The organism is Clostridium sediminicola (assembly GCF_050402865.1).
Taxonomy (GTDB): Bacteria; Bacillota; Clostridia; order Clostridiales; family Clostridiaceae; genus Clostridium_AF; species Clostridium_AF sediminicola.
In genome coordinates this window covers 346,028-403,698 of the sequence record NZ_BAABMF010000002.1, presented here as the reverse complement: position 1 = coordinate 403,698, position 57,671 = coordinate 346,028, and the positions used below count along the sequence as shown (strand labels likewise).

Genomic DNA, 57,671 nt, shown 5'->3' with positions numbered 1-57,671 from the left:
TATAATGAAGCCTGTAGTAAAAATTATTGGTCTACCACCAGAGCTTGTACCTCTTGTGATGATAAAGCCGCTTTCAGGTAGTGGAGCACAGGGTATTTTTGTTTCGATTTTGAAAGAGTATGGAGCAGATACATATATAGGTTTATTAGCATCTATTATAATAGGAACTACTGAAACCATATTTTATACCTTAACAGTTTACTTTGGAGCTGTTAATATAAAAAGAATTCGACATACATTGTGGGCAGCTATTCTTGCAGATTTAACAGCAATCATTGCTGCAATCACTATCTCTAACTTAATGTTCAAATAAAGTTATTTGAATATCTAAAAAAGTTGTCTCTCAAATAATAGAGAGACAACTCTATATTAAACTCCTATTTTGTGGTTATATCATTTTATAATCCTAAAATACGTTTACTGATAATTAAAACTAAACCTAATATAACAAAGGTTAATCCGATTATTTTATTCATAGCTTGTTCATCTGCTTTATTAGCAAATAGTGCAGCACCTCTTGCTCCAATTATTGAGAATGAACCAGCTAAAAGTATTTCAAAGACGGGAATCGATGACATATGGATAAAGTGGCCTACTGAACCTGAAAGAGCAGTAAATGTCATTATTAAAACACTTGTACCTATGGCAGTCTTGATTTCGAATCCTAGAATTTTTGATAAGATTAGTAGAATCATAATCCCACCACCTGCACCAACAATACCACAAATTATACCAATAAGTAATCCAAATATAATTGATGAGAATGTTTTTTCCTCTCTGAAAAAGGAGAGAAATTTACATGTTTTATCTACGGTAGTTTCTTCATTTGTTAAAGAGTTTGAGTGTTTCCTTAAGAATTTGATACCCATTATTAATGTAATGATTCCGGAAGCACCGCCAAGTGTGTTTGATGACATCAAAGATGACAGGTAACTTCCAAATTGAGCACCAATTACTGCACACACCGCCATAGCTAAACCATTTTTTAAATCGATATTTTTATGCTTTGCGTAGGTAGCTGAGGAAACGGAAGATGCAAACACATCAGTAGCTAAGCTAATTGATATAGCTATATATGAGTCATAACCTAAAAATGTAACTAAGAATGGTGTTACAATAACGGCAGCAGAAGCGCCAACCAATCCTGTAACCACTCCAGCACCGATTCCTGCGATACTAATTATTATAAAACTGAATATGTTCATTTAATCCACTAAGCCCTTTCTATTATTGATATCATAAAGATTATCTTTTATTTTATTCATAACTTTTTTTAAAATTTCTTTTTCGTCTTCTTCAATCCCATAGAATAAGTGTGATAAGAACTTATTATTAAATTGGGATAATTTTTCTGAGATTGGTAGGGCCTTAGCAGTGATAAAAAGGCGTGTAATACGCTTGTCATTACTATCAGTTTTTGTTGTTAGGTATCCCTTGAAAGATAAATCTTCTAAAGAACGTGATATAAGCCCTTTAGAAATTTGACAATACTGAACAATTTCTTTTGCTGTATTCAAGCTTGGATTCCTGATTAAAAAGCTTAAGATTATAATTTCACTTAGGTTTAGTTCATATTCTTTTAATTTATTACTCATATAATTGTTATATATTTGTTTGAAATTATATAAATCAATTAAAATTCTTTGTTCCATTTAAAAATCCCTTTCTATTAGTTTACTTGTAAATTAATTATATATTAGAATGGTTTACAAGTAAACTAATAATCCATTAATATTTTATTAATGAAATATTAATTTTAATAAATATACAAATAAATTTATTATTATAACAAAATCATTGAACATAAGTTATGGTTATGATATTATAATTCAAAAGAAACAACTACAAAGGAAGTGCAGACAATGATAAAAGTAAGAATACCTGCAACCACAGCCAATATGGGTCCGGGCTTCGACACCTTTGGTATGGCTCTAGAGTTTTATAATGAGATTGAATTCATAGAAATTGAAGAAGGCTTTGAGTTTTATATTGAGGGAAATGATACTGATATTCCTATAGAGGAGAATTTGATAATAAATAGTTTATTAAAAGTATTAAAAAAGCATAACTATAATATAAAAGGATTTAAAATAAATATATCCAAATGTGACATCCCTTTATCTAGAGGAATGGGAAGTAGTTCTTCTTGTATTATAGGCGCGCTTTTAGCTGCAAATGCATTGTTAGGAAATAAACTTTCAAAAGAAGACATTATTAATGAAGCAACAGAAATTGAAGGCCATCCCGATAACGTTGTTCCTGCGTACTTAGGGGGAATGCTTATATCTACAATGAATGAGGGGCAAGTAGTCTATTCTTCAGTTCATGTTCCTGAAAGTTTAAGAATGATAGTTATGATTCCAAATTTTAAGACTAATACAGAAGAAGCTAGAGAAGTTTTGCCTGCTAGCTATAGCATTGAAGATTGTATATTTAATATATCTAGAGCGGCTGTATTAGTGAATGTTTTAAATAATAATGAATTAGACAAGCTTAGAGTTGCTATGCAAGATAAAATACATCAAGATTATCGAAAAAAATTAATTAATAATTCTGATGCAGTATTTCATAAATCTCAAGAACTAGGTGCATTAGCAGAGTTTGTAAGTGGTTCGGGATCAACATTAATGTCAATTATTCATAAAGATAATATAGAGTTTGTAAATAAAATGAAAGAATTTTTAAGCCAGTTAGATGATGAATGGAAAATTCATTTATTGAAGCCTGATTTTGAAGGTGCAATATTATTATCGTAAATATTTAATGAGTAAAAAAGAGTAGAAATAAAATCTACTCTTTTTTGATGCGATTAATTAAAGAAAAACTATATGGTTAAACTTTATATAAATTTTGAATTAAACTTCTTTTTAAATAATACGATCATGGTTACGGCTTCAAAAATCCATTGAATAGCGGTAATCCACCATACAAATACTACGGAAAATTTCATTATAACAATAAAGTAGTACATCAAAGGTAATCTTATTATCCAGCTTGATATAAATGAAATTGCAAATGGAGTTTTTGTGTCTCCAGCACCTTTTAGAGCTCCTCCTAATATCATAGAAATTGCTATAGGAATTTGCTCAAGTGCGGCTATTTTTAAGCACTGAATACCTAAGTATATAACATCAATTTCTTCTTTAGTTATAAACAAACTTATAAAGAAGTTTGGAATAACAAAAAACAACAAAGCACAAAACGCCATTAAAATACTACCTAAAGTAACACAAGTATAAGCATATTCTTTAGCTTCTGTATATTTTTCCTCACCAATTTTCTGTCCTACCAAAGTAGTTGCAGCAATAGCAAAACCCCAACCTGGCATGAAAGATAAAGATTCTATTGTAGTTGTTATTTGATTAGCTGCAAAAGCAACTTCACCAATTCGCATTATCATAAAAACACAAAGTAAACGACTTATGTCAACGGAAGCTTCTTGAAGTGAAGAAGGTATTGCAAGTTTTACAACTTTTTTTGCATCTTGTAAAGTATAATGTCTAATTAAAGAAGGTCTTAGTTTTATTTCTGATTTCTTAAATAAGTAAATAGCAGAGAAGATAAAGCCAGTTGTATGTGCAATTGCTGTAGCTATTGCGGCTCCTGTTATTCCCATCTCGGGGAAAATCCAAATACCGAAGATAAGTAAGGCATCTAAACTTAAATTAATAACATTTATTAATGCAGAAGTAATAAGCGGTGTGACTGTATTTCCATAGCCTCTTAAAACTCCATTTATCATATTCATGAGCATATTAAAGAATAGGCCGACTACAGTTATTCTCATATAAACAATTCCATATTTTAATACTTCTGCTTTTGCACCAGCAATTGTCAAAATATTTTCTGCAAAAACAAACATGGTGATACTTATAAAAAGAGATATAAAAAGCCCTATTGCATATCCAATAGTAGCAAATTTTTCAGCATCGTCAATATCATTAGCTCCAAATTTTCGAGCTACCAATGATGTAATGGCTACAGCCATACCTATAGCGATAAAAATATTAATGAAGGTGTAAAGTATTTCAGAAGATAAACCAACCGCACTAACAGCGATTTTACCTCCATATTTACCAACCATCATGGTATCAAAAACCCAAATCATCATATATAAAATCATTTCGCCAACAGCAGGCAAAGCTAACTTTAGAACTTCCTTAACTGTTCTTTTATTCATTATCATATAAAATCCCCCAAAATGTTGTCTTAATAATATTAATTTATAAAGGCTAAATATTCAAGTTATTTTTAATAGTATGATATTATAAAATACTTCAATATAGAATTTCATTTCGAAATAGTGTTACTTGTGTTATCATCAGACTATATAGATAAATAACTATAATTATAGAGAATACAAACAACAAAATAGGTGAGAAAATGATAATAAATGAAGCATTAATAAAAGGAATAACTAGTAGTTCTACTTTTGAAAAAGGTAAGTTAATTTATAAAGATGAGATAGTGGAAATAATACAGTTTGAAGAAAATGAGAATAATAGTATTGTAAAAGGTAAAATAATACACAAAGAAGAAACCCACTACTGCTCAATTGTTATTAATAAAGAAGGCGAAATCACGAAAATTGATTGTGACTGTAGAATAATTACTAATTTTTTCTCTGCTGTTGAAGCTTGTGAACACATTGTTGCTTTACTTTTTAAAATAGAAGATACAAGAAAAAAAACAGTTTCTCAAGATGCTATAATGATAGCTAATTCAATTAGACAATCTCTTATTTTTTATAAATCAAAGAAAATAATAAAGATAGAATTAATTTTAAAAATATTTATTAATGAAAATGGATTAAATTTTGTTGAATTAAAAGTGAAAAATGAGAGAGCATATTTAGTAAAAGATATTGGGAAGTTTATTAAAAATACTATGTCTAAAAATGGAGAGATTACTTTTACTAAAGATTTCACACTGAATTTTTCACATAATATTTTTAGTGAAAATAATTATGAAATAATATCTGTGATATATGAAAGCATTGAGATAGAAGAAAGATTTAATATGAGTTTAAAGAAAAGTAAAAATCTTTTTAAGAATAAAAGAGCATATATTACAAATACCCAAACCAGAAGAATATTAGAGTTATATGAAAGAGAAGAAATAGAAATTGAAATAGAAAATAAATCTAGTATGAAATGTCTAATAAAAAAAGGTATTCCTCCTTTTGAATTCCTACTAAATAAGAATCAAAACGGCTATATTTTAAAATTAAAAGAAGATAAGTTTTACCCAATTTCATCAGATTATGAATTTATTGCAATGGAAAATGTTTTATATAAAATAGATAAAGCTAAAGCTTTATTGATAACGCCTATATTAAAGGATTTATCAATAAAAAAACAGTTAGAATTCACTAAAATAGATTTAAATTATATTTATTCTTATATAATACCCACAATAAAGAGAGCAAAGTGTTCATTGGATGTGGATAACACTATTGAAGAAGAGTTTTTTGTGGAAAACTTTATATCAAGTGTGTTTTTTGATATTGAGGGAGAAAGTGTTATTGCAAATATAAAATTTACATATGGCGATAAGGTTGTACATCCATTTAATATAAAACTGAATGTTTTAAACAATAGTAAAAATAATTCATTTATCAGAGATATTGATACAGAGACATCAATTATAGCAATATTCAATAACTATAATTTTTATAGTAATGATAATATTATGGTTTTAAACGGTTGGGATAGTATTTCACAATTCTTAAATACGGGTCTACAAGAACTAAAAGATTATTGTCAAATATACTATTCAAATAAATTTAAAAACAAAATTTTGAAATTGAAAAATTTTAGACTAAACATAGATTTAAGTCTAACTAAAAATAATCTTCTTGGGTTGAAGCTTTACGCTGAAAATTTTAGTAATGAGGAATTAATGGAATTATACTTATTGTTAAAAGAAAGAAAAACATTTCATAAGCTTAAAGAATTAGAAAAGTTTAAGAATATAATTGAGTATTTGAATTTAAAAAAATCAGATATTAAAAAAGATAACATTATATTACCTGAAAATAAGATAATATATATAAATAGTTTGCTTCAAAATGATTATGAATGTATGAATGTAGAAGAGAAACTTAAAAATTATCTTGAAAAGTTAAAAAGATTTAATGATGAATTCGTTATAGAGGAGCCATTCAATAGCATTTTGAGGAAATATCAAAAGGTAGGTGTAAAATGGATGGCTAACTTAAGTGAGTTAAAGCTTGGGGGAATATTAGCGGATGAGATGGGACTTGGAAAAACAATTCAAACTATATCCCTTATTAAATCATTTAAAGGAAATAAAGATAATCCTAGCTTGATAATTGCACCTTCTTCATTAATTTATAATTGGAAGGATGAGATAGATAAATTTGATTCTAAAATGAAAGTTTTAGTAATGGATGGAGCTAGAGCAAAAAGGGAAGAAAAATTTAATATTCTTGAAAATTATAATATTATAATAACTTCTTATCCATTAATTAAGAGAGATATTGATTTGTATGAGTGTTATAATTGGAATTTTTGTATATTAGATGAAGCGCAGAATATAAAAAATTCTTCATCTATGAATGCTAAAAGTGTTAAAAGATTACACTCACAACATAGGATAGCTTTAACTGGGACTCCTATTGAGAATTCAATTGAGGAACTGTGGTCTATTTTTGATTTTGTTATACCAGGGTATTTGATGGATTATAAAAAATTCTATGATAGATTTGAATCACCAATAGTAAATGATAAAAATAAGGAAGTACTAGCAATTCTAAAAAGAATTATAAGTCCTTTTATTCTTAGAAGGTTAAAAGAGAATGTGGTTAAAGAGTTACCTCCTAAAATTGAACATAAGATTTTAATTCAAATGACAGACGAACAAGAAAAAGTATACAAAGCTTATGAAAATGCGATAAAAGATGAAATAGTTTATAACATAAAGAATTATAGTCTAGGTGAAAGTAATATGAAAATATTAGCTATGATAACGAAATTAAGACAAATATGTTGTGACCCAAAGGTTTTACTTCAAAATTATAATTTTGATAATGGAAAAATGTTGACTTTAGATGAAGTTATTCAAAATTGTATCTCATCTGGAAGTAGAGTTCTATTATTTTCACAGTTTACTACAATTCTCAAAAGCATTGAGAAAAGACTTAATGCTAAGGAAATAGAAACGCTTTATTTGGATGGAAATACGAAAATTTATAAAAGAACAGAGCTAGTAAAGAGATTTAATAATGGAGAAGCAAGTATTTTCTTGATATCTCTAAAAGCTGGAGGTACAGGATTGAATTTAACTTCAGCAGATAGAGTAATACATTATGATCCATGGTGGAACCCTGCAGTTGAAGACCAAGCATCTGATAGGGCGCATAGAATAGGTCAGGAAAAAGTAGTGGAAGTTCTTAAATTTATAACAAAAGATACTATCGAAGAAAGAATTTACGAACTTCAACGAAAGAAGAAAGACATTGTAGATAAACTAATTGATTTAGATTTAGATAAAGAAAATTTCGAAAGTATGCTTAATGAAGATGATTTGAAGTATATATTTAATATTTAATACAAATATTATTATTCATTATTAAAACATAAAGGAATATTAACCTTGTAAGGTGCAATATTCCTTTATTATTATTTCGTTAATTTTTCTAAAGTTTTAAATGTATATCCTTCAGCTCTTAAAAACTCAATGACCTCAGGTAAAGCTTCAGCTGTAGTTGTTTTTGGGGATGCATCATGCATCAAAACTATTAGTTTTTTCTGGTTTCTATAAGTTTCTTTTACTTGTTCTATAATTTGGTCTGTAGGTAATGTACTTGCTAGGTAATCGCCATTTATACAATTCCAATCTACGTAGTGATAACCAGCTTGACTAACTGCTTCTCGATGAGCAGCTTTCTTTTTATGAAAAGCACCTTGAGGGAATCTTATTAATTTATAATCATATCCTGGAATGATATTTTTTAATACGTCTTCCGCTTTATAAATATCATTCATAAAATTATCAGTATTAGCATACAAATACTCTTCGTTATGACCATAAGTATGATTAGCAACAATATGACCTTTATTATGTTCTTCAAGAATTAATTCAGGATATCTTTCAGCTTTTAATCCCATTACAAAGAAAGTAGCTTTAACATTGTAATCATCAAGTATTTTTAGGATTTCAGGAGTAACCTCTTTTGAGGGACCATCATCAAATGTTAAGTAAGCAATTTTTTCATTCTCAGGTGCTTCTGCTGGTTTATCTGTTGAGTCTTTATTATCTGTTTTATCTTCTGGAGCTTCATTATCAACTTCATTTTCAGAACTTTCAGGTACATTTTTACTATTACTATTGTTTTGAGTATTGTCAGTTGAGTTGATGTTTTTTTCATTAACATTATTATTTTTAGACTGATTATTGTTAGTAACAGTACATCCTGATAACAATAAAAGAATAAGTAGTGAAAGTAATAAACATGAAACTATTTTTGATTTTGTCATATTAATTGAATTTTTCAAGTCATCCCATCCTTTGAGTTATTTTTCTTTAGTGGTAGCTGCTTTAGTCCAAGAATTAACATAATTGCCTGTAGCCCATTGAGACATTATAGGAATTTCATCTTTTTGTAAAGGAAAATCAATTAGTGGTTCTGAAGCAATTACACCGTTTTCTACTGAATAAGTTAAAATATTTTTTGAAGTTAAAACAATTATAAAGTTTTCTAAAGGTGATGAATAAGCATCAACAGCCTCAGGAACTTTTTCTTTAATTAAATTCCATGATGGGTAAAGATTATCATGGGCTACTAAATCTTTTGATGGTATTATTGGGATTGTAAAATCTGCATAATTACCTCTAGAAGCCTCATTAACATAATTTAATCTACCCTTAATAATCCATTTACCAACATCTCTTACTACTCCAAAACTGAGATATTCGGGTGTGGTCTCAAGAGATTTTTTTGTTTCTTCGTCTGCAGAATTTAGGAATGAAATAGCTCCATCCTTCAAAGCTTGTTTACCGGGTTCACCTAATATCTCAGTGATTGGTATAGGAGTTATATTTATTCCATTTATAGTATCTATAGGGACAACCCTCATTAATTGATAACTATATGATTGATCAGACTCTTTAAAGAAAATAGCACTGTTCATATTTAATGATAAGTAGTCATTACCTATAAAATTTATATCTATCAAGTCATTGAATTCTGCATTCTCAGGAATAATATCGTCATCCTTTGATTTGCTAACTTGTGATTGAATAGGATAAGCATAAAGATAGTCTTTAACATATTTTTTTTCAACTATTCTATCAGTATCTATTCTCCAAAATCCTGTTTTTCTTGGAAGAAGAATATAAGGAACTTCATTAACTTCACAAACGTATTTACCATTATAACTTATCCAAAGTGTTCTATAACTAGGCTCAGTAACTGAATCTGTTAACGAGTAAGGTATATTATAATCTTTTGGTTTATAGCTCTTTAAACATAGGAGCATACCTGACTCAATTATATCTGAATAGATATTTTCAGATTTTTCATTAACTGAAGAGTTATCATCAGAATGCATTTCAGTTTTATCATTTACTTCATCTTTTTCTTGAATTTCACCTTCTTTAGGAATTAAATCTATGTTGTCAGATTCTTCTGATGAGTCAATTCTTTTCAAAAAGTAAAATATTCCGTTTTTAGAAGTAACTAAGGATTCATCTTCTAAAAGCACATAATTATCTAAGAAACTATCGTCGCTACTTAAAGTTATTACATTAATAGTACTATCATTAATATTAAGTGTAGAAGGGTTTGTTTTAAAATTATTTAAAAAGTAATCTTCAGTAGAAATTGACTTGATTTTATAATCTAAATTATAGTAGATATTTTCATTTACAACTGCTTTATCTGCATCAAAAATAAATTTATTTCCAATTTGAGTATCTACTTTAATATTTGAATCAGAAAAACCAGTAGGTAAAATATATTTTTCTACAATCCATGTCCCAAAAATTGGAACATTAGTTTTTTCCGGAGCACTAATTTCAGCAGTATATGATATTTTTGAAGTACTACATGATGTTAGTATGATTAAAGAAAAAATTATTGTTGTAAATAAGGTTATAAATTTAAAATGTTTCATCAGTGTGCCTCCATAAACTATTATATTCTAATTATAATATCTCAATACAAGAATAGGTTACAAAAATATTAAATTTATATTTATTATTTTTGTATAGGAAGGTATAATTTTACCTTTGTACCTATACCTTCTGAACTATTTACTTTAATACTACCATTATGCAATGAAATAATTTCTTTACAAACTGATAAACCAATACCATTTTTTGAATTAGCGTTCTTTCCTTTAAAAAATTTTTTTGTAATGTGAGGTAATTCATCACTTGGAATTCCACAACCATTATCCTCAATGCTTATTTCAACACTTTCATCTAAGAGTTTTGTATTTAAACAGATTGAACCACCTTGAGGAGTAAATTTAAAGGAGTTATCTATAATATTCATTATAGCTTGGGTAATCTTATCTTTATCAATATTTACAGTGGGTAAATCACTATAAAAATTACATGAAATTTTAATTCCTTCACTTTGGCTTCTAGGGGCAATTTTTTTTACAATATCTTTTAAAAAATTATTTATATTAATCTGTGTTGTATTTAAAGTTATATTTCCAGAAGCTAATTTGGAAAAATCAAGTAATTCGTTAACTAGTTTACTTAGTCTATCAGTTTCATCTTCAATAATTTTTAAACCTTCACTGAATTCATCTGAATTATCTGGAGCGATATATCCAAGAGTGACTGCCCAGCCTTTTATAGAGGTTAAAGGAGTACGAAGTTCATGTGAAACAGAAGCAATAAAATCATTTTTTAGTTTCTCGTTTTTTATGATTTCTTTTGACATATAATTTAAGGTATCTGTTAATTTTCCTAATTCATCTTCAGAAATTTTTTCTATAGAGTCTTCAAAATTACCGTGCGCTAAATTTTCAGCCCCTGTAGTTATAACTGATATTGGCTTAGTTATTGAATTTGCAATAAAAAGACTAACTATAGTAGAGATTATAATTAATAATATACCTAATAAAAATAGATATACTGAAATTTTTTCTATGGTAGCATCAACTTTTTTTAATGAGGTTATAAACCTAATTACACCTACTATTGAATCTCCAGATTTTAATGGATAAGCAACACTCATTAAGTTTTCATTTTTTGCTTGTGACATGTGAATATCATAACCAAATTCATCAGATAAGGCTGAAACAAAGTCTGTGGATGAAATAGGTGATTTAGGTAAAAACCCAATTGAATCCATTAAAACGTTTCCTTCTGTGTCTATTATTTGCACTTCTGCTTCTGTATTTTTCCAAAATATATCAACATCTTTTGCTATATTATCTTTTAGGCTTTGTGAAGATAAATAAGTTCTATAAAAATCTGCTGATAGAGTTATTTCATTATGCAAAATTTCTTTTGTATTAGAGTAATAATATTTTCTTAACAGAGAGATCAAACTCATCTCCGCTAACAATACAGTAATAACAATTATCACAAGGTAACTAAGAGCGATTTTGGTTTTTATAGATTTCAAATTAATTCTCCTTCCATCTATAGCCCGTTCCCCAAACTGTTTCTACATAACTAGGATTGGAAGGCATTTCTTCAAGTTTGCTCCTGATTCTTCTAATATTAACATCAACTATCTTGGTATCTCCGAAGTAGTTATAACCCCATACCAAATCTAGTAACTCACTTCTACTAAGAGCTTTATTTTTATTTTGCATAAGAATTTTTAACATTAAAAATTCTTTTGGTGTCAAACTTAATTCAATTTCATCCTTATAAGCAATTTGATTATCTAAGTCTAATTTAAAAGGGCCTGATTTAATGAAATTTTCAATTGTTTCTGATTTCATTCTTCTAAGTAAAGATTTTATTCTGGCAGATAATTCTAATGGGTTGAAAGGTTTTACAACGTAATCATCTGCACCATTATTCAATCCACATATTTTATCGTTATCTTGGCCTCTTGCTGTTAACATTATAATCCCTATATCTGTATAGTTTGAACGTATTTTTTTGCAAACTTCAAAGCCTGTTATACCCGGTAGCATTATATCTAAAAGTACTATTATTGGATTTTCTTTATTTACTAGCTCTAAACCTTGTTCACCTGATTCTGCAGTAACAACTCTGAAACCTTCTTTTTCTAATACTATTTTTGTGAATTTTCTAATAGAAGCTTCATCTTCTACTAAAAGTATTTTCTCATTCATTGACAAAACCACCTTTTTTAGTTGACAGTTGACAGTGTACAGTTTTCAGTAAATGAGATTTTCTTTTAGAAAATCTTAAAGTTAAGCCTTTTACGTAGGAAAAGGTGTCTTTTACTGTCAACTGTCAACGGTCAATTGTCAACTGTAACCTGATATTATTATCTTTATCATTACGAAATAAATTATATCACATTAATTATGTATTAAAAGTGGAATAAATATTTAATTTTGGGATATCATATTGACATAGGGAGAGATTTAGCATAATATTTTATTAAGAATATTATATTTTTATTGCGTTGAAGAGAAGAGTAGTAAATGAAAGTGTTTATAGAGAACTAGGGTAGGTGAAAGCTAGTAGCACAGAAGTTTATGAACATGGCCTTGGAGCAAATTTCTCGAAATTAAGTAGGGATTTTCGGATGCAACCGTTATAATGCAGAGTGATGGAATCATATTGAGGAGTCACTTTTGAGGTCTTTATTGTGAGATAAAGATAAATTAGGGTGGTACCACGTTTATACGTCTCTAAGTAGATTATTACTTAGGGACTTTTTTGTATATAAAATTGCTTGAATTGTGCATTAGTAATTGCGAGTTTGGAGCATAATTTATTAAAAATAAGGAGGAGAAATCATGAGTAAAGGGAATTATTACATCACTACACCAATATATTATCCATCTGCAAATCTTCATATAGGAAATACTTACACAACTGTTGCTGCGGATGCTATTGCAAGATTTAAAAAACTGACTGGTTATGATACATTTTTCTTAACTGGTACAGATGAGCATGGTCAAAAATTACAAAGAATTGCTGAGGAAAATGGGGTAGCGCCTATTGAGTATATTGACAATATTGTTGCAGGTATAAAAGATCTTTGGAAAATAATGAATATTGATTATGATAAGTTTATAAGAACAACAGATGACTATCATGTGAAAACTGTTCAAAGAATATTTAAACAGTTATATGACCAAGGAGATATATATAAAGATCAATATGAAGGAAGATATTGTACTCCTTGTGAATCTTTTTGGACAGAAACTCAATTAGTTGACGGAAAGTGTCCAGATTGTGGTAGACCAGTTGAAACAGCAAGGGAAGAAGCATACTTTTTTAAGATGTCAAAATATGCTGATAGATTGATAAAATATATTGAAGAACACCCAGATTTCATTCAACCTGAATCAAGAAAAAATGAAATGTTAAACAATTTTTTAAGACCTGGCCTTCAAGATTTATGTGTATCAAGAACTACTTTTGACTGGGGAATTCCAGTAAGTTTTGATGAAAAACATGTTATTTATGTTTGGGTAGACGCGCTATCAAACTATATAACTGCTCTAGGTTATGATCAAGATAATAATGAATTATATCAAAAATATTGGCCTTGTGATGTTCATTTGGTTGGAAAAGATATTTTGAGATTCCACACAATATATTGGCCTATAATGTTAATGGCATTAGGGTTGGAGTTACCAAAACAAGTATTTGGTCACGGTTGGTTACTTGTAGATGGTGGTAAAATGTCAAAATCAAAAGGAAATGTTGTTGACCCTGTTGTACTTGTTGAGAATTTCGGTGTTGACGCAGTAAGATACTATTTGTTGCATGAAATTCCTTTTGGTCAAGATGGATTATTCAATAATGAAATATTCATCAAAAAGACAAATGCTGACTTAGCAAATGATTTAGGTAATTTATTAAATAGGACAATTGCTATGCTTAATAAATACTTTGATGGAGAAATTCAAGCTCCTATTGCAAAAGAGCCTATTGATGATGAACTTATAAAACTTGCATTAGAAGCGCCAATTAAAGTAGAAAAAAGAATGGATGAGCTAAAACTTCCAGAAGCATTAGATGAAATTTGGACTTTAGTTAGAAGAAGTAATAAATATATAGATGAAACAATGCCTTGGGTACTTGCTAAGGATGAATCTAAAAAAGAACGACTAGGAACAGTTCTTTACAATTTATTAGAAAGTTTAAGAATAGTTTCAGTGATGGTTTCAGCTTTCTTACCTGATACAAGTAAGAAAATGGGTGAACAATTAAAAGTTGAACTTACTAGCTGGGATAGCATTGCTTCATTTGATGGTACAAAAGCAGGAGTCAAGTTAGGAAAAGGAGAACCAATTTTCCCTAGAATTGATATTGATAAAAAATTAGAGGAACTAGAGAAGATAAGAGAAGCACAAATAAAGGCTAATGAGGTTGCGACTATTGAGCCAATTAAACCTGAAATAACTATAGAAGATTTTGAGAAAATTGATTTAAGAGTTGCGAAAGTCTTAGAATGTGAACCAGTTAAGAAGGCTAAGAAATTACTAAAATTAAAATTAGAATTCGGACCAGAAACAAGGCAAGTAGTTTCTGGTATAGCACAATATTATAAACCTGAAGAATTAGTAGGCAAATATGTTGTTATAGTTGCTAATCTAAAACCTGTTAAATTAAGAGGTGAGTTATCACAAGGTATGATATTAGCTGCTTCTGATGATAAGGATAAATTATTTGCTGTAGATCCTGGAAAACTTCCAACTGGATCTATTGTAAGGTAGTAAATGATTAAGAATTAAGAGTTGATGGATATTTTCTATCGGAAAATATCCAATTGAGAAACAGCTTCTGAATATATATTTTAGGAGCTGTTTTTATAATGTAAAATTAATATTTAAATTTATTTAATTTTTTAATGTTTTGTAGTAAAATTATTTTTGTTAAAAGTTGTGTATAGTTAAAGGAGAAGGATACAATGAAAATTTTATTTACATCAATGATAGGAGCAATTATTGGATATATTACTAACTGGTTAGCAATAAAAATGCTATTTAAACCACATACTGAAAAAAGAATATTTGGGGTTAAAATCCCCTTCACTCCAGGATTGATACCAAAAGAAAAAAATAGAATAGCTAAAAGTGTAGCAGATGCAATAGGGGATCATTTACTAACTAGTGAAACATTAGTTCAGTCACTTTGTTCTAATGAAATGAATTGTAAATTAAAAAAATGGGTGAGTAGTAAGATTAGTGATTTAGAAATAAAAGGATCTACTATAGGTCATGAGTTAAGAGCTTTATTTGGCTCTAAATATGAATGTAGCCAAAAATATATTAATAACAAAATTAATGAGGCGATTTTAACAACAATAAAAGGAAATAAGTTTAAAATAGAACTAAGAAATATTTTACAAACTTATATATCAAAAGAGCTTCAAAAAAATCCGAAAGAATTGTTAGAAAGTTCATATTATAAAAATACAAAAGCAAATATTTTAGCAAAATGTGTTCAGTATAAAAATTCACAAGGATTTAGAAGTCAACTAGCTAGTATTATTGAAACAAAGATAGTCCAATTAACTAAAAATGAGAAATCTTTAGAAGAAATTGTTCCAGCAGGGGTTGTAGGTTCCTTTAAAGTTTATTTATATAACCGTAGAGAAGAAATTTCAGTATTTATTAAGAAGTTCATTGAAAAAGATGACATTAAAGATAAAATAAAAAATTCTATTGCAAGTATGGTAAGTACTAATTTAAATCCAATGGTTGCAATGTTTATAACTGCAGATTCGATTTATGAAAAAGTTATAGGTGCTATTAATGATCACCTTGAGAATGAAGATAATCAAGTAGAAATTGTATTAGTTATAAATAAATTTATTGATGAAATACTTAAAAATAATTTATTAGATATGACAAGAAATTTATCAATAGAAAAAATAAAGTCTAGTAGTGAGTACTTATCTTCCATTTTCGGAGAAAAGTTGTTAACTGAAGATACGTTGTGTAAGTTGGGTGAAAGTATTGAAGAAAAAGTTAATGGCTATGACTCATTACAAAAGATACTAGATGAGAATAATGTTTGTATAAACTCAATTATAGATACAATGATACAATCGTTTATAACTAATATATCTGATAATAAAGAATTTGAAAATAGAGTTGAAGGATTTGTTACAGAATTTATTAATAGAGTTGAAGCTATGACAATTACTGATATATCTAAATGGAGTGGAAAAAATATATCTGATAGTACTTCAAATTTTGTACAAAATGTATATGACAAATTTGTAGAAAATAATGCATCTGATTTTATAGAAGCTCTAGAAATAAGAAATATAGTGGAAAATAAGATAAATTCTTTTGAAGTATCATATGCAGAAAAAATCATATTAGAAATTGCTAGTAAGGAATTAAATGCTATTACATGGTTAGGAGCGGTTCTAGGATGTTTAATGGGCTTTATTTCTTCTTTATTGGCATATATTTAGTAAAAATGTATATAGTTTAAATAACTTGTAACAATATGAAAAACGATTATTGAGTTAAATATTTTGATAAACAGCTAAAAGATGGTATAATGAGGATAAATTTTAAAAAGTAAAGGTAGCAGGAGGAAAATATGATTTTCGATTCACATGCTCATTATGATGATGAAAAATTTAATGATGATAGAAATGAAGTTATTAGGGAACTTCGGGAAAATGATGTTATTGCAGTAGTAAATTGTGGTTCATCCTATAAAGGCGCAGTTGATTCTTTAGAATTAGCAAAGAAATATGATTTTTTCTACGCAGCAGTAGGTATACATCCTGAATGCGCAAATGAATTTAATGATGATGTTTATGACGAAATAAAGAATATGGCACTTCACAGTAAGGTAAAAGCTATCGGAGAAATTGGTCTTGATTATTATTGGGAGGATAATCCTCCAAAGGAAACCCAAATTGAGGTAATGAGAAAACATATGGAGTTAGCGCAAGAATTAAATTTACCTGTAGTAATACACGATAGAGAAGCTCATGAAGATGTGCTGAATATTATAAAAGATTATCCAAAAGTTAATGGAATAATACATAGTTTTTCTGGAAGTGTTGAATTTGCAAAAGAGTGTATTAAAGAAGGTTATTATATAGGGTTTACAGGGGTAGTTACGTTTAAAAATGCTAAAAAATTAAAAAATGTAGCAAAGGATATTCCATTAAATAGAATTTTAGTTGAAACGGATTGTCCTTACATGGCACCAGTTCCGCATAGAGGTAAAAGAAATAGATCTGATTACATTTCTAATATTATTCATCAAATAGCAGAGTTAAGAGAAGTTTCATATGAGGAAATAGAAAAAGCTTCAAAAGAAAATGCTGAAAGAATATATAGTATAAAGATTCCAGTTTAATGTTTATTAAGTTTTATAATAGATTTTTTATAGACTAATGCATAAAAGCTTAAATTTGTATCATATGTATATGGTGTGTAGTATACTCTCTCTATGTATATGATACATTAATATATACTCACAAAACAGGCTGCCAATATCTACGAATTAATGCTTAATTTGACTAGTTGAGTTAAATAAGTTATAATGAGTGGCATTGTTTAGTCAAGGGGGTTGTATATGTGTATTAATTGGAATTTCAGGTTGAAAAAATACTTTTCAACGGGCCTATTGACATTTTTATTAAGTGTACTTGTGGTTGCAAGTATATTCATTAGCATCAGAAATATGGAGAAAGAAATCAGAATAGTAATTGACGGAAAAGAAACAAATGTTGAGACATATAGAAGTGAGGTTGCAAGTATTCTTGCAGGGAATGATATTATTTTGGGGCCCAAGGACAAAATAGAACCAAGTCTGAAAAGTACAGTAGTTGATGGAGGCACTATTAGTATTATAAAAGCTAAAAGTGTACAAGTACAGGTGGATGGAAAAACTATAAACTTGTTAACTGCTGAAGAGGATGTAAAGAGTTTACTTTCATCCGAAGGTATTGAATTAAGAGAGGAAGACAGAATATCACTCTCTTTAGATGACAAAATAGAAAATGGACAGAATATATCTATTACAAGAGTTGAAAGATCAATTGAAGTTCAGAAAGAATCCATCGAATTCGCTACTGTAATCAAAAAAGATTATGATTCTTATGAAGGAACCAAGAAGACTTTGCAAGAAGGCGATTTTGGAGAAAGAGAAATCAAAACAGAAATTGTATACGAAAATGGTAAGGAGATTTCAAGAGAAGTTATAAGTGATGCGGTAGTTAAAGAACCTACAGATAAGATAGTTTCTGTTGGGACTTTAGGAAAACTTGCATTATCTCGTGGCGGGAGTCTTACATATAAAAATAAAATTTATATGAGAGCTACTGCTTATACTTTAAGTTATGCCGATACAGGCAAGAATCCTGGAGATCCAGGTTGGGGAATTACTTACTCTGGTATGCATGTTAAAAGAGATCCAAATGGATATAGTACTGTTGCAGTTGATCCAAGAGTTATTCCTATTGGCACAAAACTGTATGTTGATGGTTATGGTTATGCTATAGCTGCAGATAAAGGTAGTGCTGTAAAAGGGAATAAGATTGATTTATATTTTACCACTAAAAGTCAATGTAATAGTTTTGGTGTTAGAAATTTGAATGTGTATGTATTGAAATAGAGCGCAGAGCGCTCTTTTTTTCTTGACATTAACTTATATATAGATGACAATATTATAGATAAAGATGTATAAGGAGTAATAAGATGATAAAAGAAGTTATAGTTGTTGAAGGAAGAGATGATATAACAGCAGTTAAAAGAGCTGTAGATGCTGAAATGATTGCTGTTGGAGGATTTGGGATAAATAAAAAAGTTATCGATAGGATAATTGAAGCACAAAAACGACAGGGAGTCATAGTTTTAACTGATCCTGATTTTGCGGGAGAAAAAATAAGAAAGATAATATCAAAAAGAGTTCCAGGCATAAAACATGCATACATAACAAAAGATGAAGGTTTAAAAAATGATGATATTGGAGTTGAAAATGCATCACCAGAGACTATTAGAAAAGCTCTAAGTAAAGCAAAGTGTGAAGTTAAAATTGAGAGAAAAGTTTTTGGACCACAAGATTTGATTTTTTTTAAATTAACCGGGAATGATAAAGCTAAGGAAAGAAGAAGCTTACTTGGAAAAGAATTAAGAATAGGATATTGTAATTCTGCTCAATTTATTACTAGATTGAACAATTTTGGGATTACTAAAGAAGAGTTTATAACGGCATTAAATAAAGTTAATAAGGAGATTGATAATGGGTAAATTAAACACAAAAGAAGTAGTAAATAAATATAGTTTTAAATTTACAAAAAGTTTAGGTCAGAATTTTTTGGTTGATGAATCTGTTCTAACTAATATAATAGATAGTGCACATTTAAATAAAGATGATGTTGTTATAGAAATAGGACCAGGAGTTGGAACGTTAACTAAAGAGTTATTAGAAAGAGTTAAGAAAGTATACTCTATTGAACTTGATTCATCATTAATACCAATTTTAAATGAAGAATTAAAAGAGTATAATAATTTTGAACTTATAAACAAAGATGCGTTAAAAGTAGATTATAATGAGCTTATTAAAGGAAAAAGGGTAAAATTTGTTGCCAATTTACCTTATTATTTAACGACTCCTATGATAGCAAGAATATTGAATGAAGGATGCAATTTCGAAAGCTTAACTATTATGATTCAAAAAGAAGTAGCAGAAAGAATAGATGCAAATCCTGGTACAAAAGAATATGGAGCATTATCTATTCTAGTTCAATATTATTGTGATACGGAAATAGTTAGATATGTTTCGGCTTCATCTTTTATTCCACAACCGAAAGTTGATTCTGTTGTTATTAAACTAAGTAAATTAGATAAGCCAAGAGCAGATGTAAAAGATATAAAGTTATTTATGAAAGTAGTTAGACAATCATTTAATATGAGAAGAAAGACATTGAGAAATGTTGTTAAAAGTTTAAAAATGATTCCATCAGATAAAATAGATGATATATTTGAAAAGGCAGAAATTGATCCTAAAAGAAGAGGCGAAACATTGACTATTGAAGAGTTTGGAAAACTATCTGATATTATTTTAGAGTATAAATAATAGTTGTGTTCAAAGGAATATAACTATAAAAAGTATCTAGATTATAGAATATTTTAAAACCCATATGAATATTAATTCTATATAAATAAAAAAAGAGTTCATTTTTTGGACTTTATACATATATTTATAATAATGAATAATTAAAGTGGGGGATGTGAAAGTGTCTTCAAAAGGAAACTATAGTAGGTACTTTATTATATTACAAGAAGATGAAAAAGGATATTCTATTGGAAATGATAAATTTCCGACAGGGTACGCAAAAATTGAAAAGAAAACAGATAAATGTAAAATAAGTTTTTACGCACAAAACCTTAAAAAGTCTCAAGGTCCATATTATATGGTGCTTATCTGTAATAAAAAAAGTGAAAAAAAATTAATTAAATTAGGAACTGTAAGCTTAGATCAATATGGAAGAAGCGATATTTCACTAGATTATGATTCAAGAAATATTGGTAATTTTAATATTACTATAGATAAAATTAAAGGTGCTGCTATAGTAAAGTTTATTGATACTAATATGGTATCAGTTTTATGTGGCTTTGTAAACGGGAATACATTAAGTGATTGGAAAACATATTCTTTGATTGAGAACAGAGAAAAAAAGGTACAAAAGGAAGAAAAAGTACAAAAGGAAGAAAAAATAGTTGAAGATTATAAAGAAGTTCAACCAAGATCATCTGTTAATAAGGAAGATGATGAATCTTCTGAGCGTAACGAAAAATTAAAAGCTGATAATGTATTTGATGAGTACGAGAAGTCTATAGAAACATCTAAGAAAAAAGATGATTACGAAGAAAAAGATGATTATTGCGAAAAAGAGGATTCTGATGAGGAAGATTCTGATAAAGAGGATTTGATTGTGCAAGAAATGCGTAAAAATGAAGACGATTATCCTAAAGGTGCTATGGGTGAGTTCTTTATGAAAATTGCACATGGATTAGAAGAACTTGATTATTTTCATAAGGAATTAGGAAAATGTAAGTGGTTTAAAGTGAAATATTTAGATATGGCAGATATGGATAAGGCATCTGATTATAATAAATATACGGTAGTTTATTATCCTATGGTATGTTATTATTCATATATCAAAAGCTATAAACATTTCTTAATAGGTTATAAATGTAATAAAAAAGGCTTCATGAAGTATATTGTTTATGGAATACCAGGAAAGAAAACTAGAAGAGAACAACCATTCGAAGGGAAAACTGGTTTTGTAACATGGGTTCCATGTGAAGATTGTGAAGAAACAGGAATGGGTTATTGGTTAATGTTTTATGATTTTAAAAACTCATGTGTAGTAATACCTGTAAAATAGAAATATTATATTAGACTATACTTAATTTAAATATAGTCTAATTTTTTTTGATTTACTCTCATATAAATATATAAGCGTTTAACCAATTATTTTAACAGGGGGAGTTTAATGAGGGCGATAATTATAGATGGAAAAAAAGTAGGAGTAATAACAGTGGCAATGGTTTTAATGATAGCATTATTTTTCATGGGTAATTATTTAAAGCCAAGAAAAACTTTTATAATTCAGTCACAACATTCGAAAAAATATACTACTTATGAAGCAATAAAAGGGAATATTAGTTATGAGCTTCCATCTCATTGGAAATCTGAATTAAAGAACTTTAGTGGGGATGAAATAATATACCACAATGATTTCAAGTCAGAAAATCAAGTTATTAATGGATTTGTTCAAGTTTGGAGGATAGCTGTTGATCTAAAAGAATTTTTGACAAACAGTAAAAAAATTGCAGAAAAGCAAAATGATATTATAGGATACAATATCACTCCTGGTAAAGTTAAAGGGAGAGAATCACATATAGTAACTTATAAAATAAGGGTATCAGATGATATTTATTATAGAGCTTATGAGAATTTTATAAAGTACGAAGATGGATTTATAAGATTTTCATTTTACACAAAAGATGACGATAGTGATAAAAGTTTAAATGAAATAACAGAATTTGAGTATATTGTTAATAGTTTAAATATTAAATGAGTTTTTTGTTTTTGTATGCTATAATTAACTTTACAACTGATTAATTTTTTAATATATAAGGTGGGACACTTATGAACAAAAGTTTTAAGCTTTTTATTGTATATATGTTGTTTTTATTTAGTATATTTTTTGTGGGATGTAGTAGAATCGATGATTTAAAAGTGAAAATAGGAATGAAAAATACTGATTTTGAGTATGTAAAAGAAGGTAAAATAAAGCAAATAACCATTGAAAATGTAAGAGATAAAAGTTATAAATTTATTGTAAAAGATGAGAATTCAATAATGCAAATATATGATATTTTATCAAAAGCTGATAGGGTTGATGCAAAGATACCTTTAACACCAGATTATATTATAAGTTTAGAAGATAAATCATCTAACGTATATAAATTTAGTTATGTTGCTGGAATAGATAAAACTGAGACAGGAAATTTCTATAATGACGATACAGCTTATATAGTATCGAAAAGATTAGATAATGATATAATTAAATATTTTTGGAATTTAAGAAGACCAAGTGATTTTAATGATGTTTATTATGGAAATATACTAAAATCTATAGATAAATATTATAAAGGGGCGAATATCAATAAATTAGGAATTAATCTCTTAGAAGATAGAGAGGTAATGAAATTTATATTAACATTGGATATGGAAACATTTAAAGGTGAGTTGCCCAAAAATGTAAAAATTATTGAAACTAATGATAAAAAGGATTATGATACAGTAATGCATATAACTACTGCAGGGTATAAGAGTGAAATATTCAAATGTATAATAAAATTTGAAAATAAAAAATCTAATAAATCTAGAACTTTTTATATAATAAACAAGTATAATGATGGAATATGGAGTTATGAATTCTATGAAGATAAGAAACCAAATAATTTTTAATTAATGGCATTTGACAATAACTTTTGTAGTGTTATAATATTATTGGTTGGATATGATAATTTTCTAGGAGGAATAAAAAATGAGTAATTGTGAAACTTGTCCAAGTAAAGGTTCTTGTAATGAAGAATCTTGTGGAAAAACACTTCCTAAGTTCGGAAACATAAAAAATATAATTGGAGTTATTAGTGGTAAAGGGGGAGTAGGAAAATCTACTGTTACTGGTATATTAGCTATTCAACTTGCAAAAATGGGATACAAAGTTGGAGTATTAGATGCTGATATAACAGGACCATCTATGCCTAGAATTTTTGCTGTAAATGAGGAAAGAGCGAAAATGGAGCCTATTGATGGACAGGAACAGGCTGTTAGATTATTTCCTGTTGAATCTTCTTTAGGAATAAAAATTATGTCTTTAAATTTACTTATGGAAAAAGAAGATCATCCAGTAATTTGGAGAGGACCTATGATAACAGGGGTATTGAACCAAATGTATGCTGACTCAGAGTGGGGAGAATTAGATTACCTTTTAATCGATATGCCACCAGGAACGGGAGATATAGCATTAACTGTAATGCAAACAATACCACTTAGTGGGATGGTTGTTGTTTCTACACCTCAAGATATGGTTTCTATGATAGTAAAAAAAGTTATTTATATGGTTGAAAAGTTAAATATCAAATTATTAGGTACAGTTGAGAATATGTCATATGTGCAGTGTGGAAAGTGCGGAGAAAGAATAAAGATATTTAGTAAAAAGTCAGCAAGTGAGCATGCAGAATATCTTGGAATACCATTATTAGAAGAAATGCCTATAGACCTTGAATTGGTAGATAGTTTAGAGAATGGTAAATTTGAAGACTATATAAAACAATCAGATACATACGAAACATTAATTGAGAATACACTTAATAGATTAAGGTAAAATATATGAACACGTTACTTGTAGTAGCGTGTTTTTGTATTTTACCTTAATATTATTTCAAAAAATATGTAATTATTAAGTTATTATTTGCTAGTTATCCACAAATCTGTTGATAAAGCTGTGGATTGTGTGTGTTAATCATGTTAGTTAAAGAATATTAATCCACAGTTAAAGTATAATCCAAACATAGATTGAAGTAATATAAATATATATTTACAAATAAAACCATATATCATTTTAGATGTGAATTTGATGAATGATATTTTATAAATTAGGGAGAAATTATTAACATTGTCCACAAGTTTGTGGATAAAATGTGGATAAAATATATTAATTACTGAACCAAAGTTCCTTTAACAATTAACCGATGTGTAGCAACTCTTATTGGAGTGCAGGTAACAAGTGTAATTGTAGCCTGTTCTGTAGAATCAAGGACTGAAACTTCTTTAGGGTCAACGATTCTTATGTTATCTATTTTATATGTGAATTTGCCATTTAAGGTTGTTACAATGATAGGAACGCCTATTTTCACTTCGTTCAACCGGTTAAAATATTTGTTATAGGTATAATTTCTATGGCCTGCTACTGCAAAATTCCCACTATCTCCAGGCGTTACTGTGTTAGGAAAATAACCTAAAGCATATTTTAGTGTAGACATATCTATACCTTCACCAATAGTTACTTCTAAATCTATTTTAGGAATTGACATGATTCCAATAGTATCTATAGGCAAATTAACCGTTTTTGGGTCAATTATTGAGTCATTATTAGTAACATTATCAACATTCTTGATAAGATCATCTTCTGTACTATAAATATTTTCATCATCACAATTTTCTAAACTATCTTTAAGTTCATTTAATTCCTTTTGAAAATTTTTGAGCATAGTATTTTGCTTATTGATTGAAGAAATTCGTATGTAAAAAGCAATTGAAACTAGTATTATAAGTTAGTACTTTTAACTAATAATTAATGCATTGCTAGAAATGTAGAAGATATGTTATTTTAGCAATGCATTAATATTTGAAAATTACTAGAAGTCAATTTTTATTATAATTTATAAAGCGAATACAATTTAAAAACCGATTTGAACATTGTATTCCTTTAACCAGATATTTATGCCTATTAAATAAGCAATTAATTGAGGGCCAGTCATAAGTTGTCCAAACCAAGGGAGTTTATAAGAACTTCCTCCTGTTGTAACTAAGCGAGTTACTTCATCGATATCTATTAAGTCTAATATTGGCGAAGATTTATCTTTTAGTATAGAATTCATTTTTTGCTGTACTATTCGTGTATATTTTGGATTATGAGTTTTTGGATAAGGACTCTTCTTTCTATTTGTGATTTCCTTAGGAAGAATATCTTCCATAGCTTTTCTTAAGATGCCTTTTTCTCGTCCATTGTAAAATTTAATACTAGATGGAATATTAAAAGCATATTGAACTAATCTATAGTCGGCAAAAGGAACTCTAGCCTCCAAACTATTAGACATACTCATTCTATCTTTTCTATTTAAAAGTGTGACCATAAACCATTTTATATTTAAATAAAACATTTCTCGTAATTTATATTCTAAATTAGATTCATTTTCTAAATGAGGAACATCTGCGATGGTTTTTTTGTACTGCTCAAATGAATAATCTTCAATATCAATTTTTTTTAAATCAGAACATAATAATTTTTTTCTATCATTAAGAGATTTGTACCAAGGGAAACCATTATTAAATAAATCATTATTATTAGTATACCAAGGATATCCTCCAAAAATTTCATCAGCACATTCACCAGATAATGCAACAGTATGTCTTTTTCTTACTTCTCTACAAAATAAATAAAGAGAAGAATCAATGTCAGCCATACCCGGTAAATCATTTGCTCTTATTGAGTCTATTAAACTATCTGCTAAATCCTTATTGTTATTTATAATGGTGTGATGGGTACTTCCAATAAATTTCGACATTTCTAAAGCATAGTAGTTATCTGAAGTAGGTTGATACTTGTTGGATTTAAAAAATTGTTCATTATCCTCATATTCTATAGAGTATGTGTGTAGAGTTTTTCCTCTTTCTTTAAAATTTTTTGATGCAATAGCAGAGATAATGCTTGAGTCTAAACCGCCTGATAAGAAAGTACATACGGGAACGTCAGCTACTAATTGTTTATTTATTGCATCAGACAATAATTCTTTTAAATGTTCAGCGGTAGTTTCAACATCTTCCCTATGTTCTTCGCATGTTGGCTTCCAATAAGTTTTTAATGTTAGCTTATCTTTATTGAAGATTAAGTAAGAAGCTGGGGGAATCTCATATATTCCTTTAAAAATTGCACTACCTAATACTCTGGCAGGACCTAATGAAAAAATTTGAGTAAGCCCTTCTTTATCCACAACTGCATCTATAGATGGGTGTGAAAGAATTGCTTTCAGTTCAGAACCAAAGACAAATGAATTATTTTTAATTGTATAGAATAAAGGTTTAACTCCTAAATGATCTCTTGCCATAAAAAGTTCTTTTTCTTTTTCATCCCAAATTGCAAAAGCAAATATTCCATTAATGTGTTCAAGACATAATTTTCCCCAATGGGTATAAGCTTTTAATAATACTTCTGTATCTGAATATGATTGAAAATTATAACCTACATCTATCAACTCTTTTCGTACATCCTCTGTATTGTATAATTCTCCGTTATAGACAATGGTATATTCTGAATGAAATTTACAATAAACCATGGGTTGAGTTCCACCAACAGGATCTACTATAACTAAACGTCGATGACCTAGTAATGCGTTTTGAGATAAATAATATCCAAAATCATCTGGGCCTCTTTTGGATAATGTATTTGTCATTTTTATAAGCACATCTTTTTGTGTAGCTAAGTTATTATTAAGGTCTATCCAACCGCAAATACCACACATTTATATCACTCCTTTTTAGTTTCATTACATCATATATTAATTTATGTTTTATAAATTAGAGTTGTTACTTATAGTAAAACATGTTTTATGATTGACAATATCCAAAGAGTTATATATAATAATTAAAACTCAATGAAAGTAAGCGAGATATAAAGCTAACTAATAATTGTTCAAAAAAGCTCGCGGTGATTTGATAATTATGCATGAAATAAGAAAAAAATATAATAATTAATCAATTATATGATAAAAAACGTATTAAATTATTAATGAAATATAAAATTTACTATTGATTTATTTATAGAATGAGTTTATAATAAATACAAATCAAGCAAAAATAAATATAGTTTATTAAAAAGCAGTGACGAGGAGAGTAACTATTACAAGCAATCACAGCGAGTTAAGGACAGTGTAAGCTTAACATTGAGAATAATAGTGAAGAACACCTTTGAGTAGCTAACCGAAATTCGAAAGAAGAGTAGACTTAGACGGATGTCCACCGTTATATGGAATAGGTATAAGTTAAATATTATTTAACCGTACTGAAATATGAGTGAGCGAAAGCTAACTAGGGTGGTACCGCGAATATATTCGTCCCTATACAATGATTACATTGTATAGGGACTTTTTAATTACATAGGAAAGTATAACTTCCTATGTAATTAAAAATGAAGGGGTGCAGGGAAGTATTCCCCGCTTCTTTCAGGATGGTGCTCAGATGCGATAGCATCGTCGAAGGGAACCTAAGGTTCCATAGCGAAGCGGCCTTGTTGCCTTTTTAATACATTTTTGTAATTATTGATAAGAGGATTATAGACAAATAAAAGTATTAGGAGGGTATATAAATGGAAAGAATTTTTGTGAAAGATATTAAAGTAACCGATAAGAAGATTATTGTTAGAGGATGGATTCATAATATTGTTAATTTAGGAAAAGTGAACTTTATAAAATTAAGAGATAAAACAGGGATAATTCAATTAGTTGTAGAAGAAGATAAAATAAAAGGCTTAAGGAATGAAATGTCTATTGAGGTTTCAGGTACAGTAGAAAAAAATGAGAAGGCACCTTCAGGCATAGAGATGCAGGTAGATGATTTAAAAGTTTTAGGAAAAACTTATTATGATGTTTTACCTTTTGCAATAAACAGAGGTAAAATAAAATCAAAGTTAGATGTACAACTAGATAACAGAAGTATTAGTCTTAGAAAACCAACTAAAAGAGCTATATTTAAAATTCAAGAAGAAATAGAAGAAGGATTTAGAACATTTTTAAGATCTAAGAGCTTTTCTCAAATTCATTCACCTAAAATTATTGATTCTGCAACTGAGGGTGGAAGTGAGATGTTCACTGTTGATTTCTATAATAATAGAGCTTTTTTGGCACAAAGTCCTCAATTTTATAAGCAGATGATGGTAGGTGCAGGTTTTGAGAGGGTTTATGAAGTAGGGCATGCTTACAGAGCAGAACTTCATAATACATGGAGACATTTAAGTGAGTATGTTAGTCTTGATGTTGAAATGGGATTTATAAAAGATGAAGAAGAGTTAATGGACTTAGAAGAATCAATGTTAAGCTATATATTTACTCATTTAAAGGATACTTGTAAAGAACAACTTGAAATGTATAATATAGAATTACCATCAGAATTAAAGATTCCAAGAATTACATTAAAAGAAGCACAGGATATATTATTAGAAAAATTCAGCAAACAATCTCCTCCAGGAAACCTTGATGGAGAGGGTGAAAAATTATTTTCTAAATATGTTAAAGATGAGTATGGTTGTGATTTTGTTTTCTTAACTGAATATCCAATTTCAAAAAGACCTATGTATACAATGCCTCATGAAAGCAAAGAAGGTGTTACTAGAAGTTTTGATCTAATATATAAAGGATTAGAGATAACAACAGGAGGACAGAGAATTCATGATTATGAAATGCTCCTGGGAAATATAAAGAAATTTGGATTAAAGCCTGAAAACTTTACTTTTTACACTGATACATTTAAGTTTGGAATGCCTCCGCACGGAGGATTTGCCATAGGACTTGAAAGAATTACAATGAAAATATTAGACCTTGATAATATCAGAGAAGCAACATTATTACCAAGAGATATAAAAAGGCTTGTACCATAACAAAAGGAAGGAGAAATTAACTATGAAAATTAAACCAGAACAGGTTAAGTATATTGCAAAACTTGCAAAGTTAAGATTTAATGAAGAAGAAATAGAGAAATTAGCAGGAGAATTTGAGGCAATATTAGGTCATTTTAAAACTATTGATAATGTGAATTTAGATGATATTGATATAAATAAATTTGAAGATGTAAATACTGAATTTAGAAAAGATGAACCTACAGTTTTTGAAGATAAAAAGAAGTTATTCCAAAATGTTAAGTCAATGAGAGATACAAGTATTCAAGTTCCAAAAGTAATTGAATAAATAAGGGTTATAAATGAAGTTTGGCAATGGATTGTATATAGAGATTCCAGTTCAACTATTAATTTATACGTGTCCAAAACTCGTTGAAACGGCGAGATTTTGATACAAGTATAAATTAAATTTCACAATGGATTCTCTTAAGATAGGAGGAGTAAGAATGAGCGCAGTTGAGATGACGGCTTTAGATATAAGAAATGGTATTTTAAAAGGTGAATTTACTAGCGAAGAAGTAGTAAAACAATACTTTGGTAGTATAAAAGAAAAAGATAAATCAATTAATGCATTTTTAACTTTATGTGAAGAAAATGCAGTTAAAAAGGCAAGGGAAGTTGATAGTAGAATTGCAAAAGGTGAAAAGGTAGGTAAACTTGCAGGAGTACCAATAGCGATAAAAGATAATATTTGTACAGATGGGATTAGAACTACATGCGCTTCAAGAATGTTAGAAGATTTTATACCTTCTTATGATGCTACGGTGATAAAAAAGCTCAAGGATGAAGATGCAGTCATTATTGGTAAACTAAATATGGATGAATTTGCTATGGGTTCTTCTAATGAAAATTCAGCGTTCATGAAAACAAAAAATCCATGGGATTTAGAAAGAGTTCCAGGTGGATCATCAGGTGGTTCGGCAGCGGTAGTTGCTAGCAAAATGGCACCAATCTCATTAGGATCTGATACTGGTGGGTCTATAAGACAACCAGCGGCGTTTTGTGGAGTTATAGGATTTAAACCTACCTATGGACTGGTTTCAAGATTTGGGCTTATAGCTTTTGGATCTTCTTTAGATCAGATAGGTCCTTTTGCAAAAACTGTTGATGATTGTGCACTTTGTCTAGAAGTTATTCAAGGAAGTGATAAACTAGATAATACATCTAGTAAAACAGCTGAGTATCCAACTTATTTAGATAAAATAGATTCTGGTATAAAAGGCATGAAAATTGGAGTTCCTAAAGAGTTCTTTGGAGAAGGTTTAGACGAAGAAATAAAAAGTTCCATAATGGAGGCTATTGAAAAGTTTAAAGAATTAGGCGCTAAGGTAGAAGAAATATCATTACCGATAACAGAGCAAGGATTGTCTGCATATTACCTTATTTCATCGGCTGAAGCTAGTTCAAATTTAGCTAGATATGATGGGGTAAGATATGGCCATAGAACAGAGAAATTTGAAGATGTATATGATATGATGGAAAAGAGTAGAACAGAAGGTTTTGGTAAAGAAGTTAAGAGAAGAATTATGCTTGGAACTTATGCATTATCTTCAGGTTACTATGATGCTTATTATAAAAGAGCAATGAAATTAAAGAAGAAAATAAAGATGCAATTTAAAGAAGTCTTTGAAAAATATGATTTAATATTATCCCCAACATCACCTATATTACCATTTAAAATTGGAGAAAAAACTGAAGATCCATTAGAAATGTATTTGGCTGATGTCTACACAGTTAATATAAATCTAGCGGGAATACCTGCTATATCTATTCCTTGTGGGAAAAGTCAATCAGGATTACCAATAGGATTACAAATTATAGGACCACATTTTGGAGAAGAAAAAATATTTAAAGCTGCGAAAGCTTATGAAAATAAAAGAGGAAGTCTAAAATAAGGAGGGGTTAAGATGAGTTATGAAACTATTATAGGTTTGGAGATACATGCTGAACTTCATACAAAAACTAAAATATTCTGTAATTGTTCCACAGAGTTTGGTGCAGAGCCAAATGCGAATACTTGCCCCATTTGTTTAGGGCTTCCAGGAACTTTACCTGTAATGAATGAGGAAGTAGTAAATCTAGCAGTGAAAGCAGGCAAAGCTATTGGTTGTGAAATAAATCAATTAAATAAAATGGATAGAAAAAATTACTTCTACCCCGATTTACCAAAAGCATATCAAATATCTCAATTTGATTTACCTATTTGTAGAGAGGGATTAGTAGAGATAGAAACAGAAGAGGGCAAAAAATCTATAAGAATAAATAGAATTCATATGGAAGAAGATGCCGGTAAATTAGTTCATATGGAATATGAACCATATACTCTAATAGATTATAATAGAGTAGGAGTTCCTTTAATTGAAATTGTAACAGAGCCAGATTTAAGATCTGTGGAGGAAGCCGTTGCTTTTTTAAGAACCTTAAAAGGAATATTAGAATATGCAGGAATTTCAGATTGTAAGATGGAACAAGGTTCTTTGAGGTGTGATGCTAATATTTCCATGAGAAAAGTAGGAGATGAAAAGTTAAACACAAGAGTTGAGCTAAAAAATATTAACTCTTTCAAGGAACTTCAGAAGGCATTAGAAAAAGAACAAAAGAGACAGTTAGAATTATATACATACGGAGAAGAACATAAAATTGTTCAAGAAACTAGACGTTGGGATAGCGGTAAAGGTAAAACAATATCTATGAGGGGTAAAGAGGAAGCTCATGATTATAGATATTTTCCGGAACCAGATATAATTCCTATAGTTGTAAAGGATGAAATTATCGAAAATGCAGTAAAATCTATGCCTGAATTACCTGAAGCTAAAAAAGAAAGGCTTAAAAAGGAATTTAAGATTAGTAATAAAGAAGTTGATATTTTAGTGGCAGATAAACCTCTCGTTGAATATTTTGAAGAGCTGATAGAATACGGTTGTGAAGCAAAGAGTGCTTGTAATTGGATTTTAGGTGACGTATCAAGAGTTTTAAAAGAAGAAAGAATAACTGCGGATAAATTCATGATATCTCCATTAAGATTAAATAAACTTATAGGATTAATAACTGAGGGTAAAATAAGCAATACAGCTGCTAAATCAGTTTTTGAGGAAATGTTAAAAACTGATAAAGAGGCAGAAGAGATAGTTAAAGAAAAAGGATTAACTCAGATAAGTTCAACTGATGCAATTGAACCATTAATAGATGAAGTTATCAAAAAAAATCCAAATGTTGTTCAGCAATATAAGGAAGGAAAAGTTCAAGTTAAAGGATTTTTAGTTGGTCAAATTATGAAAGCAACTAAAGGTAAAGCTAATCCCGGAATGGTTGCTAAGTTATTAACTGAAAAATTAGAGGCAATTTAATATAATATTTTTTTTAGAGAATCCAATAAAGAAAGTGGTTATGGTAAAAGTTATCAAAAAATAGAAACACTATCCTTTATAAAAAAAGGATAGTGTTCCCTATTTTGGGGAAAATATATAATGATGAAGAAATTAGCTAAGACTAATTAAAGCTTTTTCAAACAATAAAACAGCTTTATCTAATTCTTCATAATTAACATTTAATGGAGGTAAAAATCTAAGTGTATTTTTACCAGCAGTTACAACTAATAAACCATTGGAAAAACATTCTTTCATCAATTTTTTAGGATCAACATTTATATCTACTCCTATAAGCAATCCCATTCCTCTAATATCTTTAATTTGAGAATACTTTAATTTCAAATTAGTAAGTTTATTTATCAAATAATTACTTTTTTCATCAATAGAAGCAATTATACCTCCGTCAATCAATTCTTTTAAAACAGTACATGATACAGAGCAACAAAGTGGATTTCCACCAAAAGTTGTACCATGATCTCCTGGTTCAAGGACATCAGCTCTTTTATTAGTTAGCATAGAACCTATAGGCACTCCCCCACCTAAAGCTTTAGCAATACAAACTACATCGGGAGAAACTCCTAGCTTTTGATGAGCAAATAATGAACCAGTTCTACCTATTCCACATTGAACTTCATCAAAGATTAATAGTGAATCATATTTATTGCATAAATCTCTTGATTTTTGTAAAAATTTTATTTCGGCAGGAAGAATTCCACCTTCCCCTTGAATTGGTTCCATTATAACAGCGCATACATTATTGTTAAAAGCTGATTCTAATGCATCTATATCGTTAAAATCAATAGAAATAGTATTTCCAATTAAAGGTTTGAAAGTTTCTTGATATTTAGGTTGTCCTGTAACAGAAAGTGCACCCATAGTTCTTCCGTGGAAAGAATTATTCATATATATTATTGTGCTTTTATTTTCATAGCCCTTTTTTATGCTGTATTTTCTTGATAATTTAAGTGCTGCTTCAACAGCTTCTGTTCCTGTATTACAAAAGAAAGCTTTATCAAAGCTACTATTTTCACAAAGTATTTCAGCTAATTCTAATTGAGGTTTGTTCCAATAATAATTTGAAACATGTATCAATTTTTCGCTTTGTTCTTTTATAGTTTTAATTATAGAAGGATGACTATGGCCTAAGCAGTTTACAGCTATTCCTGAAACGAAATCTAAATATTTATTTCCTTTATCGTCGTATAACCATGTACCTTCTCCTTTTTCAAAACTTACATCAAATCTACCGTAAGTATTCATAACGTAATTTATAGCCATTTTTACCTCCTTCTAATCATATATCTCCATGGATATGTATAATTATACTATAAAAAGTTTATATATACAATAGAAATAAATGAAAAACTTAAAAAAATAAAAAAAGCAAATAAATTTATATACAAAGCATTGAATAAATATTCATTATTATGTATAATAATTTTAAAACTTTTAAGAGGTGAGTATATGGTTAAAGTTGGAGTGTTTGGTTCGACTGGCTATGCAGGGCAACAGTTAATTTGGTTTTTGAAAAATCATGATAGGGTAAAAGTTGAATTTTTGTCATCTAACACTTATGCAGAATATAATTATGAGGATATATATCAGAACTATATCGATATTTTAAATATTAATTGTATAAATATAAATGAAGCAATAAATAGGATAAAAGATGTAGATATAATATTTTTAGCATTACCACATGGAAAATCATTTGACATAGTAAAAAAGGCAATTGAGTGTAATACTAAAGTTATTGACTTAGGTGCAGACTATAGATTAAAAGATGTAAATACTTATGAAAAGTGGTACGGTGTAGAACACAAGGCTAGTGAGTTAATACCAAATTTTATATATGGATTATGTGAAATAAATAGGGAACAAATAAAAGAATTTGACTTAATTGCTAATCCAGGATGCTTTACAACTGCAAGTATTTTAGCCATGTACCCTTTGGTAAAAGAAAATATTATAAAAAAAGATAGTATTATTATAGACGCTAAATCTGGAGTATCAGGAGCAGGAAGAGGATTAAAAACAGCATCTTTATTCTCAGAGTGTAATGAATCAATAAAGGCGTATGGGGTAGCAAATCATAGACATACACCTGAAATTGAACAGACGTTGTCTTCTGCATGTGGAGAAGATATAATATTAAACTTTACTCCACATCTTATACCAATGAATAGAGGGATTTTAGCAACATGCTATGCAAATCTCAACAAGGATTACTTAGAAGAAGATATCAAAGTAGTGTTTGAAAAATATTACGGTAAAGAATATTTTATAAGATTAATTAATGAATTGCCACAGACTAAGAATGTTAAGGGTAGCAATTATTGTGATATTGCTTTTAAACTAGATAAAAGAACAAATAGAATTATCGTTATATCGGCTATAGACAATTTAGTTAAAGGTGCTGCAGGTCAAGCAGTGCAAAATATGAATATTATCATGGGATATGAAGAGAAGATGGGAATTGACTTCATTCCTAATATTTTATAAAGATTTGTTAAATTAAAAAAGGGGGAAAGGGTTATGAAAATTATACAAGGAAATTTTTCTGATAATGTTAAAGGGTTTAAAACAGCTGGAATTGCAGTAGGATTCAAGAAAAGTGGTAAAAAAGATTTAGCAATGATATATAGTGAATCTAATGCTGTATCAGCTGCTACTTTTACAAAAAACAAAGCAAAAGCTGCACCTGTGCTTATAAATATGGAATATATTAAAAATGATATAACGAAGGCGGTAGTTATAAATAGTGGTCAGGCAAATGCATGCACGGGAGAAAAGGGATATGAAGATGCTCTACAGATTGCAAAACTAACAGCTAAAGAATTAAATCTAAAGCCGGAAGAAGTTCTTCAGGCATCAACTGGAGTTATTGGTATACCAATACCAATGGATAAGATGGAAAATGGGATTAAAGATATAACTAAAATGCTTAGCTATACTGGAGGGGAAGCAGCATCGACTGCTATAATGACAACAGATATTGTTAAGAAAGTTGTATCAGTAAATATAGAACTAAATGGAAAAAAAGTTGGCATTAGTGGAATGGCTAAAGGATCAGGAATGATTCATCCTAATATGGCTACTATGTTAAGTTTTGTAGTTACGGATGCTAATATTTCTAAGGATATGCTAAATAAAATTTTGAAAGATAGTATTGAAGATTCATATAATATGATTTCTGTAGATGGAGATACTAGTACAAATGATATGGTTATAGCATTAGCTAATGGTATGGCAGAAAATCTTGTTATTGATAATGAAAATAAAGAATTTTTGATAATAAAAGAAGCATTTGATTATGTAAATAAAGAACTAGCCAAAAAGATAGCAAGAGATGGTGAGGGAGCTACTAAGTTATTTCAAACTAAAGTTATAGGTGCAAACAATGAATCAGATGCAAAAAAATGTGCTAAATCAGTTGTATCATCAAATCTTGTGAAATGTGCTATGTTTGGTAGCGATGCTAATTGGGGAAGGGTAATTTGTGCATTAGGATATTCCGATGCTGATTTCGATCCATATAAAGTGGATTTACATTTTGAAAGTTCTGCAGGAAAAGTTCAAGTTGCAGAAAAGGGCATGATGATAGCTTATGATGAAGAAAAAGCTAAAGCTGTATTAGATGAGGATACAATAACTGTATTAGTAAATTTGAATAGTGGTGAATCAGAAGCAATAGCTTGGGGCTGTGATTTGACGTATAAATATGTAGAAATTAATGGAGAATATAGAACTTAAGCACTAAATAATACACATCTTTAATGTTGAAAATATAGCAATTATATTATAAAGTATAGTTATATATGTAGAAAGGATGTGTATTAGTGATGCCATTTTTATTTGCAGCAATTTTAGGTTATTTTCTTGGTTGTTTTCAAACGGCTTTCGTTTTAGGTAAGTTTATAGGTAAGATTGATATAAGAGATAAGGGCAGTAATAATGCAGGAGCATCAAATGTTACCATAGTAATGGGTTGGAAGTATGGAGTTTTGACGGCGTTAGTTGATATTTTAAAAGCAATAGTAGCTGTACTTATTATAAAATGGTTGTTTCCAAACTCTGATTACTTATATTTTGTATCAGGATTCTTTGCTATTATAGGGCATATATTTCCTTTTTACCTTAAATTTAAAGGGGGGAAAGGTACTGCTTCAATAATTGGAATGGCATTAGCTATTGATTTTAAAATTGCAGCTATTTTGATAGCGACAATAATTATAGTAACTATCTTAACGGATTATATTGCAATTGGAACTTTAGCAATAGTTATTATTTGGCCTATAGCTAAATATGTTGCAGGGTACTCTATTGCTGGTGTGGGTATACTATGTATTATTGCAGTTATATCAATTTATAAACATTTAGCTAATTATAAAAGAATTATAAATAAAGAAGAGACTGGACTCAGATCTCTTTTTAATAAGAATTAATTAAAATTTAGATGATAAGAGCATATATCTTTTGGAGATATATGCTCTTACTTTTTATTTATTATCTATTTTCATTAATAGTTCTCCAGATTTAACCTGTTGAGCTTCTTTAACTAAGACTTTACCTACTTTACCTGATGTTGATGCAGTAATATTAGTTTCCATTTTCATTGCCTCAATAACTAATAAGGTTTGATTTTCTTTTACTTCATCACCTTCATTTACAAGTACTTTTAGAACTGTTCCAGGTATACTAGATCCTATCTCTAAAGGATTATCTGGATCAGCATATTGAGTCTCTACAGATTCTATTGTAGATTTAGATGTAGTATCTTTTACTTTTAGTTCACGTCTATTACCGTTAACTTCAAAAATAAGAGTTCTAAATCCTTCTGAATTAACTTTAGTAACTTGCAATAGTTTCAATATAAGAGTTTTTCCCTCTTTTATTTTTATTTGACAAGTTTCCCCTTCAGCTAATCCATGGAAGTATATATCGCTTCCCACAGTGCTTAAATCTCCATGTTCTTTGATATACTCAAGATATTTTGAGTATACATCCGGATACAATGCATAGCTAAGAACATCTTTTGAGGTTGGCTCTATACCATATTTATCTGACAGTAGAGTTTCAATTTCATCGAAATTCTCATCTGGTAATAATTCACCAGGTCTACATGTGATTGGTTCTTCACCCTTAAGCACAATCTTTTGAAGATCTTCAGGGAAACCACCCTCAGGCTGACCCATCATACCTTTAAAATATGCAACAACTGAATCTGGGAAAGCTAAGTCTTTTCCTTTTGTTAATATATTTTCTGATGTAAGATCGTTTTGAACCATGAATATTGCTAGGTCTCCAACCATTTTAGATGAAGGAGTTACTTTAACAATATCCCCTACCAAATTATTTACAGTTTTGAACATTTCTTTTACTTCATTAAATCTATGACCAAGACCAAAACTTTCAACTTGTGGCTTTAGATTTGAATATTGACCACCTGGAATTTCATATCTATATATTTCTGTAGTACCTGATTTAAGATCTGATTCAAATTGTTCATATACAGGACGTACTGCAGTCCAATAATCAGATATTTTTTGTATTCCTTTTAAATCCATGCCAGTGGCACGCTTAGTGTGTTCAAGTGCAGCAACAACAGAGTTAAGAGCTGGTTGACTTGTTAGTCCTGACATACTATTTATTGCTGTATCAGCTATATCTACGCCGGCTTCAGCAGCCATAATTACAGTTGCAACTCCATTACCTGTTGTATCATGTGTATGCAAATGTATTGGTATTGATATTTCATCTTTTAATGCTTTAATTAGTTTGTATGCAGCATAAGGCTTAAGTAGAGCAGACATATCTTTTATTCCTAGAATATGTGCCCCCATTTTTTCTAATTCTTTTGCTTTATCCACATAATATTGAAGAGAATACTTATCTTTACTAGTATCCAATATATCTCCAGTATAGCAAATACATCCTTCAGCTATTTTATTGTTTTTTAATACTTGATCAATTGTTACTTCCATACCTTTTAACCAGTTTAATGAATCAAAAATTCTAAATACATCAATTCCAGATTTTGAAGATTGATCAATTAATGAACGAATAACATTGTCAGGATAATTCTTATAACCAACACCATTAGAACCTCTAATTAGCATTTGGAATAATATATTAGGCATTTTCTCTCGTAATTTTTCCAATCTATCCCATGGAGACTCTTTTAAAAATCTATATGCTACATCAAAAGTAGCACCGCCCCACATTTCAACAGAGAAGAGGTCTTTAGCAATATGTGAAGTTGATTTAGCAACTTTTAACATGTCAATTGATCTCATTCTAGTTGCCATTAATGATTGATGAGCATCTCTCATAGTTGTATCAGTAAGTAATAGTTTTTCCTGAGATTTTACCCAGTTAACTAAAGCTTCTGGTCCTTGTTCATCAAGTATTTGTTTTGTTCCACTTAAATTTACTATATTAGAAACTTTAGGAACTTTAGGAATATCAAAATCTCTTTTTATTCCATGAGTTTCATTAACAACTTTTTCACCTATATATTTAAGTATATTGTACTCATAGTCAGTTTTTGGTGATATATCAAATAGTTCAGGATTTTCTGCAATAAAGTTAGTAGTACATTCACCTTTAGCAAAAGTAGGATGATTTAGCACGTTTATTAAGAAGTCCATATTTGTTTTAACACCAGAAATTTTACACTCTTTAATAGCACGTAGAACTTTTCTAACAGCGTCATCAAAGCTTCTTGCCCATGATGTAGTTTTAACTAGTAAACTATCATAATAAGGGCTTATTTCAGCACCAGTAAATCCATTTCCGCCATCAAGACGAATTCCAAAGCCTGAGCCAGTTCTATAAACATCAATTTTACCAGTATCAGGTGCAAATTGATTTGAAGGGTCTTCAGTAGTTACACGACATTGTATTGAATATCCGTGAATGGATATTGATTCTTGATTAGGGATACCTACTTCTTTTGAATCTAAAGAATATCCTTCAGCAATGAGAATTTGGCTTTGAACGATATCTATTCCAGTAACCATTTCAGAAACTGTATGCTCTACTTGAATTCTTGGATTCATCTCGATAAAATAATGATCACCATTTTTATCAACTAAGAATTCTAAAGTACCTGCACTTTTGTAGTTAACGTGTCGTGCAATTTTCAAAGCATCGTTACATATTTTGTCTCTTTGTTCGTCTGTGAGATTTAAAGCAGGTGTAAATTCTATTACTTTTTGATGCCTTCTTTGGATTGAGCAGTCTCTCTCATAAAGATGTACGATATTACCATATTTATCACCTAGAATTTGTACTTCAATATGTTTAGGACTTTCTAAATATTTTTCTATAAATATATCATCAATACCGAAAGCTTTTTTTGCCTCATTTTTAGCGCTTATAAATGAAGATATAAGTTCTTCTTCATTTCTTACTATTCGCATACCTCTTCCGCCGCCGCCAGCTGCAGCTTTTAACATTACTGGATATCCACATTCTTTAGCAAATTGAACCGCGTCTTCATTAGATGAAACTGGTTTTTCAACTCCTGGAATAGTAGGTACATCAACAGCTTTAGCAACTATTTTCGATTTTATTTTATCTCCAAGATGTTCCATCATTACAGAATCAGGACCGATAAACTCAATTCCTGCTTCTGCACATTTTCTTGCAAATTCAGGATTTTCAGAAAGAAATCCATAACCTGGATGGATTGCATCTACACCTTTTTTTATTGCTAGACTAATTATTTCATCAATATTAAGATAAGCTTCTATTGGACCTTTATTTTTTCCTATTTGGTAAGCTTCATCTGCTTTTGTTCTAAATAAAGAGAACTTATCTTCTTCTGAATAAATGGCAACAGTTCTAATGCCCAATTCAGAACATGCTCTGAAAATTCTTATTGCAATTTCGCCCCTGTTTGCAACTAGAATTCTCTTAAATTTTTTCAACATTCTTTTCACCCCTTTTTAATAAATATGAAGTTTTGCAAAAAACAAAAATTCAGAAATTCAATGATATAATTATATATTACATGATTTATTATTTCAATTGAATAATTCGAAAAAATGACTTGCATACTAATTAATTTGCATATAAAAAGGCTAGTAAATACTTACTATCTGAAATTAATTTTATAATTTATGACTTTTGCTATTTGAAAAATGTATATCCAATTAAGGTTAATACATAAAATGTAAAAAAAGGGATTGGATTTGTCAACATCTAGTTTTGGGTAAAAAACTCTAATATTTTTAGATTTCGTTACTATTTTAAATCTATCTTTTTAAAATAGTTAAATTCTAAATTGATTTATATTTATTTGTGAAGTATAATATCACAGTACTATATATTGTGGTTAGGAGGGTGCTCAATGCTATATGTTGTGAAACGTGATGGCAGAAAGGTTCCATTTCATTCAGTGAAAATAACCAATGCTATTAAAGGTGCTGCTGATGAAATAGGATATGATTTAAAAGAGAGTTATGCTATTGAAATAACTCAAAAGGTAATGAAGCAAATTGAGGAAAGTAAAACAGAAGAGGTATCCGTAGAGGAAATACAAAATGTTGTCCAAGACACTTTACTAAGAAATGATTTTAGACTAATAGGAGAAACATATTCAAATTATCGAGTTGAGAGAACAAAGATTAGAGAATTAAAATCAAATCTGATGAATGCTATTGAGAAAATAGGGATTGAAACGGATAGGGATAATGCTAATGTGGGGAATAACTTTAGTTCTAAACTGTTAAGAATTGCAAGTGAATCAAATAAATGGCACAATTTAGCTATGATGCCTAAACATTTAGCAAAAGCTCATGAAAATGGAGACATATATTACCATGACTTAGATAGCTACAATTTGACTACAAATTGTTTAAATATAGAGACAGGAAAAATTTTAGAAAGAGGTTTTAATACAGGATATGGTACTATTAAGCCGCCAAAAAGAATAGGAAGTGCTGCTGAGTTATCTTGTATTCTTATGCAAAGTTCTCAAAATGATATGTTTGGAGGCCAATCCCATGTAGATTTTGAGAATGATATGGCTCATTTTGTTAAGCTGACTAGGGAAGAAATACAAGATGAGATTAAAAAGATGTTAAAAGAGGTCGAATCAGATATTGATGAAGATTCTTTTAATAAGCTTGTGGAAAACAAATTAGAAAAAGAGGTTAGGCAAGCAATGCAAGGTATTGTATATAATTTAAATACAATGCATTCGAGAGCAGGAAGCCAGGTACCATTCAGCTCAATTAATATAGGGATACCTAGAGATGAAGATGCTGCTTTGATTTGTAAGATTTTTCTTGAAGAATATGAAAAGGGATTAGGTAAAGGCGAGCAACCAATATTTCCAAATATAATTTTTAGGGTAAAAAAAGGTGTTAATAGAGAAGAAGAAGATAAATATTATTATTTGTATGAATTAGCATGTAGAGTAGCAGCTAAAAGAATGAATCCGATGTTTATGAATTTGGATGCAGACTTTAATCTTAAGATGTACAATGAAGGCGTTGTTGCTGCAACTATGGGGTGTAGAACATATATTATGTCAAATATAAATGGAGAACCTGGTCCAGAGGGAAGAGGTAATATTGCACCTACCACAATTAACTTACCGAGATTAGGGATACTTGCTAAGGGGAATGAGGATAAATTCTTTGAATTATTACTAAGTAGATTAACTTTAGCTAGAGAATCTTTGCTTCATAGATACAGTGTTCTCAAAAACTTAAAGGTGAAAGATTTACCTTTCGTAGCAGGTCAAGGGTTAATGAGAGGATCTGAAGGCTTAGGAGATAATGATAGCATTGAGCCAATTTTAAAACAAGGTACATATGCTATAGGTTTCATAGGATTAGCTGAAACACTTATAGCTTTAACAGGTAAGCATCATGGAGAGGATCAAAAATCTTATGAATTAGGTTTGAAGATATTACAATATGTTAGAGATTTTTGTGATAAGTATAAAGAAGAAGATAAATTAAATTGGTCTTGTTACGCTACTCCAGCTGAAGGTCTATCAGGAAGGTTTATTTTACAAGATAGAAGTGTTTTTGGAAATGTTAAAGGAGTAACGGATAAAGATTATTATACTAATAGTTATCACGTACCTGTAGGACATCAAATATCAATAAAAGATAAAATTGATATTGAATCTAAGTTCCATTCATTATGTAATGCAGGACATATAACCTATATAGAGCTAGATGGATATCCGTCTAAGGAAGCTGTAAAATCTATAATAGATTATGCTTATAAAAAAACAAATATAAGCTATATGGGTATTAATTTCCATATGAAGTATTGTAAGGACTGTGGTGCTAGAGTAGAAGCTGATGAAAACACTTGTCCAAAATGTGGAAGCTCAAATATACAAGGAATATCTAGAGTTACTGGATATTTATCATTAGATGAGAGATTTGGAGCAGGAAAAGTAGCAGAAAGAGCAGATAGAATTTCACACACTGAAAATCATAATAAAAACTACAACGTATAGGAAAAGGCGAAATGGGATTCATTTCGCCTTTTTTATAAATTGCGAAGAAAAGCGCTTGGCAATTTATAGTTAAAAGTTAAAAGTTAAGAGTTGTGGGTACCTTTCGCAAGCGAAAGCTTTTGATTATATAAAAGATAAATAATTTCTTTTGCATAGCAAAAGTTCATTAACTCTTCACTAATCTGTTTCGTATTTTATTTCTAGTAATAAGTTAATGAAAGGGGTATCACTATGAATAACAAAAAATATGTTAGATTATCAGGAATTATATATGAAAGTATGGTAAATGGTACAGGAATAAGAAGAGTTATTTTTGCACAAGGATGTATACATAATTGTAAAGGATGTTTTAATCCAGAAACACATCCTCTACAAGGTGGCGAATTAGTAGATATGAATCAGCTAATCGAAGATGTTGTTTCTAACCCTATGCTTACTGGAGTTACTTTTTCAGGAGGAGATCCTTTTGAACAAGCTAAGGAATTTGCATATATAGCAAGAGAAATTAAAAACTCAGGAAAGGATATATGGTGTTATACGGGATATACATTTGAAGATATTATTAAAAATTTAAAAATAAGAGAAGGTTGGGAAGAATTATTATATAATATCGATGTTTTAATTGATGGAAAGTTTGAAAAGGAAAAAATTGATAAAAAAATTAAATATAGAGGGTCCACTAATCAAAGAATAATTGATGTTAAAAATAGCTTAAATGAGGGAAAGGTTTTAGAAAAAGAGATTTAATGTATCTTATATTCTAAATGTATAGTAAATTATTGAAATCAAGAGAAAATAAAAGGATTATAAGTATAATTGACTTAAATTAACTTTTAAGGCTAAATAGCATGTTGAATTATTTTTAACTATAATGTATATTTATATATGTAGTCGATAATAATTATTAAATAATAAATAATATTAATTTAGAATATAAATCAGGAGGAATTTAATATGAAAAAGTTTATTTGTACAATTTGCGGTTATGTTCACGAAGGAGAAGAAGCACCAGAAGTATGTCCTCAATGTAAAGCTCCAAAAGAAAAATTTGTAGAGAAGACTGACGAAGAACTAACTTGGGCTGATGAGCATAGAATTGGAGTTGCTAAAGATGTAGATCCAAGAGTTGTAGAAGATTTGAGACAAAACTTTATGGGAGAATGTACAGAAGTAGGAATGTACTTAGCTATGAGTAGGCAAGCAGATAGAGAAGGTTTCCCAGAGGTTGCTGAAGCATACAAGAGAATTGCTTTTGAAGAAGCAGAACATGCTGCTAAATTTGCTGAATTATTAGGAGAAGTTGTTACAGATAGTACTCAAAAGAATTTACAACTGAGAGTAGATGCTGAGCATGGAGCTTGTGCAGGTAAAAAAGATTTAGCTACTCTTGCTAAAAAATTAAACTATGATGCTATTCATGATACTGTACATGAAATGTGTAAAGATGAAGCTCGTCATGGTGCAGCATTTAAAGGGTTATTAGACAGATACTTTAAATAAAACTAAATGGCTTCCCATAATGGGAAGCCATTTAGTTTTATTTAGTTGTTAACATTAGGATGATATTAAGCAACGATAAAAAATGTGAATTATTACAACTTGACATTGAAGTTTGGTTTTGATAAAATTTTAACAAAACACTCAAATATTTAGACTTAACTGTTTTCGTATTTGTTTAACAATAGTAATTACCTAACAGAAAAGAGTTTCTAATCTGAAAGGAAATTAGATATATGGATATTTCTAAACTTTCTCATTAAGTGAGATTAGTGTAGATTTCGCGTAAACTCTAACTTTCCTTTTGGGAAAGTTTTTTATTTTAGGGATCGTAAAAAAATAACTTCCACTATATTGCCATCAAAAATTGCAGAAACATCAATATTTTGATGACAAAAGTGGAGAATAATTTTTTAGCCGACCCTTAAGAGGAGGATTATCTAAATGAAGAATTTAATTGATAAACTTTATAAAAATAATAATTTACCAAAAGATAAATTATTATTGCTACTAGATAATATAACTAATGAAGATAAAAATTACCTTTTTGAGATGTCCTTAAAGACAAAGGAAAGATTTTATGGCGATAAAATATATATGAGAGGGCTTATTGAATTTACTAATTATTGCAAAAGAAATTGTGCATATTGTGGAATACGAGCAGAAAACAATAAAGCTGATAGGTATAGGCTCACAGTCAACCAAATAATGGAATGTTGTGCTATGGGAGAAAAGTTAGGATATAAGACTTTTGTACTTCAAGGTGGAGAAGATTCATTTTATACAGATGATAAAATTGTTGAAATAATAAAAGCAATAAAAAGTGAATTCAAAGAAGCTGCTGTTACATTATCTATTGGAGAGAAAAGTTTTGAAACTTATAAGAAATTTTATGATGCAGGAGCAGATAGATATTTATTAAGACATGAAACTGCATCTAGAGAATTATATAAAAAACATCATCCTCATATGGATTTTGATAATAGACGAAGGTGTTTAAAAGATTTGAAGAAAATAGGCTATCAAGTTGGTGCAGGTTTTATGGTTGGACTTCCAGGTGTAACAAATAAGGATTACGTAGAAGATTTAATATTTTTGAAAGAGCTCTCACCTCATATGATAGGGGTAGGACCTTTTATTTCTCATAAAGATACACCTCTTTGTAACGAAGAGAATGGTACTATTGAAAAAACATTAGTGTTACTGTCTATTATAAGGTTGTTACTACCTACAGTATTATTACCTTCTACTACTGCTATGGGCTCTTTGGATTCAAAAGGTAGAGAAAAGGCCTTAAAAGTAGGAGCGAATGTTGTTATGCCTAATTTATCACCTACTAATGTAAGAGAAAAATATTCTTTATATGACGGAAAGATTTGTACTGGAGATGAGGCAGCACACTGTAGAAAATGCATAGAAGGAAGAATAAATAGTGCTGGTTTTTCAGTTGATATGTCAAGAGGAGATTATATAGATTGGAGGAGGAAATAAATTATGTTTATAGACCACAAATATATTGAAGATTTGCTGATTAAAGCTGAAACTGCAACAAAAGACGATGTACAAAAAGTACTTGAAAAGGCAAAGAAAAGAAAAGGGTTATCGCCAGAAGAGGTTGCTGTATTATTACAAATTAAAGATGAGGATCAAACCAAAGAAATGTTCCATATTGCCGGTGAAATAAAACAAAGTATATATGGAAATAGAGTAGTAGTATTTGCGCCACTATATGTAAGTAATTACTGTGTCAATAATTGCACCTATTGTGGGTATAAAAGAGATAATAAGTTTCCAAGAAGAAAACTTACAAGAGATGAAATTCAACAAGAAGTAAAACTTCTTGAAAAAATGGGTCACAAGAGAATCGCATTTGAAGCTGGAGAAGATCCTGTTAATTGTGACATGGATTATATTTTAGATGCTATTGATGCTATATATTCTACTGAAAATAAAAAAGGAGCAATTAGAAGAATAAACGTAAACATTGCTGCTACTACGGTAGAAAATTATAAAAGACTAAAAGATGCTCAGATTGGAACTTATATTTTGTTTCAAGAAACTTATTACAAGCCAATTTACGAAGAAATACATCCTAAATCATTAAAAGGAGATTATGAATACCATCTTACAGCATTTGATAGGGCTATGGAAGCTGGAATTGATGATGTTGGTGGAGGTGTATTATTTGGGCTCGCAGAAGCTAAGTTTGAAGTGATGGCACTTATGTTACATAATATCCATCTTGAAAAGAAATTTGGGGTTGGATTCCATACAATATCTGTTCCTAGGTTAAAAGCTGCTGAAGGAGTAGATTTTGAAAAATTTCCTCATATAATAGATGATGATATGTTCAAAAAAATTGTAACAATTATTAGACTTGCTGTTCCTTACGTAGGAATAATATTATCGACTAGGGAAACAGCTGATATGAGAAGAGAATTATTAAAGCATGGAGTTTCTCAAATTAGTGCTGGTTCATGTACAGGGGTAGGTGGTTATAAAGAACAAGAATTATTAGGAAAGAAAGTAGATCAATTTAGTATAGAAGATCACAGAAGCCCACTTGAAATATTGAAAGAATTAATAGATGAAGGTCATGTACCAAGTTATTGTACAGCTTGCTATAGAAAAGGAAGAACAGGAGATAGATTTATGAGTTTGGCAAAATCGGGCCAAATTCAAAATGTATGTCACCCAAATGCTTTGATGACATTAATGGAATTTGTTTTAGATTATGGAGATGAAGAACTTTATAATAAAGGAGAAAAATTTATAGTTGAAGAAATAAAAAAGATAGAGAGAGATGATATTAGAAGTTTAGTTGAGAACAATTTGAAAAAATTAAAAAATGGAGAACGAGATTTATATATTTAATGTTTTAGCGGCTATGTTTTAATAACATAGCTATTTTTCTAATTTATTGTGGTATAATTTTTTTAGGACAAGTATTATTTATTTACCTCAAAATGGTAATAATCATAGATAATAAGTGGACATTGACTAAATTGATGAGGTGAATTATATGGAAGACAATAGTTTCAAAGATAAATTTGATTTTATTTTTAAAAAAATAATTAAAGTTACAATTATGTTTATAGTTATATTATTATTAATTATGAGCGAAAACTTTAGAAGTGGGTTATTAATGATTTTTAAACCCCTTTTAATAGCATTTGCAATTGCGTATTTATTGGACCCACTGGTAAGGTTATTTAACCGAAAGTTAAAAATAAGTAGGTCTCAGGCAATTGCGATAGTTGTTTTATTGATAATTTTAATACTTATTCTTATTGGAGCAATTGGAATACCTAGTTTAGTATTAAATGCAGGAGAACTTTTGGGAAATATACCTGATAATTTTAATTTTAATTTTGATATTATAAATGAAAACTTGACAATTTTAAATAATCAATACTTGGTATCCATAAGCGAATTTATAAATCAATTAATTGGAAAAACATTATCTTCAATAGCAAGTATATCTAGTTATATTTTGGAAAAAGTTGTTGTTAATGCATTTAGGATAACTTCTTCATTTTTTAGTTTGATAGTAAGTTTTGTAATAGCAATTTATATGTTAATAGATAAAAAAGATTTACAAGCTAGAATAAAAAGAGTAGTGTATGCATTTTTTAAGAAAGAAGATGCTGATTATATAATGAATGTAGGGAGAGTGAGCAATAAAATATTTTCTGGTTTTCTAATTGGAAAGCTGGTGGACTCACTAATAATAGGAATTTTGTGCTGGATAATACTATTATTCTTTAAAATTAGATTTGCTCCTATAATAGCTATTATTGTAGGTATTACAAATATGATACCATATTTTGGACCGTTTATTGGAGCAGTGCCAGCAGTTTTGATTGTTTTACTACAAAGTCCTATATTAGCTTTTTGGGTTTTGATAGTAATAATAATACTTCAACAATTTGATGGTTTAGTTCTTGGACCATATATATTAGGGGATAGTGTTGGCGTTGGAGCTTTTTGGATTATTGTTGGAGTAACTATAGGGGGTACCATGTTTGGTGTAGTGGGTATGCTTATAGGAGTTCCAGTTTTAGTGTTATTAAAAACTATTGTAGAGGAAATGGTGCAACAGTTTTTAAAACGCAAAGGATTATCTGATATTGAATTAGATAATATTAATAAATTTGGGGACGAATCAAAATCTTTTATTGATAAAATAAGGAATTTTAAAAGAATGAAAAAATAGAAAAAAATAACATAACTTGAAAAAAACAATTTAATATGCTAAAATACACTAGTAATGAAAAAATATTATACAACAAAATCTAGAATTCCTTTATGAAAGGATAAATAAGTATGAAAAGTAAATATGATTTTGGAAAGAGTCTTGCATTTTACTATGCAAGTGAAGAACATTTGTTAATAAATTTATATTATTATATAAAAAATGCACATAATCAAAATGAAAAAGTATTAATTTGTGTGGAAGCGGATTTAGCTAACAAATTGAGTCGCTTTATTGAGGAAACGTTAGATGCGAATTTTGAAATTGAAACTTTTGATTATCCTAATACAGTTAATAGGGGCTACAATTCATCAGTAATTGGCATAAAAAATGAATTGATTGAATATGTTAATAGAATGAAATCCCAAGGATATGAAGGGGTTAGAATAATAGAGCAAGCTACTTTTACATTAAAAAGTATTAATGAAAGTAGATATATTCAACACTTAAAGGATACTCCTGATATACTGCATGGGATTGATTGTAGTATTTTAAGTTTATATGATTTTTGGGATTACCTCAATGAACAAAAATACATAACAGAAAATATTATAATGTGCTCTAGAAAAGAGCATGAGTTTTTACTAACCAATTTTGAAATAACAGAAATGAATAAGCATGAGCATGAAATAAACATAGTTGTAACATAGTTTATTTTTTAACCTATGTTACTAAAAATCTAATATATAAAGAAATATTAAAAAAACTAGTTAGAGATAACTAGTTTTTTATAAATTGATTCAGCTTCGGATAAATTATTTGCTGGGGCAGTTGAATAATAAATATCTTTATATTTATTATTTAAATCATCAGAGTTTATCCACACTTGTTTTAAGTCATGGGAAAGTTTTATAGAACCAATAATGTTACTAGATTCTAATAGTTTCGAGTTTTCAGGGATATAACCTAAATAATTACCAGAATGATTCTGTTTGAAAATTATAGCATAAGAATAGTCATCTACTGTTATTGTTGCATTAATTATATTAGTAGAAAGTATTCTTTTGTGCTGAGTTCCATTTAGTTTAATTACACTCTTAATAGTAAAGTCAGTATTTTTAGAAAATATAAATGCATTATAACTTTTATTTATATTTTGTGGTGATAAATACAAATATACTGCTAAGATAATAATTAAAGTGCATAAAAATGAGATTACAAGTTTTTTATTCATGAGTACACCTCTACTTATGATGTTCTACTAATAAATATGTATATATATAATTATACTTGTAAATATTATAGCATTCAATAAATTTATAATTATTGGTAAAATATACATGTATTTAATTATCAAATAAAGTTCAATAATTTTCGGAGAGTTGTATTAAAAACAAATTAATGGAAAAAATAGTGAAGTGCGGTGCTTTAATCATTTGATTTTTAGTTGAACTAGTAGTATTATTAAGATAAAGTCAAAGAAAGTCAAAGTCAGAAGAGGTGATTAAATGGCCAGATTGTCAGATTTAATCGAAGAATTTATTAAAACTATGTTTGATTTGAAGGATGACAGTGTATTAGAGATTCAAAGGAATGAGTTAGCAAACCAATTTAGGTGTGCACCTTCTCAGATAAATTATGTTCTCACTACCAGATTTACATGTGATAAAGGATATGTTGTGGAGAGTAGAAGAGGAGGTGGAGGGTGCATAAAAATCACAAAAATTGAATATGAAAGTAATGAAGCAGTATTTAAAATACTTAGTGAAAAAATTGGAGATAAAATTACTTATGATTCCACTAAAAAGCTTATAAATAGTTTATATGATAGTAAATTAATTTTGAAAAATGAAGCTAATTTGATGAAAGCTGCTACTACAGATAGAACTCTCTCGTTGGTAATTGGCAGTAGAAATGAAATTAGAGCTGAAATCTTAAAAGCTATGTTAATAACAACTTTATTTAATAATAATCAATAAATTATGTTTATCTAAATAACTTCTAAATTTATAATTTGAAACTGAGTGTAGAGGTGATAAAATGCTTTGTGAAATTTGTAATAAAAATGAAGCTTCAATTCATGTTACAAAGATAATTAATGGGAATAAACAAGAATTAAATATTTGTGCAGTTTGTGCAGATAAAATGGGAGAATTAAACATTGTTCCAGATATGGATATCATATCTCCGTTTTCATTTCAAAATATTGTTAGCGGACTTATGGATTATGTAAATACTAATACTTTAAAAAATAAAGGAAAAGATTTAACTTGTAAGAATTGTGGCTTAACATATAGAGAATTTAAAGAAAAGGGTCTTTTAGGTTGCAGTGAATGTTACAATAGTTTCAATCAAATGCTTTCATCAGTAATCAAAGGAGTTCAAGGAAATATTGAGCATTATGGTAAAATACCTAAGATATCTGGTGGTGAAATTCTGAAAAAAAGAAAGTTACTAAATTTAAAAGAGCAATTACAGAAAGCTATCGTATTAGAAGAATATGAAAGAGCAGCTGAGATAAGAGATAAAATTCGTGAAATTGAGAATGAATAATGGTTTGAGGTGATTTGTATGCAAAATTGGATTAATACCGAGACTAATAAAGAAGATGTTGTTTTAAGCAGCAGGATTAGATTGGCTAGAAATTTAAAAGGTATTCCATTTCCAAACAAGCTTAATACTGAAAAAGGTAAAGATATTGTAGCTAAAGTTGAAGAAGCATTTTATTCGAATACTCATTGTGAAGAAAATTATAAAACTTATTATCTATGGCATAATACTGATACAATAAATGAAGCTTTCTTAGAAAAACACATTATAAGTAAGAAACTACTAAATAATAAAAATAAAGCGAGTTTTATAGTGGATAAAGATGAAGTGATTAGTATTATGATAAATGAAGAGGATCATATAAGATTGCAAAGCGTAGTTTCTGGATTTAATATTAATCAAGCTTATGAATATACTAATAAAGTTGATGACTTATTAGAAGAGAAGTTGGATTATGCATATGATGAAAAGCTAGGATATCTAACAACATGCCCAACGAATTTAGGAACAGGTATGAGGGCTTCAGTAATGCTTCATCTTCCTTCATTGACAATAACAAAAGAAATTAATGGTATATTAAATGCCTTAACTCAGGTAGGAATGACCATTAGAGGATTGTATGGTGAAGGTTCACGTGCTTATGGAAATTTATATCAAATTTCTAATCAAATCACACTTGGAATAAGTGAAAATGAGATATTAGCTAAGCTTACAGCGGTTATAAATCAAGTTGTTAATCAAGAAAAAGTATCAAGAGAACAAATTCTTAAAAAAAATGAATATGAATTAAAAGATAAAATATTTAGATCATTAGGATTATTACAGTCGGCAGTTTTATTAAATGAAGATGAATGTTTAAATTTACTTTCAAGTGTAAGAATGGGTGTAGAATTGGGAATAATTAATAATATAAGTAAAACAACTTTAAATAAATTAATGATAAATTCTCAATCTTCTATAATTAGATTAAATAATCAAAAGGTTGATGACAAACAGTTAAGATTATTGAGGGCAGAATTAATAAAAGAGGGTCTAAAATAAAAAATTTTAGGAGGTGTTTCCAATGATGTTTGGTAGATTTACTGAAAGAGCTCAAAAGGTTCTTATGTATGCACAGCAAGAAGCGCAAATATTTAAACATGGGTATGTTGGAACAGAACATATCCTTTTAGGAATTTTAAAAGAAGAAGAAGGTATTGGTAAAAAAATATTAGAGGATATAGATATAAAAGAAGATAAAATTATAAATTTAATAAATGAATACGAGGGTAAAGGAGAAATTTCATTATATAAAAATGAAATTCCTTTAACACCAAGGACTAAAAGATTATTGGAATTGAGTTGGATTGAAGCAAGAAATTTGAATCATAATTATATAACACCTGAGCATATATTATTAGCTATGATAAGAGAATCAGAAGGAGTAGCATATACAATTTTAAGCAATCTTGGAGCAAATTTTGATAATCTCGAAAAGAAACTCTTGGCAACAATGAATGGAGAAAATATTTCCGAAGCAGTACCTTCTAAGGTTAAAAAGGAGAACGATACGCCTTCACTAAATAAATTTGGAAGAGATTTAACTAAATACGCAGAAGAAGAGAAATTAGATCCTGTTATTGGAAGAGAAAAAGAAACACAAAGAGTTTTAGAAATATTATGTAGAAGAATAAAAAATAACCCGTGCTTAATAGGTGATCCAGGTGTAGGAAAAACGGCTATTGCTGAAGGATTAGCGCAAAGAATTGCTGGAGGAAATGTGCCGGAAATACTTAAAGATAAAAGAGTTGTAACACTAGATATTTCTTCTATGGTAGCGGGTTCTAAGTATAGAGGAGAATTTGAAGATAGAATGAAAAAAGTTATGGAGGAAATTTATAATGCTGGCAACATACTGTTATTTATAGATGAAATTCATACTATTATCGGTGCTGGAGGAGCAGAGGGAGCGATAGATGCATCCAATATTCTTAAACCTGCATTGGCTAGGGGCGAAATTCAGTGTATTGGGGCAACTACTATAGAAGAATATAGAAAACATGTTGAAAAAGATGCTGCTTTAGAAAGAAGATTTCAACCTGTAAATGTAGGTGAGCCCAGCAAAGAAGAATCTATTCTAATATTAAAAGGTTTAAGAGATAAGTATGAAGCACACCATGGGGTTAAAATAACTGATGAAGCTATTGGAGCAGCTGTAGAATTGTCAGATAGATATATTAATGATAGATATTTGCCGGATAAAGCTATAGATTTAATTGATGAAGCGGGAGCAAAAGTAAGGATTCGAAACTTAACTGCACCACCTGATTTAAAGCATTTAGAGGATAAACTTGAAAAAGTAAAAAAAGAAAAAGAAGATGCTATAAATGTTCAGGACTTTGAAAAAGCAGCGAGTTTACGGGATAATGAAAGAGAACTCAGAGAAAAATTGGAAAATTCTAAAACAAATTGGAAGAAGCAGTATGATGTTGAAAACCAAATTGTTTCTGAAGAAAATATTGCAGAAGTTGTTGCGAAATGGACTAATGTTCCAGTTGAAAGATTAACACAATCTGAATCTGAAAAATTATTAAAACTTGAGGAAATCTTACACGATAGAGTTGTTGGGCAAGAAGAAGCTGTCAAGTCTATATCTAGGGCTGTTAGAAGAGCTAGAGTTGGTTTGAAGAATCCTAAAAGACCTATAGGTTCATTTATCTTTTTAGGACCTACTGGTGTAGGTAAAACTGAATTATCCAAAGCTTTGGCAGAAGCGATGTTTGGTGATGAAAATAATATGATCAGAATAGATATGTCTGAATATATGGAAAAACATGCAGTTTCCAAACTTATAGGATCACCTCCTGGATATGTAGGTTTTGATAATGGAGGTCAACTTACTGAGAAAGTAAGGAGAAATCCTTATTCTGTGATACTTTTTGATGAAGTTGAAAAGGCTCATCCTGAGGTATTTAATATATTGCTTCAAATTCTTGAAGATGGTAGGCTTACTGATGGAAAAGGGAAAACAGTAAATTTCAAAAATACAATAATTATCATGACATCAAACGTAGGAGCATCAACACTTAGGAAACAAAAATCTTTAGGATTTGCAATGACTGATAATATCAATGAATCAGAGTATGAAAGAATGAAAGAAACTATGATGGATGATTTAAAGAAGGCTTTTAAACCTGAATTTCTAAATAGGGTAGATGATATTATTGTATTCCATTCACTACAAGAAAAAGATTTAAGAAAAATAGTTAAATTAATGTTGAAAGAGGTTGAAATTAGACTTAGAGATAGTGATATCAAAATTAAATTTGATGAAAGTGCTGAAAAGTTATTAACCACATCAGGTTTTGATCCTGTATATGGGGCAAGACCACTTAGAAGAACAATAACGAAGATAGTTGAAGATAAATTATCTGAAGAAATACTCAAAGGTGCTATATCTAAAGGTGATAAGATTAAAGCAACTGTAGAAAATGTGGAATTAGTATTTACTAAAGAATAAAAAATCAGCAGTAAAACTGCTGATTTTTTATGATAATTTATTTTTATGTTTTAAATGCATAAATTGCTTGAATATAAAGGTTTTTTTAATTAAAATTGTATAGTATGGTTAAGCCACTAAATGAAGATAAACTAATTTGATTACAGCAATCATAGAAGAGTGAATAATTTTTATTATTGGTATTAAAAAAGTAATTTAGTATTGATGGTTTAGGGAGTGAGTTTATGGCAAAGAATAAATCAAAATTTGTTTGTCAAAGTTGTGGTTTTGACGCACCAAAATGGTTCGGTAAATGTCCGGCTTGTAGTCAATGGAATACTGCAGTTGAAGAAACTATTGTCAAAGAATCTAAGATGAAAAGAAGTACTGGTTTAAGTAGTAATAATAAACCACAGAGTATTACTGATATTAAATCAGGAGCATATGAGAGATATGATACTGGTGTTGGAGAATTGAATCGTGTATTGGGAGGAGGAATTGTAAAGGGATCTTTAACTTTGATTTCAGGGGCTCCTGGGATAGGTAAATCTACATTATTATTGCAAACAGCAGATTATATTTCTAAGAAATTGGGTAAAGTATTATATGTATCGGGAGAAGAATCAAGTGAGCAGATAAAAATTAGAGGAGATAGAATAGGAAGTTTATCATCTGAGTTGTTGATTTTATCTGAAACTAATCTTGAGAGAATAGAAGAACATATAAAAGAAATGAAGCCTGTTTTTGTGATAATTGACTCTATACAAACATTATTTAAAGCATCTATAACTTCTGCTCCAGGAAGTGTTTCTCAGGTAAGAGAGTGTGCAAATGAGCTTATGAGAATAGCGAAGGTTAATAATATTCCATTTTTTATAGTTGCACATGTAACTAAACATGGAGAATTAGCGGGTCCTAGAGTTCTGGAACATATGGTGGATACTGTACTATCTTTTGAAGGGGAAAGAACGCAAGAGTTTAGAATTTTAAGAACTATGAAAAATAGGTTTGGAACTACGAGTGAAATTGGTGTATTTGAAATGAGACAAGAAGGATTAAAAGAAATTACAAATCCATCTGAAGTATTTTTAGAAGAAACAAATTACAACCAAGAAGGGGCAGTTGTTATTGGTCTCATGGAGGGTAGTAGACCTATTTTGGTGGAAATACAAGCTCTAGTAAGTAAGACTAATTTAGCAATGCCAAGAAGAACCGCTGTAGGTATTGAAAATTCTAGGCTTAATTTAATTTTGGCTGTATTAGAAAAAAAACTAGGAACCCCTTTTTATTTATATGATGTTTATGTAAATGTAGTCGGGGGATTAAGTGTGGAAGGAACTTATGGTGATTTGGGGTTAGCTATAGCTTTATTGTCAAGTCTGAAGGGTAAGCAATTTAAACTGAATAAAACAATAGTAATTGGAGAAATTGGTTTAACAGGGGAAGTAAGGCCAATATCTTTTTGTGATAGATTAGTCAATGAGGGAGCAAAAATGGGGTTTGAAAATATTATTATCCCTAGCAGAAATAAGGAAAAAATTGAAAATAAGAGTGCGAATATTATCGGAGTGAGTACTTTAGTTGATGCAATAAAAAATATGCTTTAATAATATATAGAGAGGAGGAGAATATACGATTATGAGGCTGGAAAAAGATAGAAAATTAATGGATGTTCTAAAAATTTTATCTCCAGGAACATCTTTAAGAGAAGGATTAGAAAATATATTAAGAGCAAAAACAGGAGCTTTGATTGTAATTGGAGATACTGAAGAAGTCCTAGAACTTGTTGATGGCGGGTTTAATATTAATTCAGTCTACAGTCCATCTTATATTTATGAATTGGCTAAAATGGATGGGGCAATTATCATAAGTAGTGATATAAAAAAAATACTATTTGCAAATACACAGTTGGTAACTGATTTTACTATACCAACTTATGAAACAGGTACACGTCATAGGACAGCACATAGAGTATCAAGACAAACAGGTAGTATTGTCATTGCAATTTCTCAAAGAAGGAATATAATAACTGTTTATAGAAAATCTATTAAGTATGTGTTGCGAGATAGTAGTTTAGTATTAGCTAGAGCAAATCAAGCACTTCAAACACTTGAAAAATATGTAGTTGTTTTAGACCGGGTTGTTGGGAATCTAAATCTTTTAGAGTTTCAGGATTTAGTAACATTATTTGACGTAATTTCAGCTATCCAAAGGACAGAGATGTTGATGAGAATAGTAGATGAAATTGAGAGATATATTTGTGAACTGGGAAATGAAGGAAGGCTTATTTCTATGCAAATGAGTGAATTGATAAGGTCAGTTGAAGAAGATGGTATTCTTTTAATTAGGGATTATCACAAAGAGAATTTGGATTATGAAAAACTGTATGAACAGATTCAAAAAATGTCATCTGATGAGTTGTTGGAATTAGATAGTATATCAAAAATATTAGGCTATCAAGGAGTTCCACTAGTAGATACGCTGATATCATCAAGAGGATATAGGATGTTGAGTAAAATACCGAGGATCCCTTCCAATGTAATAGAAAACTTAATTATCAATTTTAATAAATTAACAACAATTATGGATGCATCTAATGAAGAATTAGATAGAGTTGAAGGCATTGGAGAGGCAAGGGCTAAAGCAATAAGAAATGGACTTAGAAGGTTAAGAGAACAAATAATGATTGATAAACAGTTATAGCACAAGATAAGAGAATCTTATTTTGTGCTATTGGTGAAATCTATCTCATTGTATACTTGCCTAGAGTGTTGATTCTATTATACTCTTTTAGTAATATGTCATATAAATTTAGATCCAATAGATTGCAAAGAGATGTTAAGTAGAACAGGTTATTCCCAAGTTCCCTTTCTAAGATTTCTCTACAAGTATCACACATACTTCCCATAAGGTGGGTGTTGAAATATGTTTTGAAATCTTCAATATCACCATCTTCATCCTGAGGCAGAGGTTGTTTTTCTGCATTTAACTCAATG

The 57,671-nt window shown here is 29.3% G+C and carries 46 protein-coding genes and 2 other annotated features (2 of these 48 running past the window's edge); of the genes, 33 read left to right on the top strand and 13 right to left on the bottom strand.

Going from position 1 to position 57,671, the window contains the following annotated elements:
• On the top strand, positions 1–313 hold the 3' portion of the coding sequence (locus ACQ3F0_RS05745) for a spore maturation protein (RefSeq protein WP_428864192.1). Its footprint begins 209 nt before the window's first position; 313 of the gene's 522 nt are visible here — the last part of the coding sequence; its start codon lies off the left edge, out of view; it ends in the stop codon at positions 311–313.
• Positions 314–398: 85 nt separating this feature from the next.
• Here the strand turns inward: ACQ3F0_RS05745 and ACQ3F0_RS05740 are convergent, their stop codons facing one another.
• Together ACQ3F0_RS05740 and ACQ3F0_RS05735 are read right to left on the bottom strand one after the other, a co-directional pair.
• Positions 399–1,205, bottom strand: coding sequence for a sulfite exporter TauE/SafE family protein (locus tag ACQ3F0_RS05740; protein WP_428864191.1), 807 nt, complete (start codon positions 1,203–1,205; stop codon positions 399–401).
• The gene (locus ACQ3F0_RS05735; protein WP_428864190.1) at positions 1,206–1,652 is read right to left on the bottom strand and encodes a MarR family winged helix-turn-helix transcriptional regulator; all 447 of its coding nucleotides are present in this window, start codon (positions 1,650–1,652) and stop codon (positions 1,206–1,208) included.
• Positions 1,653–1,862: 210 nt separating this feature from the next.
• Between ACQ3F0_RS05735 and thrB the strand changes: the two genes are divergently transcribed.
• On the top strand, positions 1,863–2,756 hold the full coding sequence (gene thrB / locus ACQ3F0_RS05730; RefSeq protein ID WP_428864189.1) for a homoserine kinase: 894 nt from the start codon (positions 1,863–1,865) through the stop codon (positions 2,754–2,756).
• A gap of 83 nt (positions 2,757–2,839) precedes the next feature.
• On the opposite strand, the gene ACQ3F0_RS05725 is transcribed toward thrB, so the two are convergent.
• Positions 2,840–4,219: an MATE family efflux transporter gene (locus ACQ3F0_RS05725; protein WP_428864373.1), complete on the bottom strand. Its 1,380-nt coding sequence runs from the start codon at positions 4,217–4,219 to the stop codon at positions 2,840–2,842.
• A gap of 164 nt (positions 4,220–4,383) precedes the next feature.
• Here ACQ3F0_RS05725 and ACQ3F0_RS05720 point away from each other — a divergent pair, with 164 nt between their 5' ends.
• Positions 4,384–7,572, top strand: coding sequence for a DEAD/DEAH box helicase (locus tag ACQ3F0_RS05720; protein ID WP_428864188.1), 3,189 nt, complete (start codon positions 4,384–4,386; stop codon positions 7,570–7,572).
• A 71-nt stretch (positions 7,573–7,643) separates the two neighbouring features.
• Here ACQ3F0_RS05720 and ACQ3F0_RS05715 read toward each other — a convergent pair whose 3' ends face one another.
• From ACQ3F0_RS05715 to ACQ3F0_RS05700, 4 genes are all read right to left on the bottom strand, one after another.
• Positions 7,644–8,519 (bottom strand): polysaccharide deacetylase family protein, encoded by an 876-nt coding sequence (locus tag ACQ3F0_RS05715; protein ID WP_428864187.1) that lies wholly within the window; start codon positions 8,517–8,519, stop codon positions 7,644–7,646.
• An 18-nt stretch (positions 8,520–8,537) separates the two neighbouring features.
• Positions 8,538–10,139: a hypothetical protein gene (locus ACQ3F0_RS05710; protein WP_428864186.1), complete on the bottom strand. Its 1,602-nt coding sequence runs from the start codon at positions 10,137–10,139 to the stop codon at positions 8,538–8,540.
• A gap of 83 nt (positions 10,140–10,222) precedes the next feature.
• Positions 10,223–11,611: a sensor histidine kinase gene (locus tag ACQ3F0_RS05705; RefSeq protein WP_428864185.1), complete on the bottom strand. Its 1,389-nt coding sequence runs from the start codon at positions 11,609–11,611 to the stop codon at positions 10,223–10,225.
• 1 nt (position 11,612) lies between these two features.
• The gene (locus ACQ3F0_RS05700) at positions 11,613–12,296 is read right to left on the bottom strand and encodes a response regulator transcription factor (protein WP_428864184.1); all 684 of its coding nucleotides are present in this window, start codon (positions 12,294–12,296) and stop codon (positions 11,613–11,615) included.
• Between the two features lie 290 nt (positions 12,297–12,586).
• Positions 12,587–12,829, top strand: a binding site (T-box leader).
• A gap of 103 nt (positions 12,830–12,932) precedes the next feature.
• Between ACQ3F0_RS05700 and metG the strand changes: the two genes are divergently transcribed.
• From metG to ACQ3F0_RS05650, 10 genes are all read left to right on the top strand, one after another.
• Positions 12,933–14,864, top strand: a complete 1,932-nt coding sequence (gene metG, locus ACQ3F0_RS05695) for a methionine--tRNA ligase (protein ID WP_428864183.1) — start codon at positions 12,933–12,935, stop codon at positions 14,862–14,864.
• Positions 14,865–15,058: 194 nt separating this feature from the next.
• Positions 15,059–16,576, top strand: coding sequence for a DUF445 family protein (locus tag ACQ3F0_RS05690; RefSeq protein ID WP_428864182.1), 1,518 nt, complete (start codon positions 15,059–15,061; stop codon positions 16,574–16,576).
• 131 nt (positions 16,577–16,707) lie between these two features.
• Complete coding sequence (locus ACQ3F0_RS05685; protein WP_428864181.1) at positions 16,708–17,481, top strand: TatD family hydrolase; 774 nt, start codon at positions 16,708–16,710, stop codon at positions 17,479–17,481.
• Between the two features lie 219 nt (positions 17,482–17,700).
• Entirely contained in the window at positions 17,701–18,741 is a 1,041-nt protein-coding gene (locus ACQ3F0_RS05680; RefSeq protein WP_428864180.1) for a resuscitation-promoting factor, read from the top strand.
• Positions 18,742–18,824: 83 nt separating this feature from the next.
• A complete protein-coding gene (gene rnmV / locus ACQ3F0_RS05675; protein ID WP_428864179.1) occupies positions 18,825–19,376 on the top strand; it encodes a ribonuclease M5 in 552 nt (183 codons plus the stop codon).
• Entirely contained in the window at positions 19,369–20,205 is an 837-nt protein-coding gene (gene rsmA / locus ACQ3F0_RS05670) for a 16S rRNA (adenine(1518)-N(6)/adenine(1519)-N(6))-dimethyltransferase RsmA (protein WP_428864178.1), read from the top strand. Before rnmV ends, rsmA begins: the two co-directional genes overlap by 8 nt.
• Before the next feature lie 160 nt (positions 20,206–20,365).
• On the top strand, positions 20,366–21,520 hold the full coding sequence (locus ACQ3F0_RS05665) for a DUF7922 domain-containing protein (protein WP_428864177.1): 1,155 nt from the start codon (positions 20,366–20,368) through the stop codon (positions 21,518–21,520).
• A gap of 108 nt (positions 21,521–21,628) precedes the next feature.
• Positions 21,629–22,216, top strand: a complete 588-nt coding sequence (locus ACQ3F0_RS05660; protein ID WP_428864176.1) for a hypothetical protein — start codon at positions 21,629–21,631, stop codon at positions 22,214–22,216.
• 71 nt (positions 22,217–22,287) lie between these two features.
• Positions 22,288–23,112 carry a YhfM domain-containing protein gene (locus tag ACQ3F0_RS05655; RefSeq protein WP_428864175.1) on the top strand — a complete coding sequence of 275 codons (825 nt, stop codon included), beginning with the start codon at positions 22,288–22,290 and terminating at the stop codon, positions 23,110–23,112.
• A gap of 79 nt (positions 23,113–23,191) precedes the next feature.
• Positions 23,192–24,034, top strand: a complete 843-nt coding sequence (locus ACQ3F0_RS05650) for an Mrp/NBP35 family ATP-binding protein (protein WP_428864174.1) — start codon at positions 23,192–23,194, stop codon at positions 24,032–24,034.
• Between the two features lie 334 nt (positions 24,035–24,368).
• On the opposite strand, the gene ACQ3F0_RS05645 is transcribed toward ACQ3F0_RS05650, so the two are convergent.
• Together ACQ3F0_RS05645 and asnB are read right to left on the bottom strand one after the other, a co-directional pair.
• Positions 24,369–24,920: a class D sortase gene (locus tag ACQ3F0_RS05645; RefSeq protein ID WP_428864173.1), complete on the bottom strand. Its 552-nt coding sequence runs from the start codon at positions 24,918–24,920 to the stop codon at positions 24,369–24,371.
• A 189-nt stretch (positions 24,921–25,109) separates the two neighbouring features.
• A complete protein-coding gene (gene asnB, locus ACQ3F0_RS05640; protein ID WP_428864172.1) occupies positions 25,110–26,951 on the bottom strand; it encodes an asparagine synthase (glutamine-hydrolyzing) in 1,842 nt (613 codons plus the stop codon).
• Positions 26,952–27,300: 349 nt separating this feature from the next.
• Positions 27,301–27,550 (top strand) — a binding site (T-box leader).
• 243 nt (positions 27,551–27,793) lie between these two features.
• Here asnB and aspS point away from each other — a divergent pair.
• From aspS to gatB, 4 genes are all read left to right on the top strand, one after another.
• The gene (gene aspS, locus ACQ3F0_RS05635; protein WP_428864171.1) at positions 27,794–29,080 is read left to right on the top strand and encodes an aspartate--tRNA(Asn) ligase; all 1,287 of its coding nucleotides are present in this window, start codon (positions 27,794–27,796) and stop codon (positions 29,078–29,080) included.
• Between the two features lie 22 nt (positions 29,081–29,102).
• Complete coding sequence (gatC, locus tag ACQ3F0_RS05630; protein ID WP_428864170.1) at positions 29,103–29,387, top strand: Asp-tRNA(Asn)/Glu-tRNA(Gln) amidotransferase subunit GatC; 285 nt, start codon at positions 29,103–29,105, stop codon at positions 29,385–29,387.
• 157 nt (positions 29,388–29,544) lie between these two features.
• The gene (gatA, locus tag ACQ3F0_RS05625) at positions 29,545–30,993 is read left to right on the top strand and encodes an Asp-tRNA(Asn)/Glu-tRNA(Gln) amidotransferase subunit GatA (RefSeq protein ID WP_428864169.1); all 1,449 of its coding nucleotides are present in this window, start codon (positions 29,545–29,547) and stop codon (positions 30,991–30,993) included.
• A 12-nt stretch (positions 30,994–31,005) separates the two neighbouring features.
• Complete coding sequence (gene gatB, locus ACQ3F0_RS05620; protein WP_428864168.1) at positions 31,006–32,445, top strand: Asp-tRNA(Asn)/Glu-tRNA(Gln) amidotransferase subunit GatB; 1,440 nt, start codon at positions 31,006–31,008, stop codon at positions 32,443–32,445.
• A 132-nt stretch (positions 32,446–32,577) separates the two neighbouring features.
• On the opposite strand, the gene ACQ3F0_RS05615 is transcribed toward gatB, so the two are convergent.
• A complete protein-coding gene (locus ACQ3F0_RS05615; protein WP_428864167.1) occupies positions 32,578–33,744 on the bottom strand; it encodes an aspartate aminotransferase family protein in 1,167 nt (388 codons plus the stop codon).
• Positions 33,745–33,930: 186 nt separating this feature from the next.
• Here ACQ3F0_RS05615 and argC point away from each other — a divergent pair, with 186 nt between their 5' ends.
• The 3 genes from argC (at position 33,931) to ACQ3F0_RS05600 (ending at position 36,911) form a co-directional block, all read left to right on the top strand.
• The gene (gene argC, locus ACQ3F0_RS05610; RefSeq protein WP_428864166.1) at positions 33,931–34,968 is read left to right on the top strand and encodes an N-acetyl-gamma-glutamyl-phosphate reductase; all 1,038 of its coding nucleotides are present in this window, start codon (positions 33,931–33,933) and stop codon (positions 34,966–34,968) included.
• A gap of 33 nt (positions 34,969–35,001) precedes the next feature.
• Complete coding sequence (argJ, locus tag ACQ3F0_RS05605) at positions 35,002–36,219, top strand: bifunctional glutamate N-acetyltransferase/amino-acid acetyltransferase ArgJ (protein ID WP_428864164.1); 1,218 nt, start codon at positions 35,002–35,004, stop codon at positions 36,217–36,219.
• An 89-nt stretch (positions 36,220–36,308) separates the two neighbouring features.
• Positions 36,309–36,911, top strand: a complete 603-nt coding sequence (locus ACQ3F0_RS05600; RefSeq protein ID WP_428864372.1) for a glycerol-3-phosphate acyltransferase — start codon at positions 36,309–36,311, stop codon at positions 36,909–36,911.
• A gap of 54 nt (positions 36,912–36,965) precedes the next feature.
• Here the strand turns inward: ACQ3F0_RS05600 and ACQ3F0_RS05595 are convergent, their stop codons facing one another.
• Positions 36,966–40,403, bottom strand: a complete 3,438-nt coding sequence (locus ACQ3F0_RS05595) for a pyruvate carboxylase (protein ID WP_428864163.1) — start codon at positions 40,401–40,403, stop codon at positions 36,966–36,968.
• Between the two features lie 419 nt (positions 40,404–40,822).
• Here ACQ3F0_RS05595 and nrdD point away from each other — a divergent pair, with 419 nt between their 5' ends.
• From nrdD to ACQ3F0_RS05560, 7 genes are all read left to right on the top strand, one after another.
• On the top strand, positions 40,823–42,955 hold the full coding sequence (gene nrdD / locus ACQ3F0_RS05590) for an anaerobic ribonucleoside-triphosphate reductase (protein WP_428864162.1): 2,133 nt from the start codon (positions 40,823–40,825) through the stop codon (positions 42,953–42,955).
• Between the two features lie 231 nt (positions 42,956–43,186).
• Complete coding sequence (gene nrdG / locus ACQ3F0_RS05585; protein ID WP_428864161.1) at positions 43,187–43,702, top strand: anaerobic ribonucleoside-triphosphate reductase activating protein; 516 nt, start codon at positions 43,187–43,189, stop codon at positions 43,700–43,702.
• Positions 43,703–43,909: 207 nt separating this feature from the next.
• Complete coding sequence (locus tag ACQ3F0_RS05580) at positions 43,910–44,455, top strand: NADH peroxidase (protein WP_428864160.1); 546 nt, start codon at positions 43,910–43,912, stop codon at positions 44,453–44,455.
• Between the two features lie 441 nt (positions 44,456–44,896).
• Entirely contained in the window at positions 44,897–45,943 is a 1,047-nt protein-coding gene (gene hydE, locus ACQ3F0_RS05575; protein WP_428864159.1) for a [FeFe] hydrogenase H-cluster radical SAM maturase HydE, read from the top strand.
• A gap of 3 nt (positions 45,944–45,946) precedes the next feature.
• Positions 45,947–47,326, top strand: a complete 1,380-nt coding sequence (hydG, locus tag ACQ3F0_RS05570; RefSeq protein ID WP_428864158.1) for a [FeFe] hydrogenase H-cluster radical SAM maturase HydG — start codon at positions 45,947–45,949, stop codon at positions 47,324–47,326.
• A 148-nt stretch (positions 47,327–47,474) separates the two neighbouring features.
• Positions 47,475–48,668: an AI-2E family transporter gene (locus tag ACQ3F0_RS05565; protein WP_428864157.1), complete on the top strand. Its 1,194-nt coding sequence runs from the start codon at positions 47,475–47,477 to the stop codon at positions 48,666–48,668.
• A gap of 110 nt (positions 48,669–48,778) precedes the next feature.
• Positions 48,779–49,357: an MEDS domain-containing protein gene (locus tag ACQ3F0_RS05560; protein ID WP_428864155.1), complete on the top strand. Its 579-nt coding sequence runs from the start codon at positions 48,779–48,781 to the stop codon at positions 49,355–49,357.
• Positions 49,358–49,413: 56 nt separating this feature from the next.
• Here the strand turns inward: ACQ3F0_RS05560 and ACQ3F0_RS05555 are convergent, their stop codons facing one another.
• Complete coding sequence (locus ACQ3F0_RS05555; protein WP_428864153.1) at positions 49,414–49,881, bottom strand: hypothetical protein; 468 nt, start codon at positions 49,879–49,881, stop codon at positions 49,414–49,416.
• A gap of 274 nt (positions 49,882–50,155) precedes the next feature.
• On the opposite strand from ACQ3F0_RS05555, the gene ACQ3F0_RS05550 reads away from it, so the two are divergent.
• The 6 genes from ACQ3F0_RS05550 to disA all read left to right on the top strand — a co-directional run bounded on the left by ACQ3F0_RS05550 (position 50,156) and on the right by disA (position 57,378).
• Positions 50,156–50,626 carry a CtsR family transcriptional regulator gene (locus tag ACQ3F0_RS05550; protein ID WP_428864152.1) on the top strand — a complete coding sequence of 157 codons (471 nt, stop codon included), beginning with the start codon at positions 50,156–50,158 and terminating at the stop codon, positions 50,624–50,626.
• A 61-nt stretch (positions 50,627–50,687) separates the two neighbouring features.
• Positions 50,688–51,200 carry a UvrB/UvrC motif-containing protein gene (locus tag ACQ3F0_RS05545; protein WP_428864151.1) on the top strand — a complete coding sequence of 171 codons (513 nt, stop codon included), beginning with the start codon at positions 50,688–50,690 and terminating at the stop codon, positions 51,198–51,200.
• 18 nt (positions 51,201–51,218) lie between these two features.
• The gene (locus tag ACQ3F0_RS05540; RefSeq protein ID WP_428864149.1) at positions 51,219–52,238 is read left to right on the top strand and encodes a protein arginine kinase; all 1,020 of its coding nucleotides are present in this window, start codon (positions 51,219–51,221) and stop codon (positions 52,236–52,238) included.
• Between the two features lie 22 nt (positions 52,239–52,260).
• Entirely contained in the window at positions 52,261–54,696 is a 2,436-nt protein-coding gene (locus tag ACQ3F0_RS05535) for an ATP-dependent Clp protease ATP-binding subunit (protein WP_428864147.1), read from the top strand.
• Positions 54,697–54,920: 224 nt separating this feature from the next.
• Positions 54,921–56,282: a DNA repair protein RadA gene (radA, locus tag ACQ3F0_RS05530; protein WP_428864146.1), complete on the top strand. Its 1,362-nt coding sequence runs from the start codon at positions 54,921–54,923 to the stop codon at positions 56,280–56,282.
• 31 nt (positions 56,283–56,313) lie between these two features.
• Positions 56,314–57,378, top strand: coding sequence for a DNA integrity scanning diadenylate cyclase DisA (gene disA / locus ACQ3F0_RS05525; RefSeq protein WP_428864145.1), 1,065 nt, complete (start codon positions 56,314–56,316; stop codon positions 57,376–57,378).
• A 40-nt stretch (positions 57,379–57,418) separates the two neighbouring features.
• Here the strand turns inward: disA and ACQ3F0_RS05520 are convergent, their stop codons facing one another.
• Positions 57,419–57,671, bottom strand: the 3' portion of a protein-coding gene (locus ACQ3F0_RS05520) for a nucleoside triphosphate pyrophosphohydrolase family protein (protein WP_428864144.1). Its footprint extends 149 nt past the window's final position; only the last 253 of its 402 coding nucleotides appear in the window; the start codon falls outside the window, past its right edge — the gene reads right to left on this strand; the stop codon is at positions 57,419–57,421.

Excerpts from the sequence above, each read along its gene's own strand:
- ACQ3F0_RS05650 (WP_428864174.1), top strand. The coding sequence starts at position 23,192 with ATGAGTAATTGTGAAACTTGTCCAAGTAAAGGTTCTTGTAATGAAGAA.
- ACQ3F0_RS05615 (WP_428864167.1), bottom strand. The coding sequence starts at position 33,744 with ATGGCTATAAATTACGTTATGAATACTTACGGTAGATTTGATGTAAGT.
- hydE (WP_428864159.1), top strand. The coding sequence starts at position 44,897 with ATGAAGAATTTAATTGATAAACTTTATAAAAATAATAATTTACCAAAA.
- ACQ3F0_RS05685 (WP_428864181.1), top strand. The coding sequence starts at position 16,708 with ATGATTTTCGATTCACATGCTCATTATGATGATGAAAAATTTAATGAT.
- gatC (WP_428864170.1), top strand. The coding sequence starts at position 29,103 with ATGAAAATTAAACCAGAACAGGTTAAGTATATTGCAAAACTTGCAAAG.
- hydG (WP_428864158.1), top strand. The coding sequence starts at position 45,947 with ATGTTTATAGACCACAAATATATTGAAGATTTGCTGATTAAAGCTGAA.
- radA (WP_428864146.1), top strand. The coding sequence starts at position 54,921 with ATGGCAAAGAATAAATCAAAATTTGTTTGTCAAAGTTGTGGTTTTGAC.
- ACQ3F0_RS05645 (WP_428864173.1), bottom strand. The coding sequence starts at position 24,920 with ATGCTCAAAAATTTTCAAAAGGAATTAAATGAACTTAAAGATAGTTTA.
- asnB (WP_428864172.1), bottom strand. The coding sequence starts at position 26,951 with ATGTGTGGTATTTGCGGTTGGATAGACCTTAATAATAACTTAGCTACA.
- ACQ3F0_RS05545 (WP_428864151.1), top strand. The coding sequence starts at position 50,688 with ATGCTTTGTGAAATTTGTAATAAAAATGAAGCTTCAATTCATGTTACA.
- ACQ3F0_RS05535 (WP_428864147.1), top strand. The coding sequence starts at position 52,261 with ATGATGTTTGGTAGATTTACTGAAAGAGCTCAAAAGGTTCTTATGTAT.
- aspS (WP_428864171.1), top strand. The coding sequence starts at position 27,794 with ATGGAAAGAATTTTTGTGAAAGATATTAAAGTAACCGATAAGAAGATT.
- argJ (WP_428864164.1), top strand. The coding sequence starts at position 35,002 with ATGAAAATTATACAAGGAAATTTTTCTGATAATGTTAAAGGGTTTAAA.
- ACQ3F0_RS05710 (WP_428864186.1), bottom strand. The coding sequence starts at position 10,139 with ATGAAACATTTTAAATTTATAACCTTATTTACAACAATAATTTTTTCT.
- ACQ3F0_RS05600 (WP_428864372.1), top strand. The coding sequence starts at position 36,309 with ATGCCATTTTTATTTGCAGCAATTTTAGGTTATTTTCTTGGTTGTTTT.
- ACQ3F0_RS05580 (WP_428864160.1), top strand. The coding sequence starts at position 43,910 with ATGAAAAAGTTTATTTGTACAATTTGCGGTTATGTTCACGAAGGAGAA.
- rsmA (WP_428864178.1), top strand. The coding sequence starts at position 19,369 with ATGGGTAAATTAAACACAAAAGAAGTAGTAAATAAATATAGTTTTAAA.
- gatB (WP_428864168.1), top strand. The coding sequence starts at position 31,006 with ATGAGTTATGAAACTATTATAGGTTTGGAGATACATGCTGAACTTCAT.
- ACQ3F0_RS05740 (WP_428864191.1), bottom strand. The coding sequence starts at position 1,205 with ATGAACATATTCAGTTTTATAATAATTAGTATCGCAGGAATCGGTGCT.
- ACQ3F0_RS05700 (WP_428864184.1), bottom strand. The coding sequence starts at position 12,296 with ATGAATGAGAAAATACTTTTAGTAGAAGATGAAGCTTCTATTAGAAAA.
- ACQ3F0_RS05690 (WP_428864182.1), top strand. The coding sequence starts at position 15,059 with ATGAAAATTTTATTTACATCAATGATAGGAGCAATTATTGGATATATT.
- nrdD (WP_428864162.1), top strand. The coding sequence starts at position 40,823 with ATGCTATATGTTGTGAAACGTGATGGCAGAAAGGTTCCATTTCATTCA.
- metG (WP_428864183.1), top strand. The coding sequence starts at position 12,933 with ATGAGTAAAGGGAATTATTACATCACTACACCAATATATTATCCATCT.
- ACQ3F0_RS05540 (WP_428864149.1), top strand. The coding sequence starts at position 51,219 with ATGCAAAATTGGATTAATACCGAGACTAATAAAGAAGATGTTGTTTTA.
- ACQ3F0_RS05660 (WP_428864176.1), top strand. The coding sequence starts at position 21,629 with ATGAGGGCGATAATTATAGATGGAAAAAAAGTAGGAGTAATAACAGTG.
- gatA (WP_428864169.1), top strand. The coding sequence starts at position 29,545 with ATGAGCGCAGTTGAGATGACGGCTTTAGATATAAGAAATGGTATTTTA.
- ACQ3F0_RS05655 (WP_428864175.1), top strand. The coding sequence starts at position 22,288 with ATGAACAAAAGTTTTAAGCTTTTTATTGTATATATGTTGTTTTTATTT.
- argC (WP_428864166.1), top strand. The coding sequence starts at position 33,931 with ATGGTTAAAGTTGGAGTGTTTGGTTCGACTGGCTATGCAGGGCAACAG.
- ACQ3F0_RS05565 (WP_428864157.1), top strand. The coding sequence starts at position 47,475 with ATGGAAGACAATAGTTTCAAAGATAAATTTGATTTTATTTTTAAAAAA.
- rnmV (WP_428864179.1), top strand. The coding sequence starts at position 18,825 with ATGATAAAAGAAGTTATAGTTGTTGAAGGAAGAGATGATATAACAGCA.
- ACQ3F0_RS05720 (WP_428864188.1), top strand. The coding sequence starts at position 4,384 with ATGATAATAAATGAAGCATTAATAAAAGGAATAACTAGTAGTTCTACT.
- ACQ3F0_RS05680 (WP_428864180.1), top strand. The coding sequence starts at position 17,701 with ATGTGTATTAATTGGAATTTCAGGTTGAAAAAATACTTTTCAACGGGC.
- ACQ3F0_RS05735 (WP_428864190.1), bottom strand. The coding sequence starts at position 1,652 with ATGGAACAAAGAATTTTAATTGATTTATATAATTTCAAACAAATATAT.
- ACQ3F0_RS05595 (WP_428864163.1), bottom strand. The coding sequence starts at position 40,403 with ATGTTGAAAAAATTTAAGAGAATTCTAGTTGCAAACAGGGGCGAAATT.
- ACQ3F0_RS05550 (WP_428864152.1), top strand. The coding sequence starts at position 50,156 with ATGGCCAGATTGTCAGATTTAATCGAAGAATTTATTAAAACTATGTTT.
- thrB (WP_428864189.1), top strand. The coding sequence starts at position 1,863 with ATGATAAAAGTAAGAATACCTGCAACCACAGCCAATATGGGTCCGGGC.
- nrdG (WP_428864161.1), top strand. The coding sequence starts at position 43,187 with ATGAATAACAAAAAATATGTTAGATTATCAGGAATTATATATGAAAGT.
- ACQ3F0_RS05555 (WP_428864153.1), bottom strand. The coding sequence starts at position 49,881 with ATGAATAAAAAACTTGTAATCTCATTTTTATGCACTTTAATTATTATC.
- disA (WP_428864145.1), top strand. The coding sequence starts at position 56,314 with ATGAGGCTGGAAAAAGATAGAAAATTAATGGATGTTCTAAAAATTTTA.
- ACQ3F0_RS05560 (WP_428864155.1), top strand. The coding sequence starts at position 48,779 with ATGAAAAGTAAATATGATTTTGGAAAGAGTCTTGCATTTTACTATGCA.